The organism is Nostoc sp. DedQUE09, from assembly GCF_034530915.1.
Lineage (GTDB): Bacteria > Cyanobacteriota > Cyanobacteriia > Cyanobacteriales > Nostocaceae > Nostoc.
On the sequence record NZ_JAVRCE010000071.1, the window covers coordinates 1 to 40,424 of the forward strand.

Annotated in this window: 39 protein-coding genes; 17 read left to right on the top strand and 22 right to left on the bottom strand. The window is 42.8% G+C overall.

Annotation, left to right across the window (positions count from 1 at the left end):
• Positions 1-371: 371 nt before the first annotated feature.
• Complete coding sequence (locus tag RMY27_RS29865; protein ID WP_322668457.1) at positions 372-902, bottom strand: pentapeptide repeat-containing protein; 531 nt, start codon at positions 900-902, stop codon at positions 372-374.
• Positions 903-1,394: 492 nt separating this feature from the next.
• On the bottom strand, positions 1,395-2,789 hold the full coding sequence (locus tag RMY27_RS29870) for a TldD/PmbA family protein (protein ID WP_322668458.1): 1,395 nt from the start codon (positions 2,787-2,789) through the stop codon (positions 1,395-1,397).
• A 371-nt stretch (positions 2,790-3,160) separates the two neighbouring features.
• On the opposite strand from RMY27_RS29870, the gene RMY27_RS29875 reads away from it, so the two are divergent.
• A complete protein-coding gene (locus tag RMY27_RS29875; RefSeq protein ID WP_194042424.1) occupies positions 3,161-3,478 on the top strand; it encodes an RNA recognition motif domain-containing protein in 318 nt (105 codons plus the stop codon).
• 256 nt (positions 3,479-3,734) lie between these two features.
• Positions 3,735-3,926, top strand: coding sequence for a 30S ribosomal protein S21 (gene rpsU / locus RMY27_RS29880; RefSeq protein WP_322668459.1), 192 nt, complete (start codon positions 3,735-3,737; stop codon positions 3,924-3,926).
• A 359-nt stretch (positions 3,927-4,285) separates the two neighbouring features.
• Here rpsU and RMY27_RS29885 read toward each other — a convergent pair whose 3' ends face one another.
• From RMY27_RS29885 to RMY27_RS29895, 3 genes are all read right to left on the bottom strand, one after another.
• On the bottom strand, positions 4,286-5,221 hold the full coding sequence (locus RMY27_RS29885; RefSeq protein ID WP_322668460.1) for a hypothetical protein: 936 nt from the start codon (positions 5,219-5,221) through the stop codon (positions 4,286-4,288).
• Positions 5,222-5,282: 61 nt separating this feature from the next.
• Complete coding sequence (locus tag RMY27_RS29890) at positions 5,283-6,767, bottom strand: galactose oxidase-like domain-containing protein (protein ID WP_322668461.1); 1,485 nt, start codon at positions 6,765-6,767, stop codon at positions 5,283-5,285.
• A 636-nt stretch (positions 6,768-7,403) separates the two neighbouring features.
• On the bottom strand, positions 7,404-9,686 hold the full coding sequence (locus RMY27_RS29895) for an amylo-alpha-1,6-glucosidase (RefSeq protein WP_322668462.1): 2,283 nt from the start codon (positions 9,684-9,686) through the stop codon (positions 7,404-7,406).
• A gap of 131 nt (positions 9,687-9,817) precedes the next feature.
• Between RMY27_RS29895 and RMY27_RS29900 the strand changes: the two genes are divergently transcribed.
• Together RMY27_RS29900 and RMY27_RS29905 are read left to right on the top strand one after the other, a co-directional pair.
• On the top strand, positions 9,818-10,429 hold the full coding sequence (locus RMY27_RS29900) for a peroxiredoxin (RefSeq protein ID WP_069068387.1): 612 nt from the start codon (positions 9,818-9,820) through the stop codon (positions 10,427-10,429).
• A 157-nt stretch (positions 10,430-10,586) separates the two neighbouring features.
• Positions 10,587-11,123 carry a peroxiredoxin gene (locus RMY27_RS29905; RefSeq protein WP_322668463.1) on the top strand — a complete coding sequence of 179 codons (537 nt, stop codon included), beginning with the start codon at positions 10,587-10,589 and terminating at the stop codon, positions 11,121-11,123.
• A 149-nt stretch (positions 11,124-11,272) separates the two neighbouring features.
• Here the strand turns inward: RMY27_RS29905 and RMY27_RS29910 are convergent, their stop codons facing one another.
• The 4 genes from RMY27_RS29910 to RMY27_RS29925 all read right to left on the bottom strand — a co-directional run bounded on the left by RMY27_RS29910 (position 11,273) and on the right by RMY27_RS29925 (position 14,625).
• On the bottom strand, positions 11,273-12,844 hold the full coding sequence (locus RMY27_RS29910) for a serine hydrolase (RefSeq protein ID WP_322668464.1): 1,572 nt from the start codon (positions 12,842-12,844) through the stop codon (positions 11,273-11,275).
• Between the two features lie 174 nt (positions 12,845-13,018).
• Positions 13,019-13,759, bottom strand: a complete 741-nt coding sequence (locus RMY27_RS29915; RefSeq protein WP_322668465.1) for an RNA methyltransferase — start codon at positions 13,757-13,759, stop codon at positions 13,019-13,021.
• A 127-nt stretch (positions 13,760-13,886) separates the two neighbouring features.
• Positions 13,887-14,219, bottom strand: coding sequence for an HNH endonuclease signature motif containing protein (locus tag RMY27_RS29920; RefSeq protein WP_322668466.1), 333 nt, complete (start codon positions 14,217-14,219; stop codon positions 13,887-13,889).
• Positions 14,220-14,283: 64 nt separating this feature from the next.
• The gene (locus RMY27_RS29925; RefSeq protein WP_322668467.1) at positions 14,284-14,625 is read right to left on the bottom strand and encodes a hypothetical protein; all 342 of its coding nucleotides are present in this window, start codon (positions 14,623-14,625) and stop codon (positions 14,284-14,286) included.
• A 206-nt stretch (positions 14,626-14,831) separates the two neighbouring features.
• Here RMY27_RS29925 and RMY27_RS29935 point away from each other — a divergent pair, with 206 nt between their 5' ends.
• From RMY27_RS29935 to RMY27_RS29955, 6 genes are all read left to right on the top strand, one after another.
• Positions 14,832-15,824 carry an ABC transporter ATP-binding protein gene (locus tag RMY27_RS29935; RefSeq protein ID WP_322668468.1) on the top strand — a complete coding sequence of 331 codons (993 nt, stop codon included), beginning with the start codon at positions 14,832-14,834 and terminating at the stop codon, positions 15,822-15,824.
• Positions 15,821-16,639 (top strand): ABC transporter permease, encoded by an 819-nt coding sequence (locus tag RMY27_RS29940; RefSeq protein WP_322668469.1) that lies wholly within the window; start codon positions 15,821-15,823, stop codon positions 16,637-16,639. The genes RMY27_RS29935 and RMY27_RS29940 overlap by 4 nt, the downstream gene beginning before the upstream one ends.
• Before the next feature lie 101 nt (positions 16,640-16,740).
• The gene (locus RMY27_RS29945; protein WP_322668470.1) at positions 16,741-17,541 is read left to right on the top strand and encodes an ABC transporter permease; all 801 of its coding nucleotides are present in this window, start codon (positions 16,741-16,743) and stop codon (positions 17,539-17,541) included.
• A gap of 104 nt (positions 17,542-17,645) precedes the next feature.
• Positions 17,646-17,819, top strand: coding sequence for a hypothetical protein (locus tag RMY27_RS29950; protein WP_322668471.1), 174 nt, complete (start codon positions 17,646-17,648; stop codon positions 17,817-17,819).
• Between the two features lie 168 nt (positions 17,820-17,987).
• Entirely contained in the window at positions 17,988-18,149 is a 162-nt protein-coding gene (locus RMY27_RS35650; protein WP_416212378.1) for a hypothetical protein, read from the top strand.
• 323 nt (positions 18,150-18,472) lie between these two features.
• Positions 18,473-18,916 carry a hypothetical protein gene (locus RMY27_RS29955; protein ID WP_322668472.1) on the top strand — a complete coding sequence of 148 codons (444 nt, stop codon included), beginning with the start codon at positions 18,473-18,475 and terminating at the stop codon, positions 18,914-18,916.
• Between the two features lie 165 nt (positions 18,917-19,081).
• Here RMY27_RS29955 and RMY27_RS29960 read toward each other — a convergent pair whose 3' ends face one another.
• The 8 genes from RMY27_RS29960 to surE all read right to left on the bottom strand — a co-directional run bounded on the left by RMY27_RS29960 (position 19,082) and on the right by surE (position 28,119).
• A complete protein-coding gene (locus RMY27_RS29960; RefSeq protein ID WP_322668473.1) occupies positions 19,082-19,321 on the bottom strand; it encodes a class I SAM-dependent methyltransferase in 240 nt (79 codons plus the stop codon).
• A gap of 44 nt (positions 19,322-19,365) precedes the next feature.
• Positions 19,366-22,158 (bottom strand): preprotein translocase subunit SecA, encoded by a 2,793-nt coding sequence (secA, locus tag RMY27_RS29965; RefSeq protein ID WP_322668474.1) that lies wholly within the window; start codon positions 22,156-22,158, stop codon positions 19,366-19,368.
• A 334-nt stretch (positions 22,159-22,492) separates the two neighbouring features.
• Entirely contained in the window at positions 22,493-23,095 is a 603-nt protein-coding gene (locus RMY27_RS29970) for a cytochrome C (protein ID WP_322668475.1), read from the bottom strand.
• A 184-nt stretch (positions 23,096-23,279) separates the two neighbouring features.
• Positions 23,280-23,657, bottom strand: coding sequence for a type II toxin-antitoxin system RelE/ParE family toxin (locus RMY27_RS29975; protein WP_322668476.1), 378 nt, complete (start codon positions 23,655-23,657; stop codon positions 23,280-23,282).
• Positions 23,658-23,752: 95 nt separating this feature from the next.
• Positions 23,753-24,661 (bottom strand): MoxR family ATPase, encoded by a 909-nt coding sequence (locus RMY27_RS29980; RefSeq protein WP_322668477.1) that lies wholly within the window; start codon positions 24,659-24,661, stop codon positions 23,753-23,755.
• A gap of 114 nt (positions 24,662-24,775) precedes the next feature.
• On the bottom strand, positions 24,776-25,840 hold the full coding sequence (locus tag RMY27_RS29985; RefSeq protein ID WP_322668478.1) for a bifunctional riboflavin kinase/FAD synthetase: 1,065 nt from the start codon (positions 25,838-25,840) through the stop codon (positions 24,776-24,778).
• A gap of 298 nt (positions 25,841-26,138) precedes the next feature.
• Complete coding sequence (locus RMY27_RS29990) at positions 26,139-27,035, bottom strand: MBL fold metallo-hydrolase (RefSeq protein ID WP_322668479.1); 897 nt, start codon at positions 27,033-27,035, stop codon at positions 26,139-26,141.
• Between the two features lie 277 nt (positions 27,036-27,312).
• Positions 27,313-28,119, bottom strand: coding sequence for a 5'/3'-nucleotidase SurE (gene surE, locus RMY27_RS29995; protein ID WP_322668487.1), 807 nt, complete (start codon positions 28,117-28,119; stop codon positions 27,313-27,315).
• Between the two features lie 476 nt (positions 28,120-28,595).
• On the opposite strand from surE, the gene pheS reads away from it, so the two are divergent.
• The 5 genes from pheS (at position 28,596) to RMY27_RS30020 (ending at position 31,897) form a co-directional block, all read left to right on the top strand.
• Complete coding sequence (gene pheS, locus RMY27_RS30000) at positions 28,596-29,588, top strand: phenylalanine--tRNA ligase subunit alpha (protein ID WP_012407694.1); 993 nt, start codon at positions 28,596-28,598, stop codon at positions 29,586-29,588.
• Between the two features lie 45 nt (positions 29,589-29,633).
• A complete protein-coding gene (locus RMY27_RS30005) occupies positions 29,634-29,849 on the top strand; it encodes a hypothetical protein (RefSeq protein WP_190911495.1) in 216 nt (71 codons plus the stop codon).
• Entirely contained in the window at positions 29,846-30,130 is a 285-nt protein-coding gene (locus RMY27_RS30010; RefSeq protein ID WP_190730806.1) for a type II toxin-antitoxin system YafQ family toxin, read from the top strand. The genes RMY27_RS30005 and RMY27_RS30010 overlap by 4 nt, the downstream gene beginning before the upstream one ends.
• Before the next feature lie 63 nt (positions 30,131-30,193).
• On the top strand, positions 30,194-30,796 hold the full coding sequence (locus RMY27_RS30015; protein ID WP_322668488.1) for a Uma2 family endonuclease: 603 nt from the start codon (positions 30,194-30,196) through the stop codon (positions 30,794-30,796).
• A 99-nt stretch (positions 30,797-30,895) separates the two neighbouring features.
• Complete coding sequence (locus RMY27_RS30020; RefSeq protein ID WP_322668480.1) at positions 30,896-31,897, top strand: hypothetical protein; 1,002 nt, start codon at positions 30,896-30,898, stop codon at positions 31,895-31,897.
• A 194-nt stretch (positions 31,898-32,091) separates the two neighbouring features.
• Here the strand turns inward: RMY27_RS30020 and RMY27_RS30025 are convergent, their stop codons facing one another.
• From RMY27_RS30025 to RMY27_RS30035, 3 genes are all read right to left on the bottom strand, one after another.
• Positions 32,092-33,978, bottom strand: coding sequence for a S9 family peptidase (locus tag RMY27_RS30025; protein WP_322668481.1), 1,887 nt, complete (start codon positions 33,976-33,978; stop codon positions 32,092-32,094).
• Positions 33,979-34,477: 499 nt separating this feature from the next.
• Positions 34,478-34,837, bottom strand: coding sequence for a hypothetical protein (locus RMY27_RS30030; RefSeq protein WP_322668482.1), 360 nt, complete (start codon positions 34,835-34,837; stop codon positions 34,478-34,480).
• Positions 34,782-36,227, bottom strand: a complete 1,446-nt coding sequence (locus tag RMY27_RS30035) for an ATP-dependent DNA helicase RecQ (protein WP_322668489.1) — start codon at positions 36,225-36,227, stop codon at positions 34,782-34,784. Before RMY27_RS30035 ends, RMY27_RS30030 begins: the two co-directional genes overlap by 56 nt.
• A 283-nt stretch (positions 36,228-36,510) precedes the next feature.
• Between RMY27_RS30035 and RMY27_RS30040 the strand changes: the two genes are divergently transcribed.
• Both RMY27_RS30040 and RMY27_RS30045 read left to right on the top strand, forming a co-directional pair.
• A complete protein-coding gene (locus tag RMY27_RS30040; RefSeq protein ID WP_322668483.1) occupies positions 36,511-36,948 on the top strand; it encodes a GNAT family N-acetyltransferase in 438 nt (145 codons plus the stop codon).
• Between the two features lie 191 nt (positions 36,949-37,139).
• Positions 37,140-39,596 (top strand): HEAT repeat domain-containing protein, encoded by a 2,457-nt coding sequence (locus RMY27_RS30045; protein WP_322668484.1) that lies wholly within the window; start codon positions 37,140-37,142, stop codon positions 39,594-39,596.
• A gap of 116 nt (positions 39,597-39,712) precedes the next feature.
• Here the strand turns inward: RMY27_RS30045 and RMY27_RS30050 are convergent, their stop codons facing one another.
• Together RMY27_RS30050 and RMY27_RS30055 are read right to left on the bottom strand one after the other, a co-directional pair.
• Positions 39,713-39,889 (bottom strand): hypothetical protein, encoded by a 177-nt coding sequence (locus RMY27_RS30050; RefSeq protein WP_322668485.1) that lies wholly within the window; start codon positions 39,887-39,889, stop codon positions 39,713-39,715.
• Between the two features lie 165 nt (positions 39,890-40,054).
• Positions 40,055-40,424, bottom strand: a 370-nt coding sequence (locus tag RMY27_RS30055; RefSeq protein ID WP_322668486.1) for a hypothetical protein, incomplete at its 5' end; no start/stop codon positions are given.

The following is a 40,424-nucleotide window of genomic DNA, read 5'->3' on the forward strand; positions in this document are numbered from 1 at the left end:
GAATTCGGGTAGTCGTTTATTGAATTCGGGTAGTCGTTTATTGAATTCGGGTAGTCGTTTATTGAATTCAAGCAGTGGTTAGGGTGGAGTAAAACCCAGATTATGGAACAACTTCAGACTTGTGTGTACACCGTAGATACATACGGGGAGGCTTAGGGTGGGGTAAAATGCTGGTTAATTAGCTATTTCAGACTTGTGTATACACGGTAGCCGATGCTTTGGGGAGGGGATAAGCGTTTGAGCTTAAGTTAACACCAATGAGTAGCGTGTTTTACTCCTGAATTCTGTTTTAATCTCGGTGTTCCGAGGTACTGTTTTGCTTAATGTATTGACTCAGCAACCCAAAACCCTCGCTCTGTATGGGAACGAGATTAAACATTCTCATCCAGAATAGTTCCTTCTATATTCGCTCCATCCAAATTTGCTCCACTCAAATTTGTCTGGCTCAAATCTGCTTGAGTGAGATTAGCCTGGGATAAGTCAGCTACAGTTAAATCTGCACCACTTAAATCCGCTCCATCTAGATTCGCCGCTATCAAACTTGCTTCCTGCAAATCCGCCGCACTCAAGTTAGTTTCAATCAATTTAGCAACCGTCAAATCAGCCTGACTCAAATTAGCTCCTTCCATTGCTGCTCCATCCAAGATAGCTCCATCCAAAATTGCTCCGCTTAAGTTACTACCACTGAGATCGGCATTGCTCAAATCTGCCCCATTTAAGTCTGCCTCAATCAAACTGGCGTCTGTTAAATTAGCGTGACTCAGATTAGCTCCATCTAAAATTGCTCGATCTAAAATTACGCCACTGAGATCGGCTTCTCTTAAGTTGGCCTCGCTCAAGTTGATACCAGTAAAGTCTCTGACACCTGCGGCATAGTTTTTCAGGAGTTGATCTGCTTTCATATCTGTCGCTGTGCTAAGGAACGTTTAATAGAGGCTATCCAGCTTACCCAGACAGGAAGTAAATCCTCAGCACGCGCAACTGAGAATTATTGTGGTTGAATTAAACCACAGTAAATATTGAATTACTTTATCCTAGATTAGCTATCCTCAGCTATTAGCGCTACTACCTAGAGTTGTGAGTTAATTTCATACTTAGGATGGATGTTTCCCACCTTAAAAATTTCAGCATTAGTGCAAAGCGATCGCTGTACTCAAAAGACCAATTATCTACACCAATAACCCTTAACCCAAGCGCATTGGTTTATTTAGGATGAAGCAGGAAACTCCTTAATTTGAAGCCATTAGTCATTGCTCAACCTAAGTCCACTGCGATACCTAACACCGCAAGGCGGAAGTCAAAAGAATTCTATTCCGAGCTTCTTGCACCATTTGAAATGGTATGTTTATTTCCGCGCCCGCTGTACTAGTATTTTCGGTATCGCAGCAGATAGTTCATGTTTCCCCGCCAACCACTACATCTCGAATTCGGAGGCTAGGGCCACCACAACCCACTGACAAACCATTTTGCCCTCCCTTACCACAACCGCCAGATTCATCCCAGTAAAAATCATCACCAAGTGCCTCAATATCCGCTAAAGTTTGAAATACATTTCCCGAAAGCGTCACATCCCGGACAGGTTCAGCAATTTTGCCGTTCCTAATCATCCACGCTTCCCCAGCACTAAAAGTGAACATTTCCCCATTCGTCATCCCACCCAACCAATTACGGGCATAAACTCCTTCTTTGATATCGGTGAATAAGTCTGCGACTGGTGTTTTACCCCGTTCAATCCAGGTATTTGTCATCCGCACAATCGGAGTAAAGTGATAGTTAAGACAACGGGCGTTACCCGTAGGCGTTTCCTCTAATTTGCCAGCAGTTTCACGAGAATGTAAACGTCCCACTAAAACTCCATCTTTAATTAGTTGAGTAGTAGTGGCAGGTGTGCCTTCATCGTCGTAAAAATAGCTACCGCGATGTCCCTCTGGAGCCGCACCATCAAAAATTTGCAGTTCTTCTGGGCCAAACCGCCGTCCGATGGTCATAACTTCCAAGAGATCCGGGTTTTCGTAAGCCATATCAGCCTCAGAAAGATGTCCGAAGGCTTCGTGGACAAATAAACCCGTGAGAATTGGGTCAATGACTACAGTGTAAGTATTGCCTTTAACCGGTGGTAGAGATAAAGCGGCGATCGCTCTTTGAGCAGCACCTTGTACCTGTTCATCCAAACTAGTTAAATCTTCGTAAGCTTTACGAGAGCCAGTAGTTTCCCGTCCAGTTTGTACGGTTTCGCCATTTCTGGCGGTGGCGGCAAAGCGCATTTCCATATCCACCCAAGATTGTTCGATCAAAGTACCTTCAGAAGTAGCAATGATCACTTTTTGGGCACTGTCACCGTAACGCACCGAGGTAGTGGTAATTCGGCGATCAACGCTTTTAAGCAATTGGGCATAGCGATCGCACAATTGTTTTTTCTGCGAGAGTGGGATATTTCGGGGATCAGTACCTTTTAGGGGTAGAGTGCATACTGCTTGCACCGGGTCAATGGGTGCAAGTAAAGTTTCTTCATCACCAACCATCCGCGCAGCTGCGATCGCTTCTTCTATGCGATCTTCGATTGTTGTCAGCTGGTTAAAGCAGCTCAACCCCCATCCGCCTTTATGACAAGCGCGAATATGCCCGCCAATGGAGATGCCTTCACTGAGGGTTTCTACCTTGTCGCCACGCAACAAGATATCAGCCCCTTCTGCTTCTTCAAGGCGAATCATCAGATAATCTACACGCTTAGAGTAGCGGGCGATCAGGTCAGAAAGTAAATTTTGTGCGTCAGCAAGTGTAGTCGGCATTTCCAATTATTAACAATGACGAACTGCATTTATTTTGCAATTATTTGGGGAATTTCTGCTAATCAATTATTATGAGGAGACTGGGTACTAGGGAAGCAGAGGAGCAGGAGAGCAGGGGAGATGAGAAGACAAGGGGACAAGGAGATAAACAAAACTCCTAACTCCTAACTCAGCACTCAGCACTGTTTTGCCCAATCCTCAATCTTGAGTTACGGTGGGTAAGAACTCAATGATGTGCTAAGGTAATCAAGTGAGAATAAAATTCGGTTACATTCTTTGTTTTTAGTATTGACAGGCTTTTTCCTTTTGGTCTTAACAAGCTTGCCTCCGAAATCTAAATCTCTACACACCTATGATTTTGGAGATAATGCATGTCAATTTATGTAGGTAATCTATCCTACGAGGTCACACAAGATGACCTCAATTCTGTATTTGCCGAACACGGCACTGTAAAGCGGGTTCAGTTACCTACTGACCGTGAAACAGGACGTCCACGCGGCTTTGCCTTTGTAGAGATGGGCACAGAAGCTGAAGAAACAGCTGCCATTGATGCTCTTGATGGAGCTGAATGGATGGGACGCGACCTCAAAGTCAATAAGGCTAAACCAAAAGAAGATAGAGGTGGTTCTTTTGGTGGTGGCGATCGTCGCGGCGGCGGTGGCGGTGGATACAATAGATCGCGCTACTAAGCTTTAAGATCAAAAATTAAGTTTTAACGTCTAAAGGGCAGAATCATTATCTGCCCTTTTTGCGCTCCGGTCTACTCAATACGGTTCGGATAAGCATTTTTCACCTTCCTTATGATCTGGGGAATGGGTTTGCGGGTAAAGGGGAAAGGATGTATTCAAAACCTTTCCCCTTTCCCCTTTACCCTTTAACCGAACCGTATTGTCGGTCTACTGGATGGCTTTAATTGCCCAGTACCAATTAAGTAGGAGATGATAAATGACCCAAGTATTTGTGGACGAAAATGAAGGAATTGAATCAGCTTTACGTAGATTTAAGAGGGAAGTTTCCAAAGCAGGTATTTTTCCAGACATGAGAAAGAATCGTCACTTTGAAACGCCTTTGGAAAAACACAAGCGCAAAGAAGTTGCTCGACACAAACAACGCAAGAGAAATTTCCGTCGTAATTAATAATTAGGGATACCTTCGGTTAGTTATGCTAACACACTCTCATTAGATTCTTAGCTGTCGAAAAGGCGATCGCTGTACTCCAAAGGAGAATCTAATGAGCAAGTTTTGAACTTCGGCAACCTTTCCTGATATAAACTATCTATCAAAATTATTATAAATAAATTTGTTTGAGTTGCTGCTGTTCTATATTAATCAGAATTTCCAGGGATAACTAATTATAAAATAAGTCAAAAATATTTTTAATAATAAGCTGCATCTAATACTGCTCGGTTAAGGGGAAAAAGAGTGTAAGGCTCGATATATAAGGTTTTTTCTCCTTTAACCTTTTCCTTTCCCCCCAAACCAGACATCAATTCCTTCTAAGCACGAGTACGCGTAATCTGAGCAGAATCAAAATCTTGTAGCCGAGTCATATTTCCACTGTTTTTATCAACAATAAACACAGCATTAGGTGTCTCATATCTCATCGCTCCAAAGGCGAGGAGTTCACCTGTTGTAGAGCAAACTAAGCTTTGTAAACCATTATTCCATGCTTGACCATTAACTTTCAATTGTCCTAGTCTGATGGGCTTCTTTTGATTTGGATCTAGCTGCACTAGACTTGTCTCACCATACGCACTAACTATAGAAGTATAAAGTATTCCATCTGGGCACTCAGCTAGATTGCTGACCCGCTCATCTTCCAGGAATTTAATCTTACTAATAAAACTTATCTCTCCTGTTTGAAGGTTAATATCTACCAATTTGATTGGTGGTGTACCGTTCTTATTTCCTACTAGACCAATGAGTCGCCCATCATTAGTACCTAGCAAGCTCCCAAGCTGTTGATTTGGTTTAAGTCCTGAGACTATCAAAGTTTTTACAGGCGTACCCAAAAATCTAATGCGAGTAGGTGTCGCCTGTCTCCGACTAAGTGCAACCGGAGTAATGGCTACAACAAGTGTGCCATCGCTTAAAGAGGTAAAACCACTCAATATCTCATTAGGTTCTAATAGAGGTGTACTTTTATCCGTAAGTACCTGAGCCTTTCCTGTCATTAAGGATTGCAAAACTAGTCCTACAGGCTTCATATCTGTGCTTACACTGTTTAGGGCAGTGTTCTCTATTAATTCAGTCGTGTTTACCTCTGTACTAGCTGTTTGGTCAGTATCAACGATCGGGCTAGAACCTATACCTACAATATTTAAACTTGGTGTTTCTGCCAAGGCTTTGTTGCTTAGATAACTAAGTCCAGATACTACAGTTCCAGCAAGTACCAATTGTCCAAACCGTCGGCGTGATACCTTGTAATTCATATTTTTCTTCCTAGAATGAATGACTTTTATTAGGTAGCAGTGTGAACGTAAACAGATAAGGCTAATATATTTGCGTCCAGGTTGCTACTGAGGGTGTTCCATTGTTGTCACTAATAAAAAGCATGTACCAGCCTGGAGGGGCGATGTTTCGATTGTTTATGACCGTGACCTTAAGAGAAGTAGCGTTTCTAGAAATAATGGGTGCATCCACTAACCTTTGTTCTGTATCGCAGGAATGGGTAGTTGCTATTGGTCTAATCAGACTCACCCACTTAATATTCGCAGCTTGGGGTGTCTGAATCGTAAATTGCTGCCCGTAGGTCACTGTTTGAGGAGCGCTCCGAATAACTGGACGCGATCGCGACATATACGCAGGACTGTAGATTTCTAATCGCAGTTCATTGACCCTCCGTTGAGGGTTCCCTCCAGCTGTGGCGACCCTACCATCTGGTAACAGTAAGGCCACCGAGTGATATACGCGGGGGACATTTTGTTTAGCTACTACTGTCCAGGTATTTGTAGCTGGATTGTAGATTTCTGCTGGCAGCATTGATTGTGTTGTGTCCTCATTCATTTTGCTACCATTGCAAACAAAGACTGTGCGATCGGGCAACAAAACTGCGCTGTGATGCATCCGGGCATAGTTTAAAGGCTTTGCTGCTACGTAAGTTGGATTACTAGCTTTTAAATCGACAATATTTACCCTCTTGGTTGCTGTCTTACCACTACCACCACCGAGAATCATCACTTTTTGATCTTGTGCAGGTGGTAAAAGAAGACTGGCAGCTTGATCGCCAAAAGCTATGTCTTGCAGCCCTGTTACCACTGTTTCTGTAATGGATTGTGTAAATGTCTCTGGCAGGGTTAATATCCTTGGTGTCACTCCAGTACCACCCATCTGAGCACCTGAATAAAAAACTTTTCCACTACTTAGTAGAAACAGATGCGCGTATGGCGGTAAGGCACTAGTTGTTGGAAAAGCTTTCCAACCATTTGGAAAGAAAGCAGAATAAATTTCTGGTTGTCTATTGAGCTTGCCATCTTTATCCAGCCCAGATACTGCTAAGACTCGACCACTGCCTAGTGTTAACACAGTAGGATACCAGCGACCATTATTCATTGATCGTATCTTGACCCATTTCTCAGCAATGGGATCAAACATCAGAGCATAGGGTGAACCATAAAATGGGTCATAGCGCAAAGTTCCACCTGCAACCAGTAACTGACCATCAGGGCGGAAGGAGTGACCAGCGCAAAAAATATCCATAGGTTGATTGTTACTATCCAATGGAGGCGCTTGACGGGAAAAGGTTTCCTTGTTTACATCCCATACCACACTGTCATAGGGAGTATTTAACCGATTGGGATCGTTACCTGAGCCACAGAAAAAGAATACCTTACCAGTACGAAGTAGGGCAGCATGTATAGGTAGGATTGGAGCACTGTACGACAAAACTTGCCATTTATCTGTAGCAGTAGCCACAGCTATGGAAGTCCCTAAATCTGTTTCCTCTTGAAGGTAAGACTTGTTATTAGATTGAGTCACTTTATTTACAATTATTCCTACGTAAACTTCATTTTTTGTACTTTATTTTATTAATTGATTTCTCAATTTATATCTATACTTCTTTAGGCTTATTTAGCGTTAAGATATGATGCGTTTTATAATAAGGAAATGTAAAATTATCTGTTATCAATAGTAATTGCACTATCAATTATACATCTTATAGAGTATCTAGATTAAGCCTTAACTACATTGCTAATATCAATAATACTACATCTCACTCATGAAGTTTTCTTATGAAATATTTCCTCACAGAAGAAAATAAACATTTTTGGTTTTGCGGCCTCAATTTGTGAAATCATCGAAAATCTCTAATCACTTTTGGATAATTAGATAAATTAATAAAAAGCTTGTATAGCAAGGGTTTTGGAGGTTAAAATTAGCAATATTAATTTGTGAACGGATATTCATCAAGAATAATTATCCAAGACCATCTGTATTCCTCAACTATTTAATGTAGCAGGGTAGTTTCATACAAGCAGAGAAAAACTAAAACTGGGTTTCAAAGCCTTCTCCCAGAGAGGGAGAGGAATGGAAGTGGGGTAAAAAGCCATGCCACAAAGCGAGAAATCAAGACTTATGTATTTTTCTTTTTTCGTATGAAACCACCTGCTACAACTATTTAATGTAGCGGATTACTTCGGCAACTGACCAAGCTTGAGCGATCGCTCCTCTGGGTGTGTGAGGTGAATCGCCATCAAAAATCTCAGAAATAGAACCAAGACAAGCATCAAAGAAAAAGTGATCTAGCAAGGGTTGCCAATCAAAAGGCAGCGATTGTTGTGGATAAAAACGTTGCCAAGCCCGAATATACGGCCCAATTAGCCAAGTCCAAACAGTGCCTTGATGATAAGCGCGATCGCGTTGTTGTTGATTGCCCTCATATTTCCCTTTGTATTCTGGATCTCCTGGATCGAGACTGCGAAGACCATAAGGTGTGAGCAAGCTGGTAGTTGCCAAATCTAATATCTGACACCCTTGCTGTTCGGAAAACCCACAATGATGTAGCGACAGCGCCAAAACGGCATTCGGACGAATTTGAAAATTCCGGCGATCGTCTGGCTCAATAGTATCGTACAGATAACCTAGCTGAGGATTCCAAAACTTTTGCAGTGAGGTTTTCACGTGTTGTGCTTGGTTAGCATAACGCTGTGCTTGCTTAATGAGACGCACTGGTGAGCCATATTCCATTTGGCTCAAGCGCTCTGCCCACTGACTTAGCCAACATAAAGCAGAATACCACAGTGCATTGATTTCCACTGGCTTCCCGTAACGGGGTGTGACGGGGTGTGTCCCAATTACCACATCCATCCAGGTGAGAGCCACACCACGAGCATCCCAACTAACTAGCCCATCGGTAGCATCGACCTGGATATTGAAATGTGTACCACCGACAAACGCTTTATAGATTTGCTGTACTACAGGGAATTGCTCTGCCAAAAAATCCCAGTCTTGGGTAGCTTCTAAATAAAGTCCTAAAGTTTCAATCCACCATAACGCCGCATCAATACTGTTATAAATTGGTTCGCCATTGAGATCAGGAAATGCATTCGCAATCAAACCGTGGCGACAATAATGTCCAAAAGTTCGCAATACTCCTTTTGCTAAGTTAAAGCGCTGTGGAACTAGTGCCAACCCCGGTAAAGCGATTAATGTATCACGTCCCCAATCATTAAACCAATGATAACCAGCAATGACCGTAGGCCCTGCAATTGAGGCTCGATAGACGATAAAGCGATCGCTTGCTTTGAGTAGTTGTTGCCAGATTAGGGAGTGGGCATTGGGGAGCCAGTGCGTTGGGCGGCTTTGCCGACTTGAAGCAACTGGCGTCATTGGGCATTGGGCATGGAGAAGAGACAAAGGAGACAAGAAAGAAGGGGGAGACAAGGGAGAGATTTTCAATAATTCTTTCTTGTCCCCCTTATCTCCCCTGCTCCCCTGCTCCTCTGCTGCCGTACCTCTCTCTTTCCATCCAAAAATCTGTGAGAGCCTTTCTTGCTCTGCCTCCACAGCTTCTGTGAAAGTTTTGACCGTAAGAACACCTGGCACTGAGTCAGGAAAACCTACTCGTGCTTCTAAAGTCACCGTATCTCCTGGTTGAAGTTTGACTATCAAGTAACCAGGACTGTGGAGGTCTTCTTTGTCGCCTAATCCCCGTTTTGTCTCCTCAGACAATCTATAATCCCAATACCAAACTGCATCTGGTTGATAATTTCCTTGTGTCCAGCGCAAGTGCCAAGGTATACCGAAGCGCCCAGAATTGATTGCTTGTAAACAGACTTGCTGTTCCCCTAGCAATTGTGAAAACTGTAATTCTTGACTAGCAGTCTGCTGGTGGTGAAAGTCACGTTCTGCTATCAACAGTCGCAACCGTAAAATCGCTGTTTCAGTTCCCTCGTAGCGATACTGGATTAAAATTCGATGGCAAAATTGGGCATTGGGTATAAGAGGCAGAGGGGCAGAGGTGCAGAGGGGCAGAGGGGAAAAACTTTCTGCAACTTCTCCCCTGCTCCCCTGCTCCCCTGCTCCCCTGCTCCCCCGCCCCTCGTCCCCAGTCCCCACCAAACCATAGGGCATCACCAATTGTCTGGTTAATTGCCAGTTATCTTGACCCCAAGTCCATTTAGGAACTGGGTTAATATCAAAACGGCGTAGCTGTTCGTAGCCTGTTCGGTCAATCTGACCGTTACCCCAAACATTTGTCCCCAGTGCCACAACGCGCCCTAATATTTCCAAGCTAGCTTCTAGGTGCGAAAACAGCAGAGTCCTTCCAGAAGGTGGGTTTGTGGCGGCAAACAGCCAACCATGATAGGTGCGCGTGCGGACATCAGAAACTGTACCGCTGGCAAAACTTCCTAAGCCGTTGGTAAGTAACCATTCTCTTGTATCTAAATCAGGCATTTGCTACTCAAAATCGTTATGAGTATGATATAGTCGTAACAGATCGTAATTAAACTGTGAGAGCGTGGATGGGTAAATTTTACTTGACCCAAATTCCAACGCTACTAAACCGATAAAGGAGAATTAGGTTAATGTCCCTTACTTACGGAACCGAAGGAAGCCTCCGCGTTGGTCAACAAGCTCCCGATTTCACAGCAACGGCTGTGGTAGACCAGGAATTTAAGACAATCAAACTTTCCGATTATCGCGGTAAGTATGTCGTTCTGTTTTTCTACCCACTAGACTTTACCTTTGTTTGTCCTACTGAAATCACAGCATTTAGCGATCGCTACGAAGAATTCAAGAAAATCAATACTGAAGTCCTTGGGGCTTCTGTTGACAGTGAATTCTCTCACCTCGCTTGGATTCAAACAGATCGTAAGTCTGGTGGCGTCGGCGACCTGAATTATCCTCTAGTCTCCGACATCAAGAAAGAGATCAGCGCCGCTTACAACGTTCTTGACCCAGCAGCAGGCATTGCCTTGCGTGGTCTGTTCATCATCGATAAAGATGGTATTATACAGCACGCCACGATTAACAATCTAGCTTTTGGTCGTAGCGTTGATGAAACGCTGCGGACATTACAAGCAATTCAGTATGTTCAGTCTCACCCTGATGAAGTTTGCCCAGCTGGTTGGCAACCTGGTGACAAGACCATGAATCCTGACCCAGTGAAGTCTAAAGTCTACTTCTCTGCTGTCTAAATTTCCCTAGCTAAAAAACTCTAATCCAGCTTTTTGGAGTTGAAAGCAAAATCAATGAAAACCACAGATAAACAGAGATACACATTAAACAATGTTAACCTCCGTAAATATCTGTGGTTTTTTATAAAATAGTATTTAAATAACCAAGGCTAAAAATATGTTGACTTCAACTGACTTTAGTGGCTTATTAAATGAGCGATTCTTCCGTAATTTTTTACCAGTTCCAGCTAGCAATGAACTCAGATTGGGAGTGGGAACACCTGATTTTCAACTGCCAGATATTACTAACGGAACTTTAGTAAAATTGTCTGATTATAAAGGCAAACAACCAGTTTTACTTGCTTTTACTCGCATTTTTACCGAAAAGCAATATTGCCCTTTGTGTTTTCCTCACATCAAAGCTTTGAATAAAAACTACGAGCAATTCAAAAATCGCGGTATAGAAGTTTTAATGATTACTAGTACCGATGAAAGGCAAAGTCAAATAGTTGTCAAAGATTTAGGCTTAAAAATGCCACTGTTGAGCGATCCTAGTTGTCGAGTATTTCGTACATATCAAGCAGGGCAGGCACTAGGGGCGCCTTTACCAGCACAGTTTGTATTAGACAAAGAAGGAAAACTGCGGTACTGGCATTTATTTTCTTTTTTGGATCGCAATGCTAGTGTTGAGACATTATTAGAACAATTCACTTGACTACAAGTATTCAAAATAAATTGCATTTGGTGCTTAAAATGAAGGATTAGGAATTGGGAACTCTTAAGATTTGAATGGTAATTTAGACCCTAATGAAATCATCAAATCTTAATAGTTTCACATATTTGGGGAGTATTACGAATTACAAATTATCTTTGAGGATAATACTGAGGATTCATAACTGGAGATTGATAACCGTTTGTGGGTACTGTACTTGCCATACCGTTAGGTACAGGAGTGACGACAGGAGGCTGATAAATGCTCATAGGCGCAGTGCCTGTTGTACCGTTAGGTAAAGCAGGATTCCCAACCTGGGGCTGATAACCATTTGCGGGTACAGTGTTTGTAGTGGTGTTGGGTGTGACAGCATTTTGGCTAAACTCTTGGTAGGCTGCACGAGAAATTGAGCTAATCAATTTTTCGGCGCGAGGATCGTTTGCTGGACGTTGTACCATTACAGAGGCTACATAACGCTTGCCAGTTGGAACCACAATTAAACCTGTATCTGCCAACATTGTACCGATATCACCCGTTTTGTGGTATGCTCTTGCACCTGTCCCCAAACCTGATGGCAGCAGAGTGTCTCTTTGGGTGCGACGCAAGATATCAAGCATGAGATCGCGTGATGGCATACTGACTAAATTTCCTTGACTCACAATCGCCATCAAATTCGCTAGTTCTTTGGGGTTAGTGGTATTTGTCCCTTGCAAATCTGGGAGTTGATTACGAATTGTTGTGGCTGTCAATCCCCAACTACGGAAACGCTGGTTTAAAGCGTCTATTCCTCCCAGTCGGGCAATCAGCATATTTGTCGCCGTGTTGTCGCTGATTGTAATCATTTTAGTGACTACTTCCAAAGCGGCGTACTGAGTTCCTGGTGGTTTGTATTGCAGATTTCCCGAACCGCCAGCCACCATATCCTGTTGCATGGTCAGCATTTCATCTAGGCGAATCTTCCCCGCGTCCACATCCTGGAAAAAGGCAATTAAAATCGGTACTTTAATCGTACTAGCCGCCGGAAAACTGGTAGAGGCATTGATATCTACATAATTACCAGTATCCAAATCTACTAAGAAAATTCCCGGTGTGAGATTTGGGTTGGTGACCGCCAAATTTTGCACGGCATTTTTCAAAGAGGTAATTTCTTGAGATAGGTATAGACTCGAAGCTGCGGCTGGGGGAGTTTGGGTAGGTTGTGGCTGCGATCGCGCCACATTACTATTACTATTAGATTGCGACGCCGAATTTGTGCTGATACGATTGGCTGGGTCTAATACTGACAATACAGTACCCACAATTGCACCCATCCCAATACCCACAATCAATAACCGCAAAACATACAATACGGTTTTGGCCATTGGCTTTAACTGGGTTTTTCGCGATGAGCGTCTGCCTGTTTTTGGCTTTTCCATCCGCACTGTTTTAACCATCACAGCACCCGGTCGAAAGGGAGGAATTTTTCCCTTAACACTAGGTATTGGTTTTACTGCCGTTGGCATCACTAACCCCGATTTTACCCTACGTGTAGCGCCAGAGATCGGGGGAGGACTAATTTGATTTTTTGGGCGTGTTAGTGCCCCTTCTTGTCCATTTGTAGTTTGCTGCTGATTGTTAGCTTTAACTCTCTTTTTGACCACTTTTTGAACTTTTTGTGGCTGCTGGCGGCGATTTAAGGGTTGACGCCGCGAGAAAGCTGTTAGTTCGCCACTTGATTCTGACACCGTTACTCCTTGTGACCGACTTGACTGTTTTCTTGCAGACTCTTGGCCCCAAACTTAATCTTTAAGCAATATTAATACTCAAATTCCACTTTGCCACTAAGTAGCATTTTTGTGTTTAGTTTAAGCCATATTAATTATTTTGGGGAGATGATTGCGTATATATTAAACGAATAATTACAAGTTTTCACTATTCTTCTGGTTTTTCAAGACCCATTCTACCTGCTGCAAAATTCCTCGCAGCATGGCTACCTCCCCAGTTTTCAAGTGAGCGCGATTATACAATTGGCGAAATTTTCTCATCCGACTAGCTGCCGTATGGGGATATACATAACCAATTTTCAGTAATAGTGATTCTAATTGCTGGTAGTATCCTTCCATAACATCCAAGGGTGCGAGTTCAGTTTGAGGTAAGGTTTGAATGTCAAGTTTTTGGGCAGATTGTGACAATTCATAACAACAAATTGCTACAGCAGTAGCTAAATTGAGGGCGACATAATCTTGACTTGTGGGAATGCCAACAAACCGCTGTGCATAATTTAATTCTTCATTGCTTAATCCCCGGTCTTCTCTGCCAAAAATCAGTGCTGTGGGTTTTTCTGGTTCCTCCAGTAACCAGGGTAGTGCAGTGCGGGGATTTTCTAAGGGTGTTTCTAAACTGCGAACGCGACCAGTAGTAGCGATCGCCCGTACACATCCATGCAATGCTTCTGGTAAGGTTGCCACTATTACCGCAGATTCTATAATTTCCTGAGCGTGAACAGCCATCATCAAAGCTTCCGTCGATAGCGGATCGCATTGGGGGTTCACTAATACTAAATTATATAGACCGAAATTTTTCATTACCCTGGCGATCGCGCCGATATTGATCGGCCCAGCTGGTTCTACCAACACAATTCTTAATCCAGCCAAGCCCATTTTTTGCCTCCTGCGATCGCACCAGATAATACTTACAGGCTAATTTTCAGCGTTGTGGTTCTGCTGAAGAGTTTCCTTGAAATCATTTTAGCTGTGTAAGTGAATGCCTGCGTCAGGTCTGAACAGTTCAGCGCCATCTTTGCCGTTCAGCTAGTCGTTCGTCGCTATTTATTTGTAGCAATCTAATCGTTGTACGTCCTGTAGGCGTTAATCCCACCAGATCCAGTTCTGAAAAGGTGAAGTGTTCAGCCCATTTCTGAGTGCGTGGGTTAAACAAAAAACTAAAAGCCCCTGTTTCTGGATCAAAAGATCCTAAGTCAGTACCTTTATGACGATTACATCTCCAGCAGGTGAAAGCTAAGTTATCAGCATTTGTTACACCGCCGTGCTTTTGGGCAATAACATGATCTATTTCATGGGAAAAAAAGCAACTCCTGTGGGTAACTGGCAGTATTCGCATCTGTAGTTTGCGCGTTCTTCTACGAGTCGGCGAAGAACAATCGGAATATAGTTTACACTCACGGTCAGCTGGTCAAATAAGATAAGTTACCTGCTTTAATCATCACAACTAAGTGTTCAATACGTTCATACTCATCTAGTTCTTTCAACTCCGTGGGTGTAAGTTCACCTGTGTTACTGCGTGTTAGCAAAGTACGCAATCGTTCTTGCATTTCGGGAGTAGGTTTAAATTCAGCAATTTGTTCAGGAGTGGGGTTGCTAGCCAAAAAATCTAAGATATATCGGTAAACTTGTGCTGGTACAGCTGGTTGTTGGAGACTCAATGCAAGTAGTTCCGGTAAGCGATCGCCTACTTGTGCTAATTGTTGAGATAATTCCTCTGATACTTCTAGAATGATTCTTGGCATGGGGATTGCATTGGCAATTTACTATTATTAAATGATATATCTCGAAATCTTTCATTACTCTAGCGATCGCTCCGACATTACTCACCCCAGCTACTACCAAGACAATTCTTAATCCAGCCAAGCCCATTTTTTGCCTCCTGCCTGGTTGTTGAGCGTAGCCGAAACACTGCCTCCTGCCTTTCTTTGCGATAACAGACTAACAAAATATGTCTCACATTCTTGTCGAAAATCTCAGGAAGACTTTCTTTGTGTCTGAACGTTCCTCTGGGCTTTTCGGTTCAATACGAGGACTTGTGCAGCGAAAAACTAAAGAAGTTTATGCTCTCAAAGGAGTTTCGTTTTCCCTAGAGCGGGGAGAACTTGTAGGATACATTGGCCCAAATGGAGCCGGTAAATCGACCACGATCAAAATTTTAAGCGGTATTCTCGTACCTTCCAGTGGAAAATGCCTAATTGGCGGACGAACTCCTTGGAAAGATCGAATCAAGCACGTTAATCGCATTGGTGTAGTGTTTGGTCAAAGAACGCAACTCTGGTGGGATTTACCAGTGATTGAGTCTTTCGATTTGCTGCGGGATATTTATCGCGTTCCGCAATCGGAGTATCGCCAGACACGCGAAGAAATGATTGATTTGCTTGGTCTTGGAAGTTTTCTCTCGACTCCGGTAAGGCAGTTAAGCCTTGGTCAAAGGATGCGATGCGACTTTGCAGCTGCAATGCTTCACAGACCGGAAATTCTTTTTCTTGATGAACCCACCATCGGGCTTGACGCAGTTTCCAAGCTTGCAGTCAGAAAATTTATCAAAGCGTTGAATAAAACTCATCAAGTGACCACCATCCTGACTACTCATGATATGGATGATATAGAGGCATTGTGCGATCGCATAATTATTATTGGTGGAGGTGAAATCCTTTGTGATGGAACTCTAGCAGCACTGCGTTCTCAAGTTTCCTCGCGTCGGTACTTAAGAATCGACCTAGCAAATGATGATTTCTTTTTTGAAGAAGAAGGAGTCAGTATTATCTCTAAAGAAGGTCGCACCGTAACTCTATCCTTCGATCCCACAAAGCTTTCTGCTGCGTCTTTAATTAGCCAAGTTACCTCGCAACACGAAGTAGAGGATCTTTTTGTGGAAAATCCACCCATTGAGGAGATAGTTGCTGAACTTTATGCAATTTCAGCAGGAATTGTCCCATGAAAGCATATTGGTCACTGTTTGTTGCTAGATTTACACTGCTGTTGCAATACCGTACTGCTGCTTTAGCTGGCGTTGGAACTCAGCTTTTCTGGGGGTTAGTGAAAGTAATGGTTTTACAGGCATTCTTTACTCATACAACCTCTCCTCAACCTATGATTTTCCAACAAGCTGTAGGATATGTGTGGCTGGGACAGGCGTTTTTAATGGCGATTGTCCCTTGGGGAGGTGATAGAGATATTCAAGAACTCATCCGAACTGGTGCTGTAGGATACGATATTCTTCGACCCACAGACCTTTATAATTTTTGGTTTACTCGCGCTTTGGCACTTCGCACAACGCCCCTGATCCTGCGTGCTATTCCCCTTCTTGGAGTTACAATTTTTCTTTTTCCCCTTTTGGGGCTTGATGAATGGTCGCTTTCTTTTCCACCCTCCTTTGCTTCTTTTGTTGCCTTTTTTCTCTCTTTTATTGGCGCAATTTTACTTTCGTCTGCATTAACTATGCTTCTGACTGTATCAATAATGTGGACAATTTCAGGCGAGGGAATTAATAGTATTCTACCTACTCTTGTGACGATCTTCTCTGGCATGATTGTTCCGTTGCCACTTTTTCCTGAGTGGAGCAAGCCTTTTTTGAACGCACTTCCTTTTTCAGGACTAATTGATAAACCTTTTCGTCTTTTTACTGGTAATCTTCAACCAAACGCCCTATTTTATATTTTGCTGCATCAAACTTTCTGGATAGTTGTTATTGTTATCTTTGGGCGTGTTCTTGTGAAATATGGCATCAGAAAGCTTGTAATTCAGGGAGGATAAGTCAATAATTCGTACCTCGGCTTTGCTCGGCAACCTAATTCGTAATTTTTTAAGCGGATATAGGTTAGGTAATTTATTTTAGATACAAATTATAAAGGACTATGAATGATTTTGTACTTTACCTTCGATATATTTCTGTATCTTTTAAGTCGCAAATGCAATACAAAGTTTCTTTCTGGCTGCAAGTCATAGGGCAGTTTTTAGGAACTGCTGTTGAATTTTTTGGAGTTTGGGCACTTTTTAGTCGTTTTAATAGCATTGGTACATGGACTTTAAATGAAGTTGCTCTCTTTTATGGAGTAATTAATATTTCTTTCGCTTGTGCTGATGCGCTTGGAAAAGGGTTCGACTCATTTACAACAATAATAAAAAGTGGAGACTTCGACCGTTTACTTGTTCGTCCACGCACCACAGCACTTCAATTGTTAGGTAAAGAGTTTACTTTAAAACGAATCGGAAGACTTTTTCAAGGAATTGTTGTTATGTGGTGGTCACTTTCATCTCTCCACATTTCTTTAACTTTTAAAACTTTATGGCTTTTAGGCACTTCATTTCTTGGTGGGGTTGCGCTCTTTGTTGGCATTGTCATTATGCAAGCAACCATCACCTTCTGGACTATTGAATCTCTCGAAATTATGAATATCCTCACTTATGGAGGAGTTGAAACGGCTCAGTACCCTCTTGCAATTTATAGCAAGTGGTTTCAGCGATTCTTTACTTTCTTGATACCGCTTGCTTGTGTCAGCTATTTCCCTTTGCTTGCAGTACTTGAAAAAGAAAATGCTTTTTTAGTGCCTTTGTGGTTTTGTTATGTATCGCCAATTGCAGGCATTATCTTTCTAATAGTTGCGCTCCAGCTTTGGAAAATAGGAGAGCGATACTATTGTTCTACTGGGAGCTAAACAAAATTTTAGCTGTCTACTCAAGCATATTTTAAATGGACAGATCGCACTTTTCTAAAGATTCTGATTAAATACCTTGTAGGATTGCCTAATTTCACTAAACAATGCCACGAGAAGCTCAAAGGAAAAACTCCAGGAAAGGTTGGTTACGTAAAAGACTCAAAATTACTCTGATTTTCCTGTTAGTGCTAGAGCTATTGTTAGTGGGATTTTCCACCTACACTGTCCGTCAATCCTTTGCTCAAGAAAGTGGCACAGCAAGAAATTTAGGAAATTAATGCAGAGATAAAGGCATACCTGCAAGCTTACGGTAATGGCTTACAACTTGGGGAGAAATTTAGAGAGCAAAATTGAACCTGCTATTTTGCTCAAAACTCTTAACCCAAATCAATCGCACCCAAAACTAGCAGTAATTCCGCACTGCTGCCAGCAATTATATTGTAGATTTGAGAAATTTAGATAACTCAGTAGCAATTCACACCCCTGGGCAATCAGGCCATGCTTTCTATAACCATTACAACGAAATGGTTGAACTTGGCGCAAAATTGAATACCACCAGATGTTGTGGGAATCAAAGAATGTTAAAGCCAATACTACTGCCACACTGAAGTTATAGCAAAGTGCTGAGTGCTGAGTGCTGAATAAAAACCCAGTCGTTTCATGCCTTTGAGCAATCAACACTGTCGTAATCTATGTGACTACGGCTATAACTCCAAAATTGGTAGAGTAAAGGACGACACAACTATACAATCTAAAATAGAGATTTTTGCGTATAATTACATACACGTTGTTGGAAAAATGAAGTATAAAGTAACAGGGTAGAAAAAAGTTAAAAACAGAAATAAAGATTCTTTTTAGAAAAAGTATTTTTGCCAATCATCCATTTCTACTGCCCAACTTTCACTAAACATAGATGGAGCTCATAGAACCTATGCAACGCGTATTTAAACAAAATTTTATACTTTCAGTCACTACTGCGATCGCTTTATTATTTGCAGGTTGTGGCGAAAGTAAAGTTGCTCAATGTAACAAAGTCATAAAAGTTGCCAATCAGGCATCTACTCTAGGTCAGCAATTCGGTAAAAATCCCAATCCCGCAAAAGGTTCCAAAGCTCTAACTGAACTTGCTGGTAAGATCGACCCACTTGCCAAGGAGATGAAAGCACTAGAAATTAAAGATGAAAAATTGCAAGGTTTTCAAGGACGCTTTCTCACACTCTATCAGAACATCAGCAAGGAATTGAATAATGCAGCAACAGCCATAGATAAAAAGAATCTACCAGCAGCAAAGGGCTTTTTGGTATCTCTGCAAAAGAGTAGTAGGGAAGAAAGTTCTATAGTCAACGAAATTAATAGCTACTGTTCTGGTAAATAATCCCTTCTCCTCTGCCTGTAATCTCGATCGCAAAAATAGCGGTTAAATAGTTGGTCGATAACCACCAAAAACAGCAAAGCTAAAATTTTTGTCACAGCAATCGACATTTTGAAACCCAGCCGCTTCTAGCCAACTAAGTTGAATATCAAGGGTTGCCATGCGATCCTATTCCATACGTTTTTGTGCAGCTTTGAGATCCTCTTCTGAGATATTTTTCGCGCGGACAGAATCTAACCAGTGTTGACGGTAAAGTTGTTCTAAATCAGGCGTTTTGCCAAGAACTTGATCGGCGTTGATAAATATCCCTCCAGGATTGAGAACATCATAGATCCGTTGATAAAGAAGTTCTTTGTCAATATCTAACAGATGATGAATCGATAAGGCAGAGATTATCAAAAGACGCAAAAGCACTCTCTGTGCCTTTGCGTCTCTGCGTAATATATTCTCTACTACACCATCTCTGATGATGCCTGCGCCATCTGCTGAGGCTGCGGCTGGAACATGAATAACGAGTAAACAACGTCTCGGCGAATGTTAACCATCATATCCAAGAAGAGTTCGTAACCCTCGCTCTTGTATTCAATCAGCGGATCTTTTTGCCCATAACCACGTAACCCCACCGATTCGCGCAAGGCATCCATTTGTTGCAAATGTTCCCGCCACAATGTATCAATGCGTTGCAAGATAAAGAAGCGTTCAGCTTGGCGCATTAGTCCAGGTTGAACTTGGTCAATTTGCGCTTCTTTGAGGTCGTAAGCAATTCGTACCTGTTCGTGGAGGAAGGCTTTAATCTCGCTGACTGTGATATCTTCTAGTTGACTCGCTTGTAAATCCGCTAGCAAATAGACAAATTCTTTGACTTTCTCAACCAACTTTTCTAACTCCCACTCTTCCGAGGGCAAGTCTACGTTGATGTAGTAGTCAACGATGTCATCCATCGTTTTTTCAGCGTATTTAATCACCTGTTCTTTCAAATCTTGCCCTTCTAGGACTCGTCTGCGTTCGGCGTAAATAGCACGACGTTGATTATTCATCACCTCGTCATACTCAAACACCTGCTTCCGAATGTCGTAGTAGTAAGTTTCAACTTTTTTCTGTGCGCCTTCCAAACTGCGGGTAAGCATCCCAGATTCGATGGGCATATCTTCTTCCACTTGGAAGGCATTCATTAACCCAGCAACGCGATCGCCACCAAAAATCCGCAGTAGGTTATCCTCTAAACTGAGGAAGAATCTCGTGGTTCCAGGGTCGCCTTGTCTTCCTGCACGTCCGCGCAACTGGTTATCAATCCGCCGCGATTCGTGGCGTTCTGTACCAATTACGTGCAAACCACCGATTCCCACTACCTCATCATGTTCGCGGGTAGTAAATTGTTCGTATTCCTGCTTGACGCGGTTGTAAGCTTCCCGCAATTTTTGGATTACAGGGTCATCAATGGGAGCTTTTTCTGCCGCTACAGCTACCTTTTCTTCAGCTTCCAATTCCGGTAAACTACGTTCACCATACTCACGCACTGCAATTTCTACTGCATCTTTGAGTAGTTTTTCGGTTTCTTTTGTCAACTGGGTGGGGAAAATTTCTGGTGAAGCCCGCCAAGTTTTGACTTTCTTTCCAGGGACAAAGCCTTGACCACCACCATGTCCTGTAGGCAATCCGGCTGCTCTTTGAACGCCAAAGGTATCTTCATCTTCTGGCATAACAATCCGGGGCATAAAGTATTCCCGCAGCTTTAGACGTGCCATATATTCGGAGTTACCACCCAGGATGATGTCTGTACCTCTACCAGCCATGTTAGTAGCAATAGTGACAGCACCTTTGCGTCCTGCCTGAGCGACGATTTCCGCCTCACGCTCGACGTTTTCCGGTCGGGCGTTGAGTAATTCGTGGGGAATTTCCAACTGCTTCAGTAGCCGACTAAGAAGTTCAGATTTTTCTACACTAGTGGTTCCCACTAACACAGGTCTGCCGAGTTGGTGCATTTCGGCACATTCTCTGGCGATCGCTCCCCACTTGCCTGCTTCTGTCTTGAACACCATATCAGACAAATCTTCACGTCTGCGATCGCGGTTGGTGGGAATTACCGCAACTTCGAGTTTGTAAATTTTTTCAAATTCTGGTTCTTCAGTTTTTGCCGTTCCTGTCATTCCACCGAGTTTTGGATACAACAAGAACATATTTTGGTAAGTAATTGTCGCCAGAGTTTGAGTTTCTGGCTGAATCTCTACGTGTTCTTTCGCTTCAATCGCCTGGTGTAATCCATCACTCCAACGCCGTCCGGCTAGCACCCGCCCAGTAAATTCATCCACAATTACTACTTCACCATTGCGGACAATGTAATTTACATCTTTGAGGAAAAGTTCTTTGGCTTTAATTGCATTGAAAATGAAGTGTGCCCAAGGATCTTCTGGGTCAAATAAATCTGTGACTCCCAAAAGATTTTCTGATTCCGCAAACCCTTCATCTGTCAATAGAACGTTACGAGCTTTTTCATCTACATCGTAATGTTCGTCTTTTTTGAGTGTGAATGCTATTTCAGCAGCTTGTAAATACTTTTCTGTAGGTCTTTCCACCTGCCCAGAAATAATCAGTGGTGTCCGCGCCTCATCAACTAAAATCGAGTCCACCTCATCAATTACGCAATAATTAAACGGACGTTGCACCACATCTGCCATTGATGTCGCCATGTTATCCCGCAGATAGTCGAAGCCGACCTCGCTGTTGGTAACATAAGTGATATCACAGTCGTAGTTTTTCTGGCGTTCGCTAGGAGTCATGCTTGACTGAATTAGCCCCACACTCAGCCCCAAGAACCGATGCACCTGTCCCATCCATTCAGCATCCCGACGAGCCAGGTAATCGTTTACGGTAATGACGTGTACACCTTTACCAGTAAGGGCATTTAAGTAACTTGGCAAGGTGGCAACTAGTGTTTTACCTTCACCAGTTTTCATCTCGGCAATTTGCCCCACGTGCAAAATGATACCGCCAAGGAGTTGGACATCAAAGTGCTTTAAACCTAAAACTCGCCATCCTGCTTCCCGGACAACGGCGTAAGCTTCTGGCAATATGTCATCTAAGGTTTCGCCTTTGGCGAGCCGTTGTTTAAATTCGACGGTTTTACCTTTTAACTGATCATCGGAAAGAACCTTAATTTCTTCCTCTAAAAGGTTAATTTCAGTAACAGAAGGTTGGTATTTTTTAAGCTTACGAGCGTTGGGGTCGCCCAACAAAAGTTTTAGCATGGCAGGTTATAGAACTGAATCAAGGGGGATGGGAATTAAAGGGCCGGCATTGATTATAAACATTTAACCCAGCCCAAACGTCTTGGTTGTGGATGGGTGTGAAATGAGAATTACCTCAAAAACAGGATAAAAACTAGCCAATCAGTTTATTAAATGATTGGTTTGAACTCTTATCTTATATTTACTCTTTCTTCATAGTATCATTTTGCCCCCAGATGGGAGAGCAGGGGGGCAGCACTTCGGCTCATTTCGGCTACGCTCAATGACCAACGCTCTGTTACCGAGGAGCAGAGGAGCAGGGGGAAACTTTCTCAGGATCTTTCCCCTCTGCCCCCTATCTCCTCTGCCCCTCTGCCTCTTGTGATGTCAGGCGGCGGAAATTGTAATCATTAGCACTGGGATGACAGCTGACACAACTACCAACCTGGACGGGACGTGGTAACTCAACTCCTGGATGCAAAGCTTTGAAATAACGCGAGTTGTTGAGGCGATATGGTGTTTCTTCGTCGTCTAGCTGGACACGGGAGAAAGTCGAAAGATATTTCCACACCAAGATGCGTGGCGGGTCGACTAAAGGCTGGAGTTGTGCGCCGTAGTGCTGCGAGTCTTGCAGGAGATTTTTCCAAGTTTGGGTAGGTAAAACAGATGGTGGTATGGGAATGTGACATCTGGAGCAATTTTCTAAATACAGTTCTTGCCCCAGTTGGTATTGTGCAGGTACTACGTCAACAGTGCCAATTTCAGCGGGAGGAGTTGCACTTTGGGCGTTAGTTGCCAAGGCTAGAAGCCAGCCCATAGCTAAACTCCACGTTACAATTACCAGAAGTAAACCGAAAAATTGGCGTTTGAATTCACGTTCGGCGCTTGGCTGTAGTGCTTGGCGTTGGGGTAGCCCGCCGTAGGCATCGCGGATTTTGCGCTTAACAAAAATTGACATTCCTCACATTCCCAAATATTTAAAAGTGGCGCTTGTGCTAATCATAAGACTTACGCAGTATTGGCAGTGTTTCAAATTTTGTGTAAGTAGTTTTGTCAAGCAACACATTTTTCATATCGATAACAGTAATATAAATATTTATTCAGCGCACCACTGACTATGCAAGGAAAAAGTTCTAGTAGTTTTAACCTGACTCACTAGAAAAATCAGCCCGGATTTCATTTGCACCAATATCTTCTCGGTCAGACTTGGAAGAAATCGTTAGTAGCAAATTACTTGTATGTGACTCAACTTGATAAATCAATCGATATCCAGCGCTCTTACCTTTTTGGATACTACTGTTACGAACTCTCATCTTACGAACAACATATTCCTCACCAATGCCCGCAATGCGTAGGCGTAGCCCGCCGTAGGCATCACCGACAAAATTGCCTTGCTGTAATTGCTCTATAATCGGTTGAACATCAGAGCGAATATTGCGAAATCTTTTTGAAAGGTCACGCAAGTTTTGTTTATATTCAGGAGTTAAATTGATTAATACCGATGGCTGTTCATTCGGCATCAATTCCCTTCCACATTTGAGATAGTGGTAAGCGCTGCCCTGTTTTTGCTTGCTGCAAGGCTCTCCTCTTTTTAACTCATCGAAGTCACGTTGGATTAAGGAATAGAAACCGATCGCAATAATCGCTCAACAACAGTTCTTGAATTGCGTCCTCCTCTAGGAATAAGGCGATGGCATAGAACATAAGGCAGAAGAAATTTCACATCATCGGGAATGGCATAATCACGCCCTAATAGAAAAGCTAACGCTTGAGCAGCCCGTTGTAATGCTAATGTGCCACGTGGACTGACACCAAGGGCGATTTCCTCATCTTGACGTGTTGCCCGCACTAATTCGAGAATGTATTGTTGCAAGGAAGTTGCCACTTTCACTTGAGAGCAGAGGTAACGCAATTCCTGTACTTCTGCCAAGGTAATACAAGGCTGTAAATCAGCAACCCTCACACCATTTTGGAGATTTTGCAGCATCAAGAGTTCTTCTGCCTCAGAAGGATAGCCCAAACTCAGCGACAACATAAACCGATCCATTTGCGCTTCCGGCAGAGGAAAAGTACCTTGATACTCGATAGGGTTTTGAGTGGCAATCACAAAGAAGGGCTGAGGAACTGCACGAGAGACACCATCGACTGTTACCTGATGTTCTTCCATAACTTCTAATAAAGCTGACTGAGTGCGGGGTGTAGCGCGGTTAATTTCGTCAGCTAATAGCACATTAGTAAAGACTGGCCCAGGAAGAAAAGTAAATTCGCCGCTTTTTGGGTTCCAGATGTTGGTGCCGGTAATATCAGTTGGCAGTAAATCAGGAGTGCATTGTAGCCGTTGAAACTTGCCATCGAGTGAACGAGCTAAAGATTTAGCAAGCAGGGTTTTACCAACACCAGGGACATCTTCTAAGAGAGCATGACCACCACCTAGCAATGCTACTAGCACTAAACGTATTGCCTCAGCTTTACCAACGATGGTAAGAGCTAGATTTTGTGTTAAAGTGTCGATTTTTTCTCTCATGCGTTGTAGGGAGTGGGAGTGGGGAGCAGGGGAGCAGGGGAGCAGAGGAGAAGTTGCAGTAAGTTTTTTCCTTCTGCCCCTCTGCCTCTTCCAATGCCCTATCTATTGTTCCCACTAAGTACTCAAAACTTCTCTAGCAACAACGCAGTCAAGTTGAATTTGTGTTTTCAGGGCTTCGAGAGAAGGAAATTTTTGTTCGGGGCGCAAAAATTTAACTAGCTGCACAAGCAGTTTTTTGCCATACAAATCACCAGACCAATCGAATAAATGTACTTCCGCAGATGAACAAGTACCGTTTACAGTTGGACGATTACCGATATTCATGACGCCCAAGTTCTCACTAGGAGCAGTATCAGATGTTTCACTGAGAGTGAAAACACGGACAGCGTAGACTCCTTGGCGAGGCAAAAACTTTTCTTTTGGTAATTGGAGGTTAGCGGTAGGAAAGCCAATTGTTCTGCCCAATTGTTGACCTTGAACGACATCACCAAGCAGGGTGTAGGGGCGTCCTAGTAACAGATTTGCGTTTTCGATGTCTCCCTGCTCAAGGGTTTGGCGGATCAATGAAGTGCTAATGCGGGCATCCTGAGTTGGAGTAGTACTGACGCAACTACTTTGGGTAGGCGAGTCACCTGTATAAGTTTGTAAAGGAACGATGGTAACGGGAATATTGTGCTTGGCGGCGAGTAATTGCAAATCTTGAGCAGTACCACTGCGCTTTTCGCCAAAACAAAAATCCTGCCCGATGCTAATTCGTTGGCATCGCAGTTGTTGCACGAGAATTTTTTCGACAAATTCTTCGGGGGTCAACGCAGACAATTCTTTGTCAAAAGGTAGTAGTACCAGTTGTTCTACCCCAAGCGATCGCAATTGTTGGACTTTTTCATCCAGTGGCGTTAACAAAGTCCGGGGTTGCCCTGTAAAGAACTCCTGTGGATGGGGGTCAAAGGTGACAACTGTTGAGTAGGTATATTCTTGATTTGTCAGTTGATTTTCCTTTGAGTGCGGACTACTAGCTACTGATAAGTGACCACCAGCGTGCAAGACTGGTTGAATTACCCTTTGATGACCAAGATGAACACCATCAAACTTGCCAAGGGCAACAGTAGTCGGCGTTAGTAGCCCTTCGCTCGAAAAAGCAACCCGCACAGAACACCCATTTTTAGACAAATTTAGCACGTGGATTCTGAGATTTTAGGTTTATTTTAGTTATCAGCAGGAAGCTACCCTATGGTAAACCGCCTTGAGGAGGACAGGTTTTGTAGTACCAATTTGTCCTTTGTCCTTTGTCATTTGTAAATAACTAATGACCAATGACCAATGACTAGTGTGTCCTCCTGTTGTCGCACCAATCCTGTGTCGGCGTGACAACTCTGGGCAGCGCTGTCTCAGCGTACAGCCAACAGGTACGCTCTCGCACTGAAAGCCTCTGATCACCAATCTAATCTAAAATCTCCAATTCCTCCGATCGCAATCTTTAAGTAGAAAACTTGCTAACAGGAAAAGATTCTGATAAGGCAACTGAAGTGGGAACCTGAAGTACCAATCCTTCCCGTGCCATAATAGCACCAGGAAATTTCGCAGCTGCTTCTTTGCCGACACGATCCAAAAAGTCGTCATCATGCGCCGGATCGTGGTGGTAAATCACCAGAGTTTTGACATTGGCAGCTTGTGCCACTTTTACAGCTTCTTGCCAGGTAGAATGTCCCCAGCCCACTTTCGGGGATTTTGGCGAGTGGTATTCCTCGTCTGTGTAGGTAGAATCGTAAACCAAAATGTCAGCATTACGAGCTAGCCACAGCACATTCTCATCGAGTCGATCGGGAAAATGTTCGGTATCAGTAATGTAAGTAGCAGCACCACCACGCCAGTTGACGCGGTATCCAACAGCTTCACCTGGATGATTTAAAGGTGCTGTTTCTACGATCAGGTCATCGATATGGATTGGTTGCCCCGGTCGAACATCGTAGAAATTTAAATTGGCTTGCATAATTTGCAAGGGTACAGGAAAGTTCGGGTGCAACATTTGATCGTTGAGGCGCTGTTCTATGGTAGAACCATCAGGTGCGATCGCGCCGTAAATATGAAAGTCATTCCCTTTTACAAACCCTGGAGTAAAGAAGGGAAAACCTTGCATGTGATCCCAGTGAGAGTGGGTAAAAAATATGTGAGCTTCTAACGGCATTTGGCGCAACAAAGATTGCCCCAAAACATGTAGTCCCGTGCCAGCATCGAAAACTAAGCGTTTATCGCCCGCTTGCATTGATATGCAAGGGGTATTACCGCCGTAACGAACAGTGTGTGGCCCTGGGCTGGGGATGCTGCCGCGAACGCCCCAAAATTGTACGGTAAATTGATTCTCTATCCTAGACATGGGTGTTGCTTGCTGGACTGAGCGGGCGATAAATGAAAAAATTGTTACTGATTTGGTCTAAAGTTTATGCTGTCTTACCGATTTTGCTAGAGGGAGGATTTCTTGGTAAAACAGCATATCCTGTTTCTGGCTGATTGTGTAAATGTGAATGAAATACGTCAGTTAGAATTTCCCAGGTTTTGGGGTGAATGTGTATCGGTTATTTCAAGAGTGCCCCTACGTTATAGCCTACTTTTTCCGTGATGTATTTGAATAACCACATTTTTTTCTTGGTAAATCAAATGGTTCCAGGAGAATTGAATTCCCACTCCGATAATTTCTCTAATCCAGTTGCGTAAGTAAGATTGTATTGTAACGGAGTAATACTGATGTAGTTTTTACGTACAACTTCTACGTCTGCCGGTACATTTTGAGGCAGATTTAATCCGCTTGGGGGTTCCACATCCTCAATTACCTCTCCAGTTAACCAGTAGTACGTTTTTCCACGAGGATCGACTCGTTTATTAAACACATCAATGTAATGCCGTAGACCTTGACGAGTGAGAGCAACTCCGGCAATTTCTTCCCATTTGACCGCAGGAATATTGACGTTGAGCAACATTAAATCTGGCAGCGGCTTTTGCGCTAGCTGGTCTACAAGAACTGTGGCAAACTTAGCAGCAGCTTGAAAGTCTTTAGATGTATGACTTATAAGACTCAGCGCTACACTGGGAATGCCTTCAATTAAACCTTCCATTGCCGCAGAAACAGTGCCAGAATACAGGATTTCAGTTCCCAAATTCGCACCTTGATTAATACCAGAGAGAACCAAATCTGGGGGAGTTTCCAGCAAAGCCCACAGCGCCAATTTGACGCAATCTGAAGGCGTACCATCACAAGCCCAAGCTTTGATAGCAGGATGAAAAATCCCTTCAACAATTTCGGCGCGAATGGGTTGGTGTAAAGTTAACCCGTGTCCAGTTGCCGATCGCTCTCGATCTGGGCAAACTACACTCACATCATGACCAGCCTCTGCCAAATAGTTGGCTAGAGTACGAATCCCCAAGGCAGAAATGCCATCATCGTTGCTAATTAGTAATTTCATAGTCATTGGTCATTGGTCACTTGTACTGAGTTTCGACACAACGACTGCGCTCAGGCATCGCTGCGCGGTAATCGAGCGAAGTCGAGATTCAACTAACGCGAACGCGAGTGCGTCTCGTAGAGAAGCCGAAGTATTGGTCATCGATCATTAGTTATTAGTTATTTGTTATTAGCCATTTGTCAATGTCTGAGGTCACAAGCAGCAAAAAAACATTTATACTCACTAGACAGTGTGGTGGAACTTTGCTTACCTTTAAGACAAGTTGATCAATCCCCAAGTCTGGTTAAGTGAGATGTTAGCTGGATTTACGCGCCCGCTGTACTAGCCCAATCATCTCTAACTGATAAACAAAACAGAGGTTTGGTTTCAACCCTCACCTTTAGCTGATGTTAATGGTATGGCTGTAAGTTTATTTATCGACCAGTTCACAGCTTTTGACTATAGACTAATGACTAATGACCAATGACTAATAACTAATGACTAGCAATTTAGAAGCTCAACTTTTAGCACTGCGGCAAGAAGGAGAAAAAGCGATCGCAGCCGCCGACACCTTAGAACGTCTGGAGGAACTCAGAGTTAACTATCTGGGTAAAAAAGGGGAACTGGGGGCACTGTTGCGAAGTATGGGGCAAATGAGTGCAGAGGAACGACCGAAAATTGGAGCGATCGCCAATACAGTCAAAGAATCTTTGCAAACTAGTCTAGACCAGCAACGCGTCGCCCTGGAAGCCGCACAAATTCAGGTACAGCTAGAGGCAGAAACTCTGGATGTAACTATGCCGGGTATTTACAGCCCCCAAGGTCGCATTCATCCCCTCAACGGCATTATCGACCGGGCGCTGGATATCTTTGTTGGTATGGGCTACACCGTGGCTCAAGGGCCAGAGATGGAAACAGATTATTATAATTTCGAGGCTCTTAATACCCCGCCTGACCACCCCGCGCGTGATATGCAGGATACCTTCTACCTGCCAGATGGTAATCTTTTACGGACTCATACATCTTCGGTACAAATTCGTTACATGGAAAGAGAAGAACCACCGATTCGGGTTGTGGCTCCAGGGCGAGTTTATCGGCGAGATAATGTAGACGCGACTCACTCAGCAGTTTTCCATCAGATAGAACTTTTAGCCATTGATGAAGGGCTAACTTTTACAGACCTCAAGGGCACAATTAAAGTATTTTTACAAGCAATATTTGGCGATTTACCAATTCGCTTCCGCGCCAGTTATTTCCCCTTTACTGAACCATCTGCTGAAGTAGATTTGCAGTGGAATGGGCGCTGGCTGGAAGTGATGGGCTGCGGGATGGTCGATCCAAATGTACTTAAGTCTGTGGGTTATGACCCAGAAGTTTATACAGGGTTTGCTGCCGGTTTTGGTGTAGAACGCTTTGCAATGGTGTTACATCAAATCGATGATATTCGTCGATTGTATGCTAGCGATTTGCGGTTTTTGCAGCAATTTTAGGACTGATGTAATGGTTATGTACTGCAAGCAAGGTAACAATAAATAATGACCTCAATTTCCCGGTTAGATCAAGTTCTAGAAAGTATCGAAAACTTATCAGTAGATGAACAAGAAACATTAATTGATCTGATAAGTCATCGGTTGGCAGAACGGCGGCGTTCTGAAATTGCTGCTAATATCGCTCAAGCACAAGTAGAATACCAGTCGGGAAAAGTGTTCCGTGGTACAGTTACTCAAATAATGGATGAGTTACGCAAGTGATAACTGTAGTTTTGGCATCATCGTTTAAACGAGCATTTAAGCGATTGGTACGACGACAGCCAGAATTACAAGAGCGGATTGGAGAGCGGTTAGCACTACTAACCGCCGATCCATTTGATCCATTGTTGCAGACTCATAAACTTAAAGGCAAACTGTCTGGAGCTTGGGCGTGTTCAGTCGACTATGATTGTCGCATTGTCTTTAACTTCGTGCAAAATATAGAATCTGGGGAAGAGGAAATTTTGCTAATTGATATTGGCACTCATGATGAAGTTTACTGAATTGTAGGTGCTGTTTTAAGATTTTCCTACTGACTAATTTTGGATTTAGGATTGAATAATTCAATGACTGCGATCGCTGGCAAACATCTAACGCTTGAGGAATATTTGAAGTATGACGATCGCACCGATAGCCAATATGAATTGGTGGCAGGTGAGTTAGTTGAAATGCCACCCGAAAGCCCAAAAAATGTCCAGATATCTCTCTTTTTGCTGGTAAATTTCCTCAAGTTCGTCCCAGTGAATCGCTTAAGTAACAAAGTTGAAATTGTTGTTGCTGGTTCTCGTGCGACAACTCGCATTCCTGGCTTAGTTGTGCTGACGGATGAACTTGCAACAGCCTTAGAAGGTGCAACGCGATCCACAATCCCTCTCGATATGCCACCTCCGGCATTAGTTGTCGAAGTTGTTTCTCCTGGTAAAGCTAATGAAGATCGAGACTATCGCTACAAACGTTCCGAGTATGCCGCGAGGGGAATTGCTGAATATTGGATTGTTGATCCACAAATAAATGTAGTTACCGTACTGATATTAGTTGACGGGTTTTATGAAGAAACCAGATTTACAGGAAACAGTGCGATCGCTTCTACTATTTTCCCAGAATTACAGCTAACCGCAGAGCAAGTACTCAACGCTGGAGAAAGCAATGTGGATGATGCCATTTCTTAGTAAAAACTTAAAATAAAGACAGGCAAGCGGTAATTTATTTGCAATTTCCTAGTTACTAATTAAGTATTTTAATTAACTCTTATAAATAAAAAATTTAAAATGCAGAAAATTTATAACTATTTAAATTCTAAAACATCAACCACAACTATTACTAGTTTAATCTTTCTGGTTAGTTTGCATTTTCTGATTTTATTAGCATTACCAAGTATTATTTTCAGAGATGATTTTGTTGGAGTTTGGTTAGATAACCCAGGTTATTTTCCTTTTAGTTTTTCTATGGCATTATTTGTTGCTCTATGTTGCAGTACAGCGACTATTTTAACTTTTGGTGATAAACATGAGTATTTTTCTTTTTCCGCAATTATTATTGCTGCACTTCTAGGTTGCATTCTTAATTTAATAATTATACCTATTAATACTAATAGCATTATTCTATTTTTATATTTACTAACTGCTTTTCTGTTTATATCTCCAATAATTCTAATTATAACTTTGACGATTGATAGTATTTTAACAAAAGTAGATTCACCGAGGAACCCATTTAAAGTCACATCTAAATTGATATATACAGATATATTTATTATAATTAATCTATTTTGTAGTTTTTTACTAATATTACCTTTTGTTTGTATTTATATATCTTGTAAAATCCAAAATCAAAAAAAATATCGCAACCATCATATTTTAAAAAATATACTTCCATTATTAATAGTAATTTTAATTCCTTACTGTATAGCTTGTACTACAAAATTAACTCCCGGATTAATTATACCAATTGAATATAGAAATTATCTAGGTTTTAGAGAGTATAACTCTTATTACAAACAAGCAAGTACTCAATTGAATGAGTGCAAACAACTCAAAAATCATATCGGTCATATACAAACACAGGGGTTTGCAGAAGGTAGACACTATGAGCAAACTGATTTTTCTGCTGGAGGAGAAGCTGGTCGTTTTGTTCTTGAGTTAGTTGGAGATCGGGGGACTGCTTTTGTTAACGGATGTTATGGTGATTGTCTAGGACAACCAGAAGAATTAGCAGTAAGAGTTTATACAAAATCTGCCATTAAAAACTTGAGTTTTTCTCAAATTTGTCCATAATGCTAACTTAGAATCTAAGTTTAAGGTCAAACCAGTGCCTCAGAAAAATTCTTATTAAATCGCACAAAGAATTGAGATTATGGTCAACACACTAATGGTTAATGAAATTAGAATAAGTTGTTGTATGCATGAATCTTTCCAAATTGAAAATATTAAGGTGGTCGGTGAATGACACTAACCACCATTTTGAAACTTTATTTAACTATTCCTGAATGACCTGGGATATCTGCCAAAGGTTCAAATCTACCGCCTAAGTATTTGGCGAGAAACTCTTCTGCGATCGCAAAAAAGTGCAAGCGATTTTCTGGTCTGGCAAAACCATGTCCTTCATCTGTGTAAAGTGCATATTGCACTGGTAAACCAGCTTGCTGCATTGCGTTGACAATTTGATCGCTTTCTGACTGTTTCACCCGTGGATCATTTGCACCTTGACCGATGAGTAAAGGTTTTTGAATTCGGTCAGCAAAAAATAAAGGCGATCGCGATTTCAGAAACTCCTCTTCTGTTTCTAAATTACCAACGCGATGAGAAAGCATTGCCTTCAAAGGTTCCCAATAGGGCGGTATAGTTTCTATCAGCGTAATTAGGTTACTTGGCCCGACAATATCTACACCAGCCGCAAATATTTCTGGTGTAAAAGTCAATCCTACTAGAGTGGCGTAACCTCCATAAGAACCGCCCATAATCGCAATCTTTTGCGGGTCGGAAATGCCTTTTTCTACCAGCCAGTTAACACTATCAATTAAATCATCGTGCATTTTGCCAGCCCATTCCCGATTCCCAGCATTCAAAAATGCTTTACCGTAGCCAGTGGAACCGCGAAAGTTCACTTGCAGAACAGCATAACCCCGGTTAGCTAGCCATTGCGTTGTGGGAGAGAAACCCCAAGTATCTCGCGCCCAAGGGCCGCCGTGAACTAGTAGTACTGTTGGGAGATTCTGCGTAGGTATTCCTACAGGGGTTGTCAGGTAACTGTGGATAGTTAAGCCATCCCGCGCTTCGTAAGAAATCGGTTGCATTGAAGCTAACTGCAACGTTTCGAGTTTGGGTTGGTTACTAAAGAGGAAAGTGCTAGTTTTGGACTCTCGGTTGTAGGCATAGTAATAAACTGGGCCATCGTCAGTTCTATAAGCTAAAGCCCAAGTTTTATCTTCCAAGTCGCGGCTAATTATGGAGAATTCTCCAGGACGCACCTTAGCGATTTCCTCAAAATCTGTGGCGATACTTTGGTCAATTACCTGCCATTCTTGTTTATCTTTGTAAAAAGAAACTGCTTGGATAACTCGCGTCAATGGGTGAATAATTATCCCCACGACATCATACTGTTGATCTTCAGCAATGACAGTTTCTTGACGGCTATCTAAGTCAACAGCTAGCAGACGTTTGGCGTTAGCATCGTGATTGCCTTGAATATAAAGGGTTTTACCATCATCTGAGAAGCTAACAGAATTCCCTTCTTCTTCTGCTCCCCAATGGCGGAGAATTTCCCACTGTTGATCTGGTTTCTGCAATAAGAGGTCATAACCACCATCGTGTGTACTAGCTGTCGCTGCACGTATTTGGAACTCAGCGTCAGATGTCCAGCTGATAATGTTACCGGGGTTATCAGTGTCGAACTCAACCGCACCATTTTTAAGGTTGATGCGGTAAACGTCAAACTTTTGGGGATTGTTCAAGTTCAACGCTACCAGCACTTCATCTGGAAATTTAGGTTCCAGTTCTACGAGTTCTGCTTTTACACCCTGGAATGGCGTTAAGTCACGCACAATTTTGGAATGAATATTAACCAAGTGGAGGTGAAAGTTCTCGTCACCATCCGAGTCTTGCATATAAATCAACTGGTCGGCGTTATAAGTCCAGAAGAAAATGCGGATACCGCGCTTTTTGTCGGCAGTTAGTATCTGGTCGTCTTCTTGTCCTATAGTTCGCAACCATACCTGCAAGACATTTTTTTCATCGGGGGCGATATATGCCAAGTACTTGCCATCAGGGGAGAGTTGTGGGCTAGTTTTTTCGGGATTCCCAAACAGAATTTCGCGCGGAATCAACGGTGGTAAGGAGGGCGCTTGAGCAGATGACATATTTTTATCCTCTACTTGACTACCCTATTGTTACTTGGTTATCAAAATGACAATTCATCCTATTGGGAGAACCTAGTAGTTCGCCAAGTTCACTTGGCGGGGTAAAGGGGAAGGTGGGGCCCCCTCTGGGGATAAGGGGCAGGGGGAATGGGTAAAGGGTTTAAATCCCTTACCCCTTTCCCCAGTCCTCACTTAGCATTTTTGGGTTGGCAGACTACTAGAATAGGTCTGACTTTTCACGTTATGTGGAAAAGCGCACGAAAAACCTAACCCCCTAACCCCCAACACGTCGCGGGAAGGGGGAAAATTCAAAGTCTCTCTCCTTTTAGGAGAGAGATTTAGAGAGAGGTTTTCCAGATACCGTGAAAAGTCAGAGAATAAGTAGGGGAATGCCTGAAAGTAAAAAAGGGCCCCATGTAGAGACGCAATTTATCGCGTCTAAAACACAGGCACATTAGAGAGAGGCGAGAAATCGCCGTCTCTACAGAGAATTTACTCATCAATTATTCTTGGTGATGAGTCTTTGATATTCGTGAATGAGTCTTTTATACTCGGCGATGAATCTTTGATATTCGTGAATGAGTCTTTTATACTCGGCGATGAATCTTTGATATTCGTGAATGAGTCTTTTATACTCGGCGACGAGTCTTTGATACTCGTGAACGAGTCTTTTATACTCGGCGACGAGTCTTTGATACTCGTAAACGAGTCTTTTATACTCGGCGACGAGTCTTTGATACTCGGCGACGAGTCTTTTATACTCGACGACGAGTCTTTGATACTCGGCGATGAGTCTTTTATACTCATTGACGGCAATTGTCGCAATGTCCGCAACGCAGGTTAGCTGCTTCTTTGTCAAAACCAAAGGCATTTAACAAAAACTGCCAACGACACTGCTTACTTGTTAGGTATTGCTGCATCTGTTTAGCGGCGTGTAATTGCGTCGGTGGCTGATTTCCCGCTTTTTGCCCAATACTGTAATGGAAAGGATCAAGCCAGTTTAGCTGACCGTTGCTATGGAGTAAAGCTAGTGCCGTTGCACCTTCAGGAAATTGTCGAGTTACTGCATTCACTTCTCCCTGCTTTGGTAATTTTTTCACAAGTTGCTGCGCTATTTGTTGTTGCGATCGCATTTGTTGTTGAAAAAAATCCTGTCTTTGCTTATCCCCTGAATCTAACCACCCCGTAGGTTCACTCACCAACGTTAACGCTTCGGCTGGTTTCCCATCCCTTCCAGCGCGGCCAATTTCTTGCACATATTCAGATAGCAGATGTGGTGCGTGAAAATGTGCCACCCAGCGAACATCACTTTTATTTATCCCCATACCAAACGCACAAGTACACACAACAAAGGGGATTTTGCCACTTAACCAGCTTGCTTCTACTTCACGGCGTTCAGTCGCACCCAATCCCGCATGATAGCTAGCTGTAGCGTAACCCATCTCTGCTAACCATTGGGCTAAATCTTCGCTATCTCTCCGAGTGCGAACATAAACTAATCCCGATTGTTGCGGTCTATTTTGAATAAATTTTAATAATTGTTGTTTCCTACCTCGTGGTGTCCAAGCGATGCGAACGCTAGGATGCAAGTTCGGACGGTAAGGATTCAAGCGGAAAATCTCTGGTTGCTGTAATTGTAAAACTGTTTGAATAATTTTTTGGGCCGAGGGGTCAGCAGTAGCAGTAAAAGCGGCGATGCTGATTTTTGTTCCTGGTGGTTTTGATTTGAGCAATGCCGGACGCACTGCCCCTAATCTGCGATAAGCTGGACGAAAAGTATCACCCCACTGTACCAAACAATGAGCTTCATCTAAAATCAAACCATTAATTTGCAATTGTGGGTGGCATAATCTTTCCCACACTGGGACACTGAGCAAAGTTTCTGGCGATAAATAAAGTAATCTTAGCTGTTGGCGTTCTAAAGCTTGCAGAGTTGCACGGCGTTGAGATGAAGATAATTCACTATGTAAAAGTGCTGCTTTTTGGTGGCTTTGTAGTAATTCCTGAACTTGGTTTTCCATCAATGCCACCAAAGGCGAAACTACCAAAGTTAATCCTGTTTGTAGCAGTGCGGGAAGTTGAAAACAAATCGACTTCCCGCCACCTGTAGGCATAATAATCAGCGCATCTTTTTGTGCCAATAAACTGCTGACAATTTCTCCCTGTGGTGGACGGAAATCTTCATAACCCCAGATTTTTTTAAAAGCAGCGCGGACTTCTTGCCAAGATTTTGTTGTAGGCTGATTCATCATCAATAACTAGATGCACCATATCATTAGACTTCTTGCAGAAGAGGGGAAAAGGGTAAGGGGTAAAGGGTAAAGGTATGGAATTTTCCCTTACCCTTTAACCTTTAACCTTTCCCCAACATCTTGCAAAAGTTAGTTACTTTTGCAAGATGTCTATTGAATGCTGAATATAGCCTCTGTTATCCAGCTAATGGTTCAGTAATTTCATCATTTGACACTACAAACCACTGACCCCAAGAATGAATTATAATTTTTCAACCTATTAAATAAAAGATGTAGCGAGATGAATGAAGAATTAAAACATCGATTTTACATCAACACCGATAAATCTAAATTAGATATTCAAATGATTCATGATTTTTTACAAACTTCCTATTGGGCTGAAAACATCTCATTAGCCACTGTGGAAAAGTCAATAAACAATTCTTTATGTTTTGGACTTTATGAAGATAATCAACAAGTTGGCTTTGCGAGAGTCATCACGGATTATGCAACCTCTGCGTTGTTAAAAGATGTTTTTATTCTGGAACCTTATCGAGGACAGGGTTTAGGAAAATGGTTTGTAGAATATATTTTGGAATATCCAGAATTGCAAGATGTTCAAAGATGGATGTTAGGCACAAAAGATGCTCATGGACTTTATCGACGTTATGGATTTAAAAATTTGACAGAACCAGAGAAAATTATGATGCGTTTAAATCCAAATGCTAATCAAGCTTGAGCAAACCAGTGTATAGGCGTAGCCCGCACTTCGGCTGCGCCCTTCTCTACGAGAGGCTGCGCCAACGGCTACGCTCAGGACAGGCTCAGTGACCATCGTAGACATCGCTAACCCACATTGACAGTTAGATTACAATCTTAGGTATAGTTTCTCTGACTGGAGTTGTTCATCGGGTGATTCAATCCGATTCAATGACAAAGCATACCAGACAAGTATTACTTAGTGCGCTCAAGGTGGTTGTCTTATGCCTGACACTGTTCCTACTATGCACAAGCAATAGTTGGGCGCAAATCACTGCTGACAGCAAAATTTCTCCTCTGATTGAGAAGCTGATAGATAACGATGCCCACATCAGAAGCCTTGCAGCAGATGCATTAGTTAATATCGGTTCCCCAGCAGTACCGTCTCTGATTGAGGCGTTGAAAAATCAAGATATTAATCTTCGCTGGCACGCGGCTTCGGTTTTGGGAGATTTGGGTGCAGAAGCAGCACCAGCAGTCCCAGCCTTAAGTGCGGCATTACAGGATGAAGATGGACAAGTCCGCCTGTACGCCACCTTAGCTTTAGGAAATATTGGTACAGCAGCCAAAGCAGCAGTTCCATCGTTGATGGCGGCATTACAAGACAAGGAGCAATTTGTTCGCATTTATGTTCCTTCTGCACTCAGGAAAATTGGTGTAGAAGCGAAAGTCGCTGTCCCAGTATTAACTGCTGCCTTAAAAGATAAGAACCCCACTGTACGTTACAATTCTGCCTACGCTCTGGGTGCAATGGGTACAGAAGCAGTATCTTCTGTCCCGAATTTAATTGCCCTGTTGAATGATAACCAGTTTTATGTGCGTTTAGGTGCTATCAAAGGTTTAGGAGGAATAGCGGCAGGCTTTCAGGACAAAGCAAATGCTTTACCTACCTCCAAGTTGCAGAAAGTCATCTCAGACTTTGAAGAGGTATTGGCAACTATACAAAAATACAAAGATAAATTCACAGAGACGGACATTAGGCTGATACGTCGCCCTCTTAATGCCCTGAAAGCAGAGAAAGAAACTCGACTCTTTGATAGAGCTTTGGAATCGCTATTTAAGCATAAATTACTCTTGGGAATTGCTGCTTACCTTATCTTATTGCCTTCTATTTGGTTAATTCTCTTGCGGGTAGCCCCTTTATGGTTGTTGAAAATTAACAACGCCCTCAAACCCTACACAGATTTTTCTCTCCCATTTATCAGCGTTAATGTACCTCTGCGATATGTGCTATTTGTTGGCTGGTTTCATTACCATCCTAGAGTATTAGATGCGTGGGTAGCCAAATATATCAAAGCAGCCCGCGAACAATTCCCCAAAAAAGATACAGTTAGCAGTCGCGCCTGTTACATTCCCATTCCCGTTGTTCTGGATGGTACAACAGTTCCTCAACTGATGAATGAGAATTTGCGCTCAACTTTCGAGAAACAACGTAGCTGTCTAGTAATTGGTGGAGAAGGGGGTGTAGGTAAAACCAGTTTAGCGTGTCGAATCGCTGGCTGGGCAATGGCTGAAGATGAAGGCCAACAACTCTGCAAACATTTGATGTTACCTGTGCTTTTGGAAGAAGAATTTCGGGTAACTGAAGGTAAGTCGCCGCTTTTAGAAGCCATCAGAGGACAGTTGCAAGCTTTAATTGATGAACCAGAGCCGATTTGTCAAGAATTACTATTACGTTTGTTAAGAAAGAAACGCATTCTAGTGATTGTAGACCGATTCTCAGAAATGAATGCGACTACACGAGAAGCAATTGAGCCGGAGTCGCCAGAGTTTCCGGTGAATGCATTGGTGATTACTTCCCGAATTGAGGAAAAGCTGGGACGGGTTAATAAGACGATAATTAAACCCTTGCGGATTGAGGCGAATAAACTATCGTCCTTTATGGAAGCTTATCTCATGCAGCGAGGTAAACGCGATCGCTTTACTGACCAAGAATTTTTTGACGCTTGTAACCGTCTTTCTCTGATGGTTGGTCAAAATAATATCACTGTCTTGCTGGCTAAACTTTATGCTGAACAGTTAATCGCAAGTAAAGACGTTGCATCGAATATTTCTGCGTTGCCAGAGAATATTCCTAATTTGATGCTGGGTTATATCAATGAACTCAATCGTGATGTTACAGACAATCAATTTGATGACCGCACTGTTCATCAAATTGCCAAAACCATCGCCTGGGAATGCTTGCAGCAAAGTTATCAACCAGGAACCGCCAAGCGTGCCGATGCGATTGCTGCATTAGCAGCTTTGGGTATTGATGACCCCGAAGCACACCTCAATTATCTGGAAAAACGTTTGCACCTGATTCAAACTATTGGTTCTGCCAAAGACAGAATCCGTTTCTGTCTCGATCCTTTAGCGGAGTATCTTGCAGGTTGGTATTTAATCGAATTGTATGGCAATAACGATGGCAAATGGCGATCGCATTTTTTCAAAAAGGCAGACGATTTAGTCAAAACAAGCAGACAAGATGCCATCAAAGGCTTGTTGTTGGCAGTGCGAGATTGCTATTTATCTGAAGTTCAAGGTAGCAAAGAAACGGACTTTGTACCCCAGAAGTTGGGTAAACTGGCTGGGTTTACACCTTCAGTCAACACACCAGCTAGTACTGTGCAAACACCAATATCATGATTAATTTTCAGCTTGTATAGCAGGAGGCAGAAGGAAGGAGGCAGGAGGCAGGAGGTAAAAGTATTACTATTCCTAGCTTTGAGGTTTTCAAAATGTCCTAACCTATGTGGCTACGGCTATAATTGTTGCACTCGTTCTACTGTTAACTCTGTAATTCTTGCAACTATTTCCACTGATATACCTTTACGCAGTGAATTAAGTGCGACTTGTTCTAATGCTTTTTGGCATGGTAAGGCTATTGTTCTCATTGCCAAAGATAACCCCTGGCGATCGCTCATTGACAGTCTAGACAATTTCTGTGATGATTTTATGATTAATTGCGATTGCTCACTCATCGACATCAGAGAGAGTTTGTAAATGCGATACCTCGCATTCCTACGCTGTTGTTAGAGAACTGGGTTGGGTAGCTGCTAAATCTAACTCTTTTAAATTACGAATTACGAATTACGAATTACAAATTATTTCCACCATCGCGCCACATCCTGAATCGCACAGGCAATTTCTGCCGTTGCTGCTTCACCACCTAATGCAAAGATAACTGGAAATAATGCCTCGATATCTTGCAGCAAATCACGGCGAGTGCGAAGAGATAGCTGATGAAGTGTATCTTGCCAAAGAGGAAAAAGTTCGGCAGCTGGCATTTGCGACAAACAGGAAGCTAAGGCACTCAAGGCATCAGCACGATAATCCTCAGACTGAATCGCCGTTGCAGCAGCAAGGGCTTGTGGCAATAACTCTGGTGGCAGTTTGTCAGCTAATGCACTCAAGGCATTAGCACGGTATTCCTCAGACTGAATCGCCGTTGCAGCAGCAAGGGCTTGTTGCAAT

Bases quoted from the DNA above. Each gene is read 5' to 3' on its own strand.
- RMY27_RS29865 (WP_322668457.1), bottom strand. From the start codon at position 902: ATGAAAGCAGATCAACTCCTGAAAAACTATGCCGCAGGTGTCAGAGAC.
- RMY27_RS29870 (WP_322668458.1), bottom strand. From the start codon at position 2,789: ATGCCGACTACACTTGCTGACGCACAAAATTTACTTTCTGACCTGATC.
- RMY27_RS29875 (WP_194042424.1), top strand. From the start codon at position 3,161: ATGTCAATTTATGTAGGTAATCTATCCTACGAGGTCACACAAGATGAC.
- rpsU (WP_322668459.1), top strand. From the start codon at position 3,735: ATGACCCAAGTATTTGTGGACGAAAATGAAGGAATTGAATCAGCTTTA.
- RMY27_RS29885 (WP_322668460.1), bottom strand. From the start codon at position 5,221: ATGAATTACAAGGTATCACGCCGACGGTTTGGACAATTGGTACTTGCT.
- RMY27_RS29895 (WP_322668462.1), bottom strand. From the start codon at position 9,686: ATGCCTGATTTAGATACAAGAGAATGGTTACTTACCAACGGCTTAGGA.
- RMY27_RS29900 (WP_069068387.1), top strand. From the start codon at position 9,818: ATGTCCCTTACTTACGGAACCGAAGGAAGCCTCCGCGTTGGTCAACAA.
- RMY27_RS29905 (WP_322668463.1), top strand. From the start codon at position 10,587: ATGTTGACTTCAACTGACTTTAGTGGCTTATTAAATGAGCGATTCTTC.
- RMY27_RS29915 (WP_322668465.1), bottom strand. From the start codon at position 13,759: ATGGGCTTGGCTGGATTAAGAATTGTGTTGGTAGAACCAGCTGGGCCG.
- RMY27_RS29920 (WP_322668466.1), bottom strand. From the start codon at position 14,219: ATGCGAATACTGCCAGTTACCCACAGGAGTTGCTTTTTTTCCCATGAA.
- RMY27_RS29925 (WP_322668467.1), bottom strand. From the start codon at position 14,625: ATGCCAAGAATCATTCTAGAAGTATCAGAGGAATTATCTCAACAATTA.
- RMY27_RS29935 (WP_322668468.1), top strand. From the start codon at position 14,832: ATGTCTCACATTCTTGTCGAAAATCTCAGGAAGACTTTCTTTGTGTCT.
- RMY27_RS29940 (WP_322668469.1), top strand. From the start codon at position 15,821: ATGAAAGCATATTGGTCACTGTTTGTTGCTAGATTTACACTGCTGTTG.
- RMY27_RS29945 (WP_322668470.1), top strand. From the start codon at position 16,741: ATGAATGATTTTGTACTTTACCTTCGATATATTTCTGTATCTTTTAAG.
- RMY27_RS29950 (WP_322668471.1), top strand. From the start codon at position 17,646: ATGCCACGAGAAGCTCAAAGGAAAAACTCCAGGAAAGGTTGGTTACGT.
- RMY27_RS29955 (WP_322668472.1), top strand. From the start codon at position 18,473: ATGCAACGCGTATTTAAACAAAATTTTATACTTTCAGTCACTACTGCG.
- secA (WP_322668474.1), bottom strand. From the start codon at position 22,158: ATGCTAAAACTTTTGTTGGGCGACCCCAACGCTCGTAAGCTTAAAAAA.
- RMY27_RS29970 (WP_322668475.1), bottom strand. From the start codon at position 23,095: ATGTCAATTTTTGTTAAGCGCAAAATCCGCGATGCCTACGGCGGGCTA.
- RMY27_RS29975 (WP_322668476.1), bottom strand. From the start codon at position 23,657: ATGCCGAATGAACAGCCATCGGTATTAATCAATTTAACTCCTGAATAT.
- RMY27_RS29980 (WP_322668477.1), bottom strand. From the start codon at position 24,661: ATGAGAGAAAAAATCGACACTTTAACACAAAATCTAGCTCTTACCATC.
- RMY27_RS29990 (WP_322668479.1), bottom strand. From the start codon at position 27,035: ATGTCTAGGATAGAGAATCAATTTACCGTACAATTTTGGGGCGTTCGC.
- surE (WP_322668487.1), bottom strand. From the start codon at position 28,119: ATGAAATTACTAATTAGCAACGATGATGGCATTTCTGCCTTGGGGATT.
- pheS (WP_012407694.1), top strand. From the start codon at position 28,596: ATGACTAGCAATTTAGAAGCTCAACTTTTAGCACTGCGGCAAGAAGGA.
- RMY27_RS30005 (WP_190911495.1), top strand. From the start codon at position 29,634: ATGACCTCAATTTCCCGGTTAGATCAAGTTCTAGAAAGTATCGAAAAC.
- RMY27_RS30015 (WP_322668488.1), top strand. From the start codon at position 30,194: ATGACTGCGATCGCTGGCAAACATCTAACGCTTGAGGAATATTTGAAG.
- RMY27_RS30020 (WP_322668480.1), top strand. From the start codon at position 30,896: ATGCAGAAAATTTATAACTATTTAAATTCTAAAACATCAACCACAACT.
- RMY27_RS30025 (WP_322668481.1), bottom strand. From the start codon at position 33,978: ATGTCATCTGCTCAAGCGCCCTCCTTACCACCGTTGATTCCGCGCGAA.
- RMY27_RS30035 (WP_322668489.1), bottom strand. From the start codon at position 36,227: ATGAATCAGCCTACAACAAAATCTTGGCAAGAAGTCCGCGCTGCTTTT.
- RMY27_RS30040 (WP_322668483.1), top strand. From the start codon at position 36,511: ATGAATGAAGAATTAAAACATCGATTTTACATCAACACCGATAAATCT.
- RMY27_RS30045 (WP_322668484.1), top strand. From the start codon at position 37,140: ATGACAAAGCATACCAGACAAGTATTACTTAGTGCGCTCAAGGTGGTT.